This is a genomic window from Psychrobacter sp. S1-30-MNA-CIBAN-0213, assembly GCF_040309845.1.
Classification (GTDB): Bacteria; Pseudomonadota; Gammaproteobacteria; order Pseudomonadales; family Moraxellaceae; genus Psychrobacter.
This window is the reverse complement of record NZ_JBEOPE010000015.1, coordinates 1-57,671: the sequence shown is the minus strand read 5'-3', so window position 1 is coordinate 57,671 and position 57,671 is coordinate 1. Positions and strand designations below refer to the sequence as shown.

At 41.6% G+C, this 57,671-nt stretch carries 45 protein-coding genes and 1 tRNA gene; 28 read left to right on the top strand and 18 right to left on the bottom strand.

Going from position 1 to position 57,671, the window contains the following annotated elements:
- Window positions 1-151: 151 nt before the first annotated feature.
- The 4 genes from AAEY87_RS12400 (at window position 152) to AAEY87_RS12385 (ending at window position 2,504) form a co-directional block, all read left to right on the top strand.
- Window positions 152-1,186, top strand: a complete 1,035-nt coding sequence (locus tag AAEY87_RS12400; protein WP_350657416.1) for a beta-propeller domain-containing protein — start codon at window positions 152-154, stop codon at window positions 1,184-1,186.
- Between the two features lie 60 nt (window positions 1,187-1,246).
- On the top strand, window positions 1,247-1,408 hold the full coding sequence (locus tag AAEY87_RS12395) for a DUF2256 domain-containing protein (RefSeq protein ID WP_350657415.1): 162 nt from the start codon (window positions 1,247-1,249) through the stop codon (window positions 1,406-1,408).
- A 174-nt stretch (window positions 1,409-1,582) separates the two neighbouring features.
- The gene (locus AAEY87_RS12390; RefSeq protein WP_350657414.1) at window positions 1,583-1,726 is read left to right on the top strand and encodes a DUF2256 domain-containing protein; all 144 of its coding nucleotides are present in this window, start codon (window positions 1,583-1,585) and stop codon (window positions 1,724-1,726) included.
- A gap of 103 nt (window positions 1,727-1,829) precedes the next feature.
- Window positions 1,830-2,504, top strand: coding sequence for a class I SAM-dependent methyltransferase (locus tag AAEY87_RS12385; RefSeq protein ID WP_350657413.1), 675 nt, complete (start codon window positions 1,830-1,832; stop codon window positions 2,502-2,504).
- A gap of 401 nt (window positions 2,505-2,905) precedes the next feature.
- Here the strand turns inward: AAEY87_RS12385 and AAEY87_RS12380 are convergent, their stop codons facing one another.
- From AAEY87_RS12380 to metH, 4 genes are all read right to left on the bottom strand, one after another.
- A complete protein-coding gene (locus tag AAEY87_RS12380; protein ID WP_350657412.1) occupies window positions 2,906-4,747 on the bottom strand; it encodes a DUF3732 domain-containing protein in 1,842 nt (613 codons plus the stop codon).
- Window positions 4,744-5,049, bottom strand: a complete 306-nt coding sequence (locus tag AAEY87_RS12375; protein ID WP_350657411.1) for a hypothetical protein — start codon at window positions 5,047-5,049, stop codon at window positions 4,744-4,746. Before AAEY87_RS12375 ends, AAEY87_RS12380 begins: the two co-directional genes overlap by 4 nt.
- A gap of 134 nt (window positions 5,050-5,183) precedes the next feature.
- Window positions 5,184-6,377, bottom strand: a complete 1,194-nt coding sequence (locus AAEY87_RS12370; protein WP_350657410.1) for a hypothetical protein — start codon at window positions 6,375-6,377, stop codon at window positions 5,184-5,186.
- A gap of 421 nt (window positions 6,378-6,798) precedes the next feature.
- Window positions 6,799-10,485: a methionine synthase gene (gene metH / locus AAEY87_RS12365; protein ID WP_350657434.1), complete on the bottom strand. Its 3,687-nt coding sequence runs from the start codon at window positions 10,483-10,485 to the stop codon at window positions 6,799-6,801.
- Between the two features lie 752 nt (window positions 10,486-11,237).
- Here metH and AAEY87_RS12360 point away from each other — a divergent pair.
- Both AAEY87_RS12360 and AAEY87_RS12355 read left to right on the top strand, forming a co-directional pair.
- Entirely contained in the window at window positions 11,238-11,822 is a 585-nt protein-coding gene (locus tag AAEY87_RS12360; protein ID WP_068034530.1) for a fasciclin domain-containing protein, read from the top strand.
- Window positions 11,823-11,902: 80 nt separating this feature from the next.
- On the top strand, window positions 11,903-12,523 hold the full coding sequence (locus AAEY87_RS12355) for a fasciclin domain-containing protein (protein ID WP_350657409.1): 621 nt from the start codon (window positions 11,903-11,905) through the stop codon (window positions 12,521-12,523).
- A gap of 229 nt (window positions 12,524-12,752) precedes the next feature.
- On the opposite strand, the gene AAEY87_RS12350 is transcribed toward AAEY87_RS12355, so the two are convergent.
- A complete protein-coding gene (locus AAEY87_RS12350) occupies window positions 12,753-14,300 on the bottom strand; it encodes an alanine/glycine:cation symporter family protein (RefSeq protein WP_350657408.1) in 1,548 nt (515 codons plus the stop codon).
- Between the two features lie 1,007 nt (window positions 14,301-15,307).
- Between AAEY87_RS12350 and AAEY87_RS12345 the strand changes: the two genes are divergently transcribed.
- The 4 genes from AAEY87_RS12345 to AAEY87_RS12330 all read left to right on the top strand — a co-directional run bounded on the left by AAEY87_RS12345 (window position 15,308) and on the right by AAEY87_RS12330 (window position 19,205).
- Window positions 15,308-15,940, top strand: coding sequence for a LemA family protein (locus tag AAEY87_RS12345; RefSeq protein WP_350657407.1), 633 nt, complete (start codon window positions 15,308-15,310; stop codon window positions 15,938-15,940).
- A gap of 218 nt (window positions 15,941-16,158) precedes the next feature.
- Complete coding sequence (locus tag AAEY87_RS12340) at window positions 16,159-17,334, top strand: TPM domain-containing protein (protein WP_350657406.1); 1,176 nt, start codon at window positions 16,159-16,161, stop codon at window positions 17,332-17,334.
- 296 nt (window positions 17,335-17,630) lie between these two features.
- Window positions 17,631-18,161, top strand: coding sequence for a TPM domain-containing protein (locus AAEY87_RS12335; protein ID WP_068034538.1), 531 nt, complete (start codon window positions 17,631-17,633; stop codon window positions 18,159-18,161).
- Between the two features lie 45 nt (window positions 18,162-18,206).
- Window positions 18,207-19,205 (top strand): adenosine deaminase, encoded by a 999-nt coding sequence (locus tag AAEY87_RS12330; protein WP_350657405.1) that lies wholly within the window; start codon window positions 18,207-18,209, stop codon window positions 19,203-19,205.
- Window positions 19,206-19,261: 56 nt separating this feature from the next.
- On the opposite strand, the gene AAEY87_RS12325 is transcribed toward AAEY87_RS12330, so the two are convergent.
- A complete protein-coding gene (locus tag AAEY87_RS12325; protein WP_350657404.1) occupies window positions 19,262-20,065 on the bottom strand; it encodes an SIR2 family NAD-dependent protein deacylase in 804 nt (267 codons plus the stop codon).
- A gap of 35 nt (window positions 20,066-20,100) precedes the next feature.
- On the opposite strand from AAEY87_RS12325, the gene AAEY87_RS12320 reads away from it, so the two are divergent.
- From AAEY87_RS12320 to AAEY87_RS12300, 5 genes are all read left to right on the top strand, one after another.
- A complete protein-coding gene (locus tag AAEY87_RS12320) occupies window positions 20,101-20,469 on the top strand; it encodes a hypothetical protein (RefSeq protein WP_350657403.1) in 369 nt (122 codons plus the stop codon).
- A gap of 1,389 nt (window positions 20,470-21,858) precedes the next feature.
- Window positions 21,859-24,270 carry a type I restriction-modification system subunit M gene (locus tag AAEY87_RS12315; protein WP_350657402.1) on the top strand — a complete coding sequence of 804 codons (2,412 nt, stop codon included), beginning with the start codon at window positions 21,859-21,861 and terminating at the stop codon, window positions 24,268-24,270.
- Window positions 24,270-25,619, top strand: a complete 1,350-nt coding sequence (locus AAEY87_RS12310; RefSeq protein WP_350657401.1) for a restriction endonuclease subunit S — start codon at window positions 24,270-24,272, stop codon at window positions 25,617-25,619. The genes AAEY87_RS12315 and AAEY87_RS12310 overlap by 1 nt, the downstream gene beginning before the upstream one ends.
- 37 nt (window positions 25,620-25,656) lie before the next feature.
- Window positions 25,657-26,583, top strand: coding sequence for a hypothetical protein (locus tag AAEY87_RS12305; RefSeq protein ID WP_350657399.1), 927 nt, complete (start codon window positions 25,657-25,659; stop codon window positions 26,581-26,583).
- 59 nt (window positions 26,584-26,642) lie between these two features.
- Window positions 26,643-29,915 (top strand): type I restriction endonuclease subunit R, encoded by a 3,273-nt coding sequence (locus AAEY87_RS12300; RefSeq protein ID WP_350657398.1) that lies wholly within the window; start codon window positions 26,643-26,645, stop codon window positions 29,913-29,915.
- A 798-nt stretch (window positions 29,916-30,713) separates the two neighbouring features.
- Here the strand turns inward: AAEY87_RS12300 and AAEY87_RS12295 are convergent.
- The 10 genes from AAEY87_RS12295 to AAEY87_RS12250 form a co-directional block, all read right to left on the bottom strand.
- Window positions 30,714-33,164, bottom strand: coding sequence for a DUF927 domain-containing protein (locus AAEY87_RS12295; RefSeq protein WP_350657397.1), 2,451 nt, complete (start codon window positions 33,162-33,164; stop codon window positions 30,714-30,716).
- Between the two features lie 106 nt (window positions 33,165-33,270).
- Window positions 33,271-33,483: a hypothetical protein gene (locus AAEY87_RS12290; protein ID WP_350657396.1), complete on the bottom strand. Its 213-nt coding sequence runs from the start codon at window positions 33,481-33,483 to the stop codon at window positions 33,271-33,273.
- Window positions 33,476-34,006, bottom strand: a complete 531-nt coding sequence (locus tag AAEY87_RS12285; protein ID WP_350657395.1) for a hypothetical protein — start codon at window positions 34,004-34,006, stop codon at window positions 33,476-33,478. Before AAEY87_RS12285 ends, AAEY87_RS12290 begins: the two co-directional genes overlap by 8 nt.
- Entirely contained in the window at window positions 33,999-34,250 is a 252-nt protein-coding gene (locus AAEY87_RS12280; RefSeq protein ID WP_350657394.1) for a hypothetical protein, read from the bottom strand. Before AAEY87_RS12280 ends, AAEY87_RS12285 begins: the two co-directional genes overlap by 8 nt.
- Window positions 34,243-34,515, bottom strand: coding sequence for a hypothetical protein (locus AAEY87_RS12275; RefSeq protein ID WP_350657393.1), 273 nt, complete (start codon window positions 34,513-34,515; stop codon window positions 34,243-34,245). Before AAEY87_RS12275 ends, AAEY87_RS12280 begins: the two co-directional genes overlap by 8 nt.
- Window positions 34,512-34,796 carry a helix-turn-helix domain-containing protein gene (locus AAEY87_RS12270; RefSeq protein ID WP_350657392.1) on the bottom strand — a complete coding sequence of 95 codons (285 nt, stop codon included), beginning with the start codon at window positions 34,794-34,796 and terminating at the stop codon, window positions 34,512-34,514. Before AAEY87_RS12270 ends, AAEY87_RS12275 begins: the two co-directional genes overlap by 4 nt.
- Window position 34,797: 1 nt before the next feature.
- A complete protein-coding gene (locus AAEY87_RS12265; protein ID WP_350657391.1) occupies window positions 34,798-35,100 on the bottom strand; it encodes a helix-turn-helix transcriptional regulator in 303 nt (100 codons plus the stop codon).
- A 154-nt stretch (window positions 35,101-35,254) separates the two neighbouring features.
- Window positions 35,255-36,055: a hypothetical protein gene (locus AAEY87_RS12260; protein WP_350657390.1), complete on the bottom strand. Its 801-nt coding sequence runs from the start codon at window positions 36,053-36,055 to the stop codon at window positions 35,255-35,257.
- Window positions 36,056-36,230: 175 nt separating this feature from the next.
- Window positions 36,231-37,694, bottom strand: coding sequence for a tyrosine-type recombinase/integrase (locus AAEY87_RS12255; protein ID WP_350657389.1), 1,464 nt, complete (start codon window positions 37,692-37,694; stop codon window positions 36,231-36,233).
- Between the two features lie 157 nt (window positions 37,695-37,851).
- Window positions 37,852-37,928, bottom strand: a tRNA-Arg gene (locus AAEY87_RS12250).
- 359 nt (window positions 37,929-38,287) lie between these two features.
- On the opposite strand from AAEY87_RS12250, the gene AAEY87_RS12245 reads away from it, so the two are divergent.
- The 4 genes from AAEY87_RS12245 (at window position 38,288) to queF (ending at window position 41,941) form a co-directional block, all read left to right on the top strand.
- Window positions 38,288-38,980 (top strand): c-type cytochrome, encoded by a 693-nt coding sequence (locus AAEY87_RS12245; protein WP_350657388.1) that lies wholly within the window; start codon window positions 38,288-38,290, stop codon window positions 38,978-38,980.
- 232 nt (window positions 38,981-39,212) lie between these two features.
- A complete protein-coding gene (locus AAEY87_RS12240; protein WP_350657387.1) occupies window positions 39,213-40,175 on the top strand; it encodes an ABC transporter ATP-binding protein in 963 nt (320 codons plus the stop codon).
- Between the two features lie 32 nt (window positions 40,176-40,207).
- The gene (locus AAEY87_RS12235) at window positions 40,208-40,981 is read left to right on the top strand and encodes an ABC transporter permease (RefSeq protein WP_350657432.1); all 774 of its coding nucleotides are present in this window, start codon (window positions 40,208-40,210) and stop codon (window positions 40,979-40,981) included.
- An 87-nt stretch (window positions 40,982-41,068) separates the two neighbouring features.
- The gene (gene queF, locus AAEY87_RS12230; RefSeq protein WP_350657386.1) at window positions 41,069-41,941 is read left to right on the top strand and encodes an NADPH-dependent 7-cyano-7-deazaguanine reductase QueF; all 873 of its coding nucleotides are present in this window, start codon (window positions 41,069-41,071) and stop codon (window positions 41,939-41,941) included.
- Window positions 41,942-42,184: 243 nt separating this feature from the next.
- Here queF and AAEY87_RS12225 read toward each other — a convergent pair whose 3' ends face one another.
- A complete protein-coding gene (locus AAEY87_RS12225; protein WP_350657385.1) occupies window positions 42,185-43,903 on the bottom strand; it encodes a proline--tRNA ligase in 1,719 nt (572 codons plus the stop codon).
- A 543-nt stretch (window positions 43,904-44,446) separates the two neighbouring features.
- Between AAEY87_RS12225 and AAEY87_RS12220 the strand changes: the two genes are divergently transcribed.
- Window positions 44,447-45,223, top strand: a complete 777-nt coding sequence (locus AAEY87_RS12220) for a DUF4230 domain-containing protein (protein ID WP_350657384.1) — start codon at window positions 44,447-44,449, stop codon at window positions 45,221-45,223.
- Window positions 45,224-45,388: 165 nt separating this feature from the next.
- Here the strand turns inward: AAEY87_RS12220 and AAEY87_RS12215 are convergent, their stop codons facing one another.
- Window positions 45,389-47,047, bottom strand: a complete 1,659-nt coding sequence (locus AAEY87_RS12215; RefSeq protein WP_350657383.1) for a cryptochrome/photolyase family protein — start codon at window positions 47,045-47,047, stop codon at window positions 45,389-45,391.
- A gap of 194 nt (window positions 47,048-47,241) precedes the next feature.
- On the opposite strand from AAEY87_RS12215, the gene AAEY87_RS12210 reads away from it, so the two are divergent.
- The 8 genes from AAEY87_RS12210 to AAEY87_RS12175 all read left to right on the top strand — a co-directional run bounded on the left by AAEY87_RS12210 (window position 47,242) and on the right by AAEY87_RS12175 (window position 57,488).
- Complete coding sequence (locus AAEY87_RS12210) at window positions 47,242-47,913, top strand: phosphoribosylanthranilate isomerase (RefSeq protein ID WP_350657382.1); 672 nt, start codon at window positions 47,242-47,244, stop codon at window positions 47,911-47,913.
- Window positions 47,914-48,077: 164 nt separating this feature from the next.
- Window positions 48,078-49,352 (top strand): tryptophan synthase subunit beta, encoded by a 1,275-nt coding sequence (gene trpB / locus AAEY87_RS12205; RefSeq protein WP_350657381.1) that lies wholly within the window; start codon window positions 48,078-48,080, stop codon window positions 49,350-49,352.
- Window positions 49,353-49,465: 113 nt separating this feature from the next.
- The gene (gene trpA, locus AAEY87_RS12200; protein WP_350657379.1) at window positions 49,466-50,290 is read left to right on the top strand and encodes a tryptophan synthase subunit alpha; all 825 of its coding nucleotides are present in this window, start codon (window positions 49,466-49,468) and stop codon (window positions 50,288-50,290) included.
- 391 nt (window positions 50,291-50,681) lie between these two features.
- Entirely contained in the window at window positions 50,682-51,620 is a 939-nt protein-coding gene (accD, locus tag AAEY87_RS12195) for an acetyl-CoA carboxylase, carboxyltransferase subunit beta (RefSeq protein ID WP_082785745.1), read from the top strand.
- Between the two features lie 257 nt (window positions 51,621-51,877).
- Complete coding sequence (gene folC, locus AAEY87_RS12190) at window positions 51,878-53,227, top strand: bifunctional tetrahydrofolate synthase/dihydrofolate synthase (RefSeq protein ID WP_350657378.1); 1,350 nt, start codon at window positions 51,878-51,880, stop codon at window positions 53,225-53,227.
- A gap of 202 nt (window positions 53,228-53,429) precedes the next feature.
- Entirely contained in the window at window positions 53,430-54,614 is a 1,185-nt protein-coding gene (locus AAEY87_RS12185) for a LysM peptidoglycan-binding domain-containing protein (protein ID WP_350657377.1), read from the top strand.
- A gap of 273 nt (window positions 54,615-54,887) precedes the next feature.
- A complete protein-coding gene (locus tag AAEY87_RS12180) occupies window positions 54,888-55,427 on the top strand; it encodes a DUF2726 domain-containing protein (protein WP_350657376.1) in 540 nt (179 codons plus the stop codon).
- 576 nt (window positions 55,428-56,003) lie between these two features.
- On the top strand, window positions 56,004-57,488 hold the full coding sequence (locus AAEY87_RS12175) for a hypothetical protein (RefSeq protein WP_350657375.1): 1,485 nt from the start codon (window positions 56,004-56,006) through the stop codon (window positions 57,486-57,488).
- Window positions 57,489-57,671: the final 183 nt, after the last annotated feature.

Below are 57,671 nucleotides of genomic sequence, written 5' to 3'. Positions count from 1 at the left end.
CATGATTATCGAGCTTATTATTTTGATTATTCATGCATGAGTATCTTTTATATAAAAATATGCCATACATTCAGCTACCTTATAGTGTCTTTTTTTGACACTTAACCTATCAATAACTGCTCCTAGCCAGAATCTAACTGAGTGCCTCTTTATGCTTACCTCCAATATCTCCCAGCGCTTACATAAAAAATGCCTTTCTATAGCTCATTCGACTATTACTCATACGAAAATCACTTTTAATATTACTATTAGTGTCGCACTTAGTATTTTTTTGACGGCTTGCAGTACCTTGCCAATGGATAAGGTTGCTCGCACGCCTACTAGCAGTACGGTTGTCAACCCACTAACGGCTAAGATGCCTCCAATAGATCGCGCGGGCCGTATTGCCTACGTGGAAGAGCAAGGCGCAGGATCTGCAAAAATCTCTAGTTTGTATACTATCAGTCCTGATGGTAGTGATAGACAGCTCATTGATGAGCTAAGCGGTTATATATATGCACCAGCATGGTCAGCTGATGGGCAGCTATTGGCTTATAGTAAGCAAACCCCACGTCAAAATCCAAAAATTTATATCTACGACGTCAGTAGCCAAACCCGTAATCTGGTGGTGAACACTGAGGGCAGTAATCTATCTCCGTCCTTCTCACCAGATAAACAAAGGTTGCTCTATAGCTCAACGGTCGGTGGTAACGCAGATATCTACGAGATGCGCTTGGATAGCGGCGAAACTCGCCAGCTGACCAGACTTCCTAGCACTGAGGTACAACCAAGCTACGCAAGCGATGGGCAAAGCTTTGTTTATACGAGTGACAAGAAAAATGCTGGACGACCACGGATATATCGCTATAACTTTGCGACTCGTAGCGCTACCCAAATCACCACAAAAGATTATGCTGCCAGCCCTCAGCTCAGCAATGACGGCCAGCGTCTAGCGTATCTAAACGGTCGCCAAGCGGCGGTTATGACATTAGCAACTGGGCAAATTGTCAAACTTGCCGAGACTGGTCTTGATGAGCCAGCACGTTTTTCGCCATCTGGACTGTATACCGTTTATCCCACACGTAAATCACAAGTCGACGGTCAAAGTGGTGGTAGTATAGTCATACATTCGCTATTTGGTAATACAAGCTATGCGATTAGTAGTAAAGCGGGCGGGGTGGTACGCTCACCCGTATGGAGTCGTTAGGCTTTAAAGAATAAAGTTAATTTTAAATAACTAATACATGAAACAATTAGCGAGAAAAGTATGGCGCACAAAAAGAAAAACGTCCGCAAAAAAGAATGTCCAGTCTGCCAGCGCGAGTTTAGCTGGACCAAAAAGCTAGATAAAAATTGGGATAACATGGTCTATTGTTCAGACCAGTGTCGCCGAGTGAAGAAGTATGAGGGCTTAGAACATCAGAAGTAATGTAAAATTCAAGGTGGTTGTAGTCTGGTGCTTTTAGCCCAGCATCTTATATTTAGATAGCAAACTTTGTGCAATTGGCGTGTAGGGTGCGCCGGGCGCACCAATTTGAAAATCTGTCTTATAAATTTATTCATAAATATCATGCAAAATTGTGAATAAGACAAAAGGAAAGCGATGGCACATAAAAAAGTAAACTTACCGCAAAAAATCTGCCCCGTCTGCCAGCGTCCGTTTACATGGCGTAAGAAATGGGAGAAAGATTGGGAGCAGGTAATTTATTGTTCGGAGCGTTGTCGGCGGGGGAAGAGAAGCGACTAAAATACAAAGACGCTAATTTCTTTCAGGTTTATAAATACAGCTACCTTTCAAACGACATCATTAACAAACAGCCAATATCACAACCAACCCGACCGAGACCTTCATGAAATCAAAGCCGCCATCAAAGCCAACTTTTAAACTGTTAAGTCTCAAAAGCATCTACGACAATAAAGTCCTGCCTTTATTAATTGATAAGGCCTGTGCATTAGACGTTGTGAGCAAGCAAAGAGCGCTTGTCGTCCCAAAAGCCAGTGGCATAGTGCTAGAAGTCGGTGTTGGCAGTGGGCTCAATGCTAGATTTTATAACCCACAAACCGTCAAACAAGTCATAGGCGTCGACCCGCACTTGCATCCATTGGCAGCAGAGCGCTTTGCTAGTGCAGGCATCGACTTTATCTTGCAGCCGTTATCCGCCGAGACTTTACCTCTTGAGGACAATAGCGTTGATAGTATCGTCATGACATTTACCCTATGCTCCATCCCTAATCCTATCCAAGCGCTAACTGAGATGAGACGCGTGCTAAAACCGACTGGCACCCTATATTATGCCGAGCACGGCTTAGCGCCGCAGCCCAGCTGGGTGGGTAAAATCCAACAGCTCATCACCCCAGCATGGAAGCCGATAGCGGGCGGTTGTCATCTGGATAGGGATATCGAACAGCTGATAGCACAAGCGAGGTTTGAGGTGTCGGGTCAGCAAGGATTTACTCAGGGCGTCAACATCGTTGGTTATCACTATTGGGGCGAGGCGACGGCTGCTATACCTAAGTCGTCATAAATTTGGCTTTGTTTATCGATTAAAGCTATCTAAATTTCAAGCTAATAGTGGCAGTGGATTATTCAAACGCTCAAGCGTAAATGTATCCAAAGACTAAAGAATAATAAGCAGCCAATCCTGCTTTTCGCTCATATCTGCTGGTCTATGCGAAGCATTAGCTAAGATTTGGTGCGTCGCCTGCTCCGTGCGCCTGAGGAGGGAGAAAACGAGTGTCTGGGGAACACTCGTCCCGATGCAAGAGAAAATATGTGATTTTCTGAACAAACCAAGCCATTGCAACTCGCCCGGCCAAGCAGGATAACCGCTACAATCAGGGCTAAACCGCACCTTCAACGCAGCGTCAACTCAAAAAAATTAGAACTTAAGTGGTGAATAGGGTGCATTCTACGCAATATCTAGATTTAATTTAACATTTCTTCTGGAATGAGCGCATTACCATTTCTAAATTCTTCAACCAAATAGAAGTGTTCTAAGTCTTCAAAAAAATCAGGAGATACATGCTCAAAAATAATCATTTGAAAGTGACCATCTTCTTGTAGTCGATTTTCAATGAAATCATTAAGTAATACAAACGCTTTTTTTATCTTATAATTATCACTATCTATATCTTCAATAATTTTTCTACTTCCATTATCTTCAAAATAGGGTCGGCTAGGTTGATCAATAACTAAAAATGGAGGAACATAAGGTGCTTCATTTAAAAAAATGACTTCATGGATAGCTAGTGACAAAAATAAATGTAAAAACATATGGTTTGAACTACTTCCAACACTAGGTTCTATCTTAGAAGAATGAGGCCTACGCAATTGTAAAGCTTTATCTTTATAATTAAATTTTGGTTGGTATGTTGAGTAATTACCTAATACTTCTCCATACTTTAGTATATAGTCACGTATTACTTCTTCAATCAAGTCAATAGTTAATGACATGCTTTCTTCAGTATTTTCGATGATTATGCTATTAATGTCTTCTTGGATTCTATCTATTTCTAATTTAAGATTTTCAGGTACTTTATCTTCATTTGAATATAGCTTTAATATTTCAGTTGCTCTTCCTATAAATATAAGCTTCTGTTCATCATTATCTGAAATTTTAAAATATTTAGGTAATTTATCAAGTTCAAGTTCAATAGATCTTAAACCTTCATTTAAATTCGATATTTCATCAACTACTTGTTTATCAATAGGAGTTTTTTTACTGTTAGCTTTCTTTAATTCATTAAGCTCATAACTAAGATGTTTGATAATGTCATTAAAATATAGCGTCCGTATTTCTACATTTTTATTCAAGTAATCTATAGGTTTTAAACTATCATGTAAGGCTGAAAGGTTCTTCTTGTATATACTATATTCACTACTAAAAGTATTTAAATTTCTTATTTTTCTCAAGATTAAATTTTTATTTCTTACAAGTTCTTCACGTTTACCTATATTAGTATTATCTTGAAATTTTTTACTCTCTATCAGGTCTTTTAACTCGCCAATAGCTACTTCATCTTCTTCAGAAGAAATCAAAGCCATCTCCCTAGCAGAAAATAAGATTTTTCTTATTTCATCATGGGAGTGCTGTTCAAGCTTATTGTGCTTATCTCTCTTCCTATCAATCGCTTTAATCTCTTTTTCTAGGCTTACTTTTTTCTCTTTAAGTAAGATGTTCTCTATACTTTCTATTCCTGTAGCTATATCAAATATTCTGGGCAAGGCCTCTCTGTATCTTGAGTCATGTTGTTTATCAAAAAAAATATTGCGCGATTCAGTGATGATATCTTGTGAAATAGTATTAAACATCAAGAAAAATCTAAGCGATATTTTAGAGTCTTGCTTTAATTGATTGCCACCATAAGCTATAGTAGTATTAGAGTTGATAGAGAATTCAGTCTCGATAGTTAACTTTAAAGCTTTTTCAGTATTATTAGCAATAGGGACAGACTTAGGGATTTCGCCTATGCTAGAAAAGTAATATTTATTCGAAACATTTCTATTATAGTGTTCCCTTGCAAGAGTATAAAACTTATCATTAATTTGAAATGATACTCCGTACCACTCAACATTCTCGTTAATAACACTGTCAGAAATATTCATTGAACTAGCAAAGAAGCAGTAATCAATTATATCTAAAATAGCTGTTTTACCAGTATTACTATGTCCAGTAATTACGTTAACTTTATCTGACTCAAAATTAAGGGTTCTTCTATTGCCATTCTTAAGCCATAAAACTATTTTGAGAATATTAAATTTTATCATAAATCAACTCTTAAATTTAAATATAGCTTTGAGCTATCTTGACTAAGTATTTTTGCCATATTGTTTGAAGCTTTACTTATTTTTAAAGCTCTTTTGCCCATACTGGTATGATATTCAAAAGGCGATTCACATTTTAATTTCCCATTATTTAAGCTTAAAGCCTTAGTTTCAATAAGATATTGAATTGCATCAACAGCTTGTGAGATAGTATCTTCATATCTATCATTGAAGTTTGAGAAATACTCTATTCTTAATGCAATTAAATGCTCGATACTAAGTATTTCTGTACTCTTGTGCGCCAAATAATCAGTTAATGGTTAATGTGCATAGAAAGGCATGATTAATAATACTTTTGCTAATGTTAGTTCACCTAATCTATCGATAGTAGAATGGATAGCAATTGCTACTATTCCAAAGTTATTGTAGCTACCTAAGTTCACTTTTCGTATTTCTCCCAACCAATCGACCAACCAATTTCTGGAATATCAGATAAATAATAGAACTCTCCGTTGCTCATATCCGTATCAAGTTCCTGTCCATCAATCATAAGTTTTTCTTTTCTCAAATCATCAATCATTTCAAGACTTTTATCATCATCAAGAATCCTTCTGCTCTTACTTTTCCAGCTATTTTTCCAGTTAGCTTTAGCATCATTATGAAAATCTTCACATTTATTGTGAGTAATTTCACCTTTTCTGTGCCAGTCAAATATATTATTCTCTAGCTTCATTTTTTGAGCGGTTAACCGAGCTAACTCATCAATATCATTATCATTAAAGTCTCCAATATCTAATAATTGTTTAATAAAAACTTGTGTTTTCATTTCAGAATGGCTAGGTAGGTTTTTTGTAAGAGGTCTAATACTTAGTTTAGTGATTGAAGGATGAAAATATACTCTATACTTATCATAAAAGTCATCAAAACTGATTTGAAATTTATCACCCTCTTTTATAGTTATAAAGTTTTGTCTTTTAATATCTGAATATAAATCTCTAAATACTTGTTCGATATGTCGCTTCTCTACCATTTTTACTCTAAGTGCGCCATGAATCATTCCAATAATATCTCTGTCCTCTAGTATAAAACCCACTTTTAGAATAAATTTATGAAGTACCGATTTATCTAGTTTTAAAACGTTGTTTATGAAAGGAATGATTTTAGATGTGGAAGCAGTGTCAGATTTAATCAGTTCTAGCTCATCATAAAACTTGTTGATATCTATAGATGATTTCTTCAACTGTTCTATCAAATTAATAATTTTATTATCTTGGTTAGTTTTTTTATTACTAAATAATATAAACTCAGACTTTTTAACAAACTCTATTTGTTCTACGATATCTGAACGATTATCGTATTCATCGCTAATTATTTTTGCCCAGTTTGATAGTGTCTTCCATAAGTCTATATCTCTAGTTGTAAGGTTCCTATCCTTATGTATAGTATGCTTAACTTGATAAAATAACTGACAGTCATTATTTAGATCGGTATGCACATCATCTTTTACTTCTAAACCAATAGACTCACCTTCTTTAAGCTGTAACAGCTTATATAAGAAAAAATAATACTGAAAATCAAAGCCTAGAGCGGTTTTGTCAGCACTTGTAGATTCAGTATGAGGTTTCTGCGACATATTAAAAATCCATTTTTTAAGCAATTTCAGATATTTATCTAATAATATCAGAAATTTCTTAAATGTGAACTTATGTAAAATTTTTAATATGTAAAGAGTTAAAAGCCGATGTGAGCTTAAAAGTTATTGTATATAAATGAAGCTGAAGATGGCAAGTTATTAATAACTTTATACGACAACAGATGTCGTCATATTTAGCTTCAAACCTTAGAAAAAACAAGAGGTTACCGCTAGACTCAATTATAGTGGATATACGAATGGGCTAGGCGATTTGTGGTGGATTATTTTGAGATATTATTGAGTAATAGGAACGACTTAAAACTTAACGACAGTCTCGTCTATACTGGAAGATAGAAAAAAAGCGGAATCAATTATAAAAATCAATCCCGCATAAAATTTTCTCTAAAAAATCTAACCAACCCTACAAATTCGGATTCAACCACTTCTCGGCAGTCTTCATATCCCAACCTTTACGCTCAGCATAGCTCTCTAACTGATCGCTGCTGATTTTACCCACATTAAAGTATTCACTCTCAGGATGCGAATAGTAAAAGCCGCTGACCGATGACGCAGGCCACATTGCAAAACTTTCAGTTAGCGTCGTACCGATAGCCTCAACCGTACCGAGCCAGTCAAACAATTTACCTTTTTCGGTATGCTCAGGACAGGCAGGATAGCCAGGCGCAGGGCGGATACCAACATATTTCTCTTTAATCATCTCATCATTGGTTAAATTCTCATCAGCCTGATAGCCCCAATAGTCTTTACGAATCAGCTCATGCAAATGCTCAGCGAAGGCTTCGGCTAGGCGATCAGACAGCGCTTGTACCATGATAGCGTTATAGTCATCGCCTGCCTCTTTGTACTTTTCAGCCAGTGCTTCTGTCCCGACTATCGATACTGTAAAGCCACCAAGATAATCAGTATGGGTATCCGATGGTGAGATAAAGTCTGCTAAGCTAAAGTTTGGCTTGCCGCTGGCTTTGTCGCTTTGTTGACGTAAGTGCTCAAACTGATAGGTCGGCTTGCCGCCATCAGCTGGACTGTTGTCATAGACGGTGACGGTATCGGCGCCAGTACGTTTGGCTGGCATCAGTTTAAACACACCTTTGGCAACGATTAACTTCTCATCAATCATTTTTTGCATCAAGTCATTCGCATTGTCGAACAAATCACGGGCCGCTTCTCCAACCACATCGTCTTGCAAGATTTTCGGGTATTTGCCCGCTAGACCCCAAGAGATAAAGAAAGGTGTCCAGTCGATATAAGGCAGTAGGTTAGTGATAGGATAATCGTCAAATATTACTTGTCCTAGTTTGTTAGGTACAGGTGGCACATAGTTTTCCCAGTCATCTTTAAAGCCAATCTTGATAGCGTTGGCATAAGATATTTTGGCCGCTTTTGGTTGGCGCTTAGCGAGACGCTCACGCACCTTTATATATTCTTCGCGGGTCTCATCAATCAAGCCTTGACGGTGCTCTTTAGAGAGCAGCTTAGTCACCACGCCCACTGAACGTGAGGCATCAGCCACATAGATGACGGCATCGTTTTGATACTGAGGTTCGACTTTGACTGCCGTATGCGCTTTAGAGGTCGTTGCCCCGCCAATCATCAAGGGTAGGGTCATGCCGCGCTCTTGCATTTGCTTGGCAACATAAACCATTTCATCAAGGCTTGGCGTAATCAGGCCAGATAAGCCAATGATATCGACTTCCTCAGCGATAGCGGTATCGAGGATTTTTTCACAAGGTACCATCACGCCCATATCTACGATGTCATAGCCGTTACAGCCGAGTACCACACCGACGATGTTTTTGCCGATATCATGGACGTCGCCTTTGACGGTCGCCATGAGGATTTTACCTTTCTTTTCACCTTCGACTTTTTCCGCTTCGATATATGGATTCAGCCAAGCGACTGATTGTTTCATTACACGTGCAGATTTCACGACTTGCGGTAAGAACATTTTACCTGCGCCAAATAAATCACCGACGATATTCATACCGTCCATCAGTGGTCCTTCGATGACTTCTAGCGGTTTGGGGTATTTCTCCCAAGCTTCTTTGGTATCGGCTTCGATAAAGGTGGTGATACCTTTGACTAATGCATGAGCAATACGTTCTTCTACCGTGCCTTCGCGCCATGACATATCAACGGTGCTGTCTTTTTTCTTGCCGCCATCTTGGTAGTTTTCAGCGACGGTCATCAGACGCTCAGTAGCATCTTGACCAGTCTCACCTTGGTTTCGATTCAGCATGACATCTTCGATAGCATCGCGTGCTTCCTTCGGGATGTCGTCATATAGCTCTAGCATGGCAGGGTTGACGATACCCATCGTCAGACCGTTTTGAATCGCATGAAATAAAAATACGGAGTTGATGGCTTCACGAATCGGATTACCACGGAAGCTAAACGAGACGTTGGATACGCCGCCCGATACCATCGCATTGGGCAAGTTATCCGTAATCCACTTAGTGGCATTGATAAAGTCGGCGCCGTAATTATTATGTTCAGTGATACCGGTGGCGACCGCAAAGATATTGGGGTCAAAGATAATGTCCTCGCTAGGGAAGCCGACTTCGTTGACTAAGACATCATAGCTACGCTGACAGATCTCAGTTTTACGCTCAAAAGTATCGGCTTGACCGTCTTCATCAAAGGCCATGACGATAATAGCAGCGCCGTAGCGCATACATAGTTTGGCGCGCTCGACGAACTCAGCATGACCTTCTTTTAAGGAGATAGAGTTGACGACGGACTTACCTTGGATACGCTTAAGACCTTCTTCGATAATGTCCCATTTCGAGGAGTCAATCATCAAAGGTACACGACTGATATCAGGCTCACCAGAGACCAAATTAACGAAGTGAATCATCGCCTGCTTGGAGTCAAGCATGCCTTCATCCATGTTGATATCGACGATTTGCGCGCCGCCCTCGACCTGATCGCGCGCGACATCTAGAGCCTCGGTATAGGCTTCGGTTTTAATCAAACGTAGAAACTTCTTCGAGCCAGTAACGTTGGTACGTTCACCAACGTTGACGAATAAGCTATCAGGCGTGATAGTAAATGGCTCAAGCCCAGACAGACGACAAGCAGGTGCGATTTCAGGAATCACGCGCGGTGGGTATTTTGCCACCATATTAGCGATTTGGCGGATATGCTCAGGCGTCGTACCACAGCAACCACCGACGATGTTTAAAATGCCCGCTTTAGCAAAGCCTTCAAGCAGGGCAGTGGTTTCCTTTGCCGTTTCGTCATATTCACCAAACTCATTCGGCAAGCCGGCGTTCGGATGCGCTGAAACATAAGTATTGGCAATATTAGATAACGTTTGGATATGTGGACGCAGTGCATCTGCCCCGAGTGCACAGTTGAAACCAACCGATAGCGGCTTGGCATGGCGAATCGAGTTATAAAACGCCTCAGCCGTTTGACCTGATAGCGTCCGACCAGAGGCATCAGTGATCGTACCCGAAATCATAATCGGTAATTCAAAACCAATATCGTCAAACACCCCAGTAATCGCAAATATCGCCGCTTTAGCGTTTAGCGTATCAAAAATGGTTTCAATCAATATAAGATCCACACCGCCTTCTATTAAAGCTAGTGTCGCTTCACGGTAATTTAGCACCAACTCATCAAAGGTAATGTTACGAAAGGCTGGGTCATTGACATCAGGTGATAGCGAGCAAGTTCGTGACGTTGGCCCAATGACTCCAGCGACGAAGCGCGGCTTCTCAGGGGTCTTGGCAGTAAATTCGTCAGCAGCTTCGCGCGCTAATTTAACCGCAGTCTTGTTTAGCTCTGGCACCAGATATTCCATATCATAGTCAGACATCGATAGCCGCGTACCATTAAACGTATTGGTCTCGATGATATCTGCACCAGCAGCAAGATGGTCGCTATGAATCTCTTTAATCATCTGCGGTTGGGTGAGCACGAGCAGATCGTTATTACCACGTACGTCTTGGCTAATATCAGCAAAACGTTCTCCACGATAATCAGCTTCCTCCAGCTTATAATTCTGAATATGGGTGCCCATCGCCCCATCTAACACCAAGATACGTGAGGCCATCTGTTCAGTTATGCGCGTACGTGCAGTCAGTTGCTGCTCCTTAAAAGGAAATACAGCAGGCGGCGTCAAGATAAAGTCATCGGCAGCATTTGAGTGAGTGGGCATAGTATTATCTTCAGAAGAAGTCATCGAGGTCATTTTTTGAGTCATAGGAACACTGCTTATATCGTCAATATCATAAAAAGGAGAAAAAAGAGAAAATTTACAAAACTATAAGAAATAAGAAAGCACAAATCTGCAATATTCTAGCATGAAAAATATAGCGTTTATCGGTATGTTTTTATTCATATTTAGCATCAAAGACAAGACCTTGAGCTTTTGAATATGTAAATTTACATAGCATTAAAGTCATACTCAAAGGCATATTATATGCTTTTATACGAATATATGGTCATTGCATTAGTTGCTCAGGATATGAAGGTTTTTCTTAAGCGATTAAAAAATAGACCATGTTACAAAGCAGACAAAACTTACAAGGATGTGACAAAAAATAGCGCAAACGCAAATAGTTAAAGTTGTAAGCCATGCTAATTTGGCTGCGTAAGGTTTGGTTGCTCGTAAGTATAGCTTATAAGCTCTTAGATAATAATGGTGAACTATTATCCCTAGGCAGTACGTATATCATCTGTGATAAGTCACTGTATATACTCATTAACTGCGACTGCCTAGATAGATAGTAAGTCACCATGTATAAGTTAATTTATTAAAACTTTACCTTCAAAAAGAACGACTCAATCATTAAATTCGCACTCAGGATAGACCTCAAAATCAAGGATATGAATATGAAATTTACTAAACTCGCTACTATCGGTACATTGGCTGTCTCAATTGTTGGCCTAAGTGCTTGTAACAACATCATGCCAGCTAAAAAAGCACCGATGCCAGCAAAACAAGCATCTGCACAAGCTCAGCAAGCACCTGCACAAAATGCAGCTATGGCTAAGATGAATGTGGTACAAGTGGCTCAAAGCAATCCTGAATTCTCAACGTTAGTTGAAGCAGTACAAGCTGCTGGTATAGCTGGTCCGTTAGCTAACCCTGATGCGAACTTCACTATCCTTGCACCAACCAATGCAGCTTTTGCCCAAGCCTTACAAGAAACTGGTATGAGTAAAGAGCAGCTATTTGCTAACAAACCCGTATTAACCAAGATTTTAGGGTATCACGTGATTAATGGTGCAGCTCCAGTTTATGCCAAAGATGTAAAACCAGGCAATATTATGATGCTTAGCAAAGATACCTTGATGGTAACACCTGAAGGCAAACTAATGGATGAAAGTGGCCGTACTGCCAGTATCTTGCAAACAGACATCGCAGCTACCAATGGTGTAGTACATGTTATCGATAAAGTATTGTTACCGCAATAAATGAACGGAACGCTGCTTTTTGACTTTATATAATGTAATGAATGCAAAACTACTTAATTAATATTCATAAGGATAGACCCATGTTAAAAAAGACTTTATTATCTTTAGCAATCGCAACAACGGCAATGACATTAGTAGCTTGTAATGATGCAGAAACGGTTGCTGAGCCGGCAGTTGAGCCTGAAGTAACGACTGAACCGATGGTTGAGCCGGAGCCAATGGCAGAGCCTGAAGTTATGGAAGAACCTGCTGCTATGTCTGAAGAGGCTACTGCTACACAAAATATCGCTGAAATCACCGCTGAAAATAATGATTTAACGATCTTGACCGCAGCATTAAAAGCGGCTGGACTTGATCAAACATTAATGGCAACGGATACCAACTACACGGTATTTGCTCCAACAGATGCAGCATTCACTGATGTGCTAACCAAGCTTGATGTTACTAAAGAAGAGCTGTTGGCTGACAAAGATATGCTAACCAATGTGCTGTCGTATCATGTTATTCCAAGCATGATAGTAAAATCTGCTGATATCCCTTATGGTACTGACATCGAAACAGTGAACGGTCAAGCGTTCTCTATTAGTGATGCTAATGTGATCACAGATGCTAGTGGTGGTACTGCCAATATCACTCAGCCAGACATCATGGCGACTAATGGTGTCGTTCATGTAATTGACACAGTGTTAATGCCTAAATAACGTTGTTCTAAAAGTAACATAGCTAAATTAGTCAATATTTTTAAAAGAAAAACCCAGCACTTATTGCTGGGTTTTTTGTTTTGCTAAAAAGTTATCTATCTCTTAATCTGAGCGATGGCGATTATTATCAATTAAACATAATGTGTACTACACGAAAAAGCCCAAGACCATTGCCTCAGGCTTTTTTGATTTAATCGTTAGTTGCTACTTTTACATTCTTTAAAAAACGTTATTTATGCTCTTTATGTATTGGATCTTTTGCCAATCTTTCTTGCTCTTCTAGATGACGTGCTTCCCAATAAGGCGCATTTTTGATACCGAATTTTGCAGGATCAAAGGTATAGCGCTTCACACCAGCTTTACGCTGTGCTTCATAATCTTTAAGCATAGTGAGTGTTGGACGTGCAACAACAAAGATAACAAGAATACCAACGATATTGAGCCAAGCCATAAGACCAACACCGATATCACCAATAGCCCAGATATAGCCGGCTGAGTTAAGACCACCGTAAGCAACCATCACCATAATTAAGACTTTGACGAAAAAGAGACCTTTTTTATTGGCACCGCGACTAATAAAGCGAGTCAAATAAGCAACGTTTACTTCAGCGATATAGTAGTAAGCCAAGATAGTCGTAAAGGCAAAGAAGAATACGGCGACAGCGATAAAGGTATTACCGTAAGTACCATAAACAGATTCCATCGCCATTTGCGTAAAGGCAGGCGAGTTAATTTCAACACCAGTAGCTACGTTTTGGACGATGAACTGACCATCTGGAAGCTTACCTTGAATGTTATACATACCTGTAGATAAAATCATGAAGGCGGTAGCAGAACAGACTAGCAACGTATCTACATATACTGAGAATGCCTGTACTAAACCTTGCTGTGAGGGATGCTGAACCTCTGCAGCAGCAGCAGCGTGAGGGCCAGTACCCTGTCCGGCTTCGTTAGAGTAGATCCCACGTTTTACACCCCAACCAATAGCAGCACCAAAACCTGCTTGTGCCGTAAAGGCATCGCCAACGATCATACCGAAGACTTGTGGAACCATGTCAATGTTACTAAACATGATAATCAAAGCAAGGACAATATAGCCTAGTGCCATAAAAGGGACTGCAAACTCAGTAAAGGTCGCAATACGCTTAATACCACCAAAGATAATAATACCTAGGACCACTAGAATAATGCCTAGCGCTACTAAACGCATAGAGCCAACTTCTAAGCTGCCAATATTTACTATTGTTCCTTCACCCATCACCTGTGCAAAAGCACTGATAACACCGTTCGCCTGTACGCCAGGTAAGAACATACCACAGGCTAAGATAGAGGCGATCGCAAAGAGGATACCATACCATTTTTGACCAAGTGCGCGTTCAAAATAGTAAGCTGGACCACCACGATATTCGCCAGTAATCACATCTTTTTCTTTATAAATCTGTGCGAGTGTAGACTCAACATAGGCTGTAGATGCGCCTAAGAAGGCTACAATCCACATCCAAAACACAGCACCTGGACCACCGAAGCCGATAGCAGCAGCTACCCCAGCGATGTTACCCATACCCACACGTCCCGCGAGTGAGACGGCAAGTGCCTGAAATGATGAAATACCATCTGTACTGGATTTACCAGTAAATAGTAATTTGATCATTTCACCGAATAGACGCACTTGTACAAAGCGCGTCATAATAGAATAAAACAGACCCGCGCCCAAACACAGGTAGATCAGTGCAGGGCTCCAGATAATTCCGTTTACTAAATTGACTAAACCTTCCATATTATGTCTTCCTCAAACGTCCTCAAAGTGGTAATGCTCGGTGTTAATTATCCCATTAAGATAAAAATTAACACCCTTTTAACCACTCAGGATGGATTGTAATTGTCTGTATTTATCCGCTTGGCTTATCATTAACACAACTAGTGTTAATACAATCTTAGCTGCGGTCGCAATTCCTTTTGCCTTTCTGGTTGTCGCAGTATTATGATGACATAACACAGTAAGAATAGGTAGATAAAGAATAGACCAGCGGATAAAACAAGTAGTTATTGTCATTAAATACCAATCAATATACTGACAGCATTCAACCTTTATTCAGCTGTTTTTGTTATCTCTACTTACTGATAGCTTTCAAATCCACAGTACATCAACTCTAACCACATGTTACTATTGAATAAATTAATAAATGTCGAAAAAGAATCAATGAGCAGTTCGCTCAACAGCTGTGGCATTTGCATTTAGCACAAGCAGGATATTCATCTTTTTGCGCTTAGCTAATACTAAATGAATAACAACTCCACTACCGAATGTATGCAAACCATACGGTTAAGTAACTGCAATTTGCCACAATTTCTTTATAATTACTAGATTTTTTTTTGAATCTACTGTGTTTATATTTTGCAATTACCACTTAACAACCTAATACAAGTCTACTAAAGTTATTAATAGAATGCGCTAATTGTTGACAAGCTTAGTACTTCATAACTTTTTAATATGTGATTATTAGCAACTATTAATAAAATCTGAATCAGCTAGTCATAGCAAGATGATAGATAGTAGGGCGATAGGTAGAATAGAGAGTTATTTGGTGACAAAAAAGTCAATTGTTTTGTTTTGCGGTTGTGTTTTGGTAACGATGAATTGTAAAAGAATAGCTATATCGCCATTATTAGCAGCATAATTAAAGGTAACCGTTTATTGACGATCACGATATTGTTTTCCAGCATAAATGGATAAACGGTAAGTTATCACTAAACGGTCAGCTATCACTATTAGGAGAATCAGATATGACGCGTAAATCTATTGTAAAACCCCTGTTACTATCAGCGGTATTAGCTACTTCAACAGTTGGCTTAACAGGTTGTGGTTATAACAATCTACAATCACAAGATGAACAAGTGACAGCCGCTTGGTCAGAAGTAGTCAACCAGTATCAACGCCGTTCGGATTTGGTTCCAAACTTAGTAAAAGTCGTGCAGCAATATGCGGATCAGGAGCAAGAGGTCTTTACGCAAGTGGCAGAAGCGCGCTCGCGTGCAGGTAGCATTAATATAACCCCTGAAGTGCTCAATGACCCACAAGCGATGGAGCGTTATGCTGAAGCACAAGCACAGATGGGTGGCGCATTGTCACGTCTGATGGCAGTATCTGAGCGTTACCCTGAATTGAAATCAGATGCTTTATTTCAAGATTTACAGGCACAGTTAGAAGGTACTGAAAACCGTATTACCGTAGCACGTAACCGCTATATCCAAGAAGTACAGGGTTACAACACGACAGTACGCCAGTTCCCCACTAATATCACTGCCAAAGTATTCGGTATGGATACCAAACCGAACTTTACGGTAGCTAACGAAGAAGAGATTTCTACTGCGCCAACCGTGGATTTCGGTGATGATGATGCCGCTACTGCTCAGTAAAGATTAGTAGATGAAAGTAAAAATAAAGCCATGCCAGAGTGTTTACGACTCTACTGCGTTAAGCCTATCTAATATAGGCGGCTTTACTTTTTATTTATCGTTGATAAGTATTAATAGAAGCATACATTTCATGGAAACGTACGGTAATACCGAACGCTTCGATATAGTACGTCACAATCCAGCTCAGCACGGATGTCATTCAAGGTGGTATAGATTAGATGAATAACTCGAAAGCGATCGTCTCTGCATTACTATTAACGCTTAGTGCTGGCAGTGCCACGCTACTATATGCTGCACCGGATGATGCTAGTGCTGCTATTAATAGTAGTGCCACCGATGCACAGTTGCAGAATCGTAGTGTTGAGGACTTGGTTGCTATTGCTAAAGCTGGTGAGGCTAATGAAGCTATCAATGATGCGGTACTCGGTAATGAAGCTATTAGTGGCACTATACTAGGTAATGATGCTATCAATCCCAACGCTGCTAATGACGAAGCTGTAGCACAGTCGCAGGCGACGACTAAGCCACCTATCCAATCAAGTGCTGCTAGTGTCGATGCTGATAAATTGATATTGAACGAACCAGTCGTTGATCAAGCCAACATCTTAAATCCTCAAGAAAAACAGCGCTTAGAGGCACAGCTGCGTAATATCTATCAGCAAGGTCTAGCACAAGCAGCTGTTGTCATTGTACCAACCACTAATGGCTTGCCAATATTTGACTATGCTTTGCAAGTTGCCACTAAATGGGAGTTAGGGGATAAAGACATCGATGACGGTTTGCTAATTGTGGTAGCTGTCAATGATCGCGATATGTACATTTTGACTGGCTATGGGTTGGAAGGTGTCCTACCGGATGCTGCGGTCAATCGTATTATTCGTGAGGATATTACCCCATTGTTTAAACAAAATGACTATGGGGCAGGGATATTGGCAGGCGTTAGTGCCCTTGAAAATCGACTCAATGCTGACCCTGAAGTACTGGCCCGCGCTGATGCTCAAGCAGCGGAACGTACTGCTCAGCAAGGCTCGGATGAGCTACCAACTCCTATCTTCCTATTTATAATGGCAATGATTTTTGGTAAGTTTATTACTAGTATCTTTGGACGCGTATTTGGTTCTATCTTAACCGCAGGTGGTTTCTTCGCAGGTTCTCTAGCATTGGGTGGCGGATTTTTCATGACTGTCATTATGGCCATATTTATCTGGATGTTCTTGATTGCTCGAGGCTCAGGTGGCGGTGGTCGAGGAGGACGCGGCGGTGGCCGTAAAGGCGGTATGATATTCTTGCCTGGTCTTGGTGGTGGCAGCGGTGGCGGTGGCGGTTTTGGAGGTGGTGGCTTTGGCGGTGGCGGCGGTGGCTTTGGCGGTGGCGGTGCTGGAGGCTCGTGGTAGACTTTGTTGAATTTATTCACTTATCACCAATTTTAGAATCGATTTCTAGTTTAAAGTCAGTTTCTAGCGTCGAAAATTGAAAAAGCTGCTTGTATAATCAGTCCTAAATAAAAGAAGTACAAAAATAATAACGCGCTACTGAGATAGTTTTTCCTTGCTTGCTGTGCCTACGCAGACAGAGGCTGCGCAAAATTTATCTCAGTAGCGCTATATTTATTTTATAGTGGATTGACTATATAGCATGTTTGAATACCTACTAGATAACAGTTAGCAATCGCCTACTTGAGGAAAAAATAATGGTACAAAATAACTTACCTTTATCAGAGGCAAGTTTTGCCCGTTGGTGGCGTCAAGTCTTATTTGTCCCTATGCTGCATAGCAAGTGGCTGACGGCAGAGGCCAAGGCACGCCTGACAGCAAAAGTGACAGAAGCGGAGCAAGGTCATCGTGGCGAGGTGTTTTTGATTGTAGAAAATCATCTGCCTATTCAAGATGCTTATAGCACCAACTGCCGTGAGCGCGCTATTGATCTGTTTAGCGAATATCGAGTATGGGATACTGAAGAAAACACTGGTGTCTTAGTTTATGTCAATATCTGTGAGCACAAACTGGAAATCATCGCTGATCGTGGTATCAGTGCCCATGTTAGCCCAACAGTATGGCGAGCGATGTGTGATAAAGCAGTAACAGGCATTGCTAATAAGAAAATGGAAGAGAGCTTAAGCGATTTATTAGACGAGGTAGGACAGCTACTACGTCAATATTACCATTTGGAGCATGATCCAGCGGGCAATGAGCTATCTGATACAGTCGTATTTCTAAAATAGTGCTCTAAAAGGGTATATTTAGATAACAAAGATAATGGGATTACTATGATTGAATTAATAAGAAAACTACCGAAAGCTGAGCTGCACTTACATATTGAAGGCTCATTAGAGCCTGAGCTTATGTTCAGATTGTCCAAAAAAAACAACATAGATATTCCTTATAAAGACATAGAAGATGTGCGCGATGCCTATAATTTCACCAATTTACAGACTTTTTTAGACATATATTATGCCGGTGCCAAAGTACTCATCACAAAAGACGATTTTTATGATCTGACTTGGGAGTACATTTTAAAGTGCGTTGAAGACAATGTTATTCATACTGAGATATTCTTTGACCCCCAGACGCATACCGCAAGGGGCATTGCTTTTGAAACGGTCATAACTGGAATAAAAGAAGCTTTGATGGATGCTAAGGAAAAATACGGCATTACATCCTGTATTATCATGTGTTTTTTACGGCATTTACCACAACAAGATGCTTTTGATACTTTAGAAGAAGCTTTGGCATTTAAGGCTGACATTATTGGTGTCGGTCTTGATTCTTCAGAACTCGGAAATCCTCCATCGAAATTTACAGAGGTATTTAAGAAGGCCAAAGAAGAGGGGTTTAAATTAGTCGCGCATGCAGGTGAAGAAGGCGATTTCTCTTATATTTACGAAGCGCTAGATTTGCTAGGTATTAATAGAATAGATCATGGCGTGCAATCTATAAAAAGCGCTGAGCTTATGCAAAGACTAAAAGATGAGCAAATACCTCTTACTGTCTGCCCAAACTCAAACATTGAGCTAAAAGTATTTGAAACTTATAAAGAGCACAATATAAAAGAGCTTTTGGATTACGGCCTAAACGTAAGTGTCAATTCAGATGATCCAGCCTATTTTAAAGGTTATATCAATCAGAACTTTATCAATTTATGTGAAAACCTACCATTATCAGAGGATGATATTATCACTTTGGTAAAGAACTCTTTTAGATCCTCATTTATAGATGAAGAGTTAAAAGAAGTATATTTAGCTAAAGTTGATCGCGCACTACAATAATTTTGGTCAGGGTACGCCTAGTAGCTAGAGACCTAACCTTGTTTTTCGTAAAGCCATTATGATAGCGCAATGACTTGCTGTAACAGTAAGGGCATTACTACTCCTGCTTTCACCGCTAATGTGATATCAACGATGGTGTTGGGTGTTGGATCAGGGTTTATCTCAACAAGTTTTGCACCATTCTGCTTTGCTAAATGTGCCAGCCCTGCAGCAGGGTAAACTAAACTTGACGTACCAATACTGATGAATACTTCACAATTGGCGGCCGCATCCTCGGCGGTTTGCCACGCCTGTCCAGGTAGCGCCTCACCAAACCAAACAATATCAGGTCTGATATAACCATCGCAATGCTGGCAAGTTACTAGTTCATCGTCAAAGTTAACAGCCTCTTTGCTACTATCCCAAGCTGCGACTTCATTTTGGAAAGGCGTACCACAGTCATGACAACGATTACGCCACAGGTGACCATGTAAGTGCGTCACGGTGCTCCCAGCCTGTTCATGCAAGTCATCGACGTTTTGCGTAATTAAGGTGAAGCTCTGTTTATTTTTTTTGGCATCTTGTTGCCATTCGGCAAGAGCAAGATGGGCAGGGTTAGGGGTTTTATCATGGACCAATTGCCTGCGCCATTGATACCAAGACCAGACCAGCTTTGGATCACGTTCGAAGGCGGTAGGAGTGGCCAAATCCTCGGCACGGTAGTGTTGCCAAAGGCCAGTCTGCTTATCTCGAAAAGTGGGAATGCCACTTTCGGCTGACACGCCTGCACCAGTTAAAACACAAATGCGTGATTTAGTAGCTAGTAATTTAGCAGCACGCTGCACTTCTGCTATTAATTTTGGCGACAATTCTGCTAACATGGCTAAACCCTTGCTAATAATGGATATATCTTCCTATGATAGACGGAATTTGGTGGCTTGTCATATTGCTAGCAGTCATTGCAGTGCTATGGTTTATAGCGCACCTACGCGGTACTAAAAGTAATTATAAAGATAAAAACCACAAGCTATCGGCTACAAAGTCACAAGCTAATGATAGTTTGCAGAAAACTGCCGTTTTAATTAAGCAGCACTTTCCTGACTACCGAACCAGTCGAAGAGCCAAGCACTTGCTTATCGTTAAAGAAAGTAAGAAGATTGCGATGATTACTATAGATAATAGTATAGCGGTAGGTCAGCGACGATTAGGAGATGTGCCTATTATTAATTATCATCGAGTACCGAGTCGGACGCAGCTGAGTACTGATTTGCAAGATGTCTATTGAGCTAAACATAGAAATACAAGCGCTGAGCTAGCAAAATAGCATTTGGCGTATAAGACTGTCTAAATGATTTTAACTCTGTGAGAAAAACAGGAGACATACGGAGGTTAAAGCAAGTTGATCGTAACTTTTTCGTATTGAGAAAATAGCCTAGAAGTTAGGAAAAGTAATAAGGCTTAGGCGCCTAGCAAGTTAACAGCTAGTAGTCAGCGAATTACGATTAAACTTTCATTTTGAGTCGTATATTTTTATTGAACATCCACTCATAATGATTATATGAAGCTTTGTAACGGCTCTCGCGACATTGTTTAAATGGTTATGTTGCTGCATAGGTAAAAATGCTAGGTACCTATATTATTCTGACCATATCAAGATTTTGATATGGTTAAGCTCGATGTTACTCATCGTGTTGCCATTAACCAAACGACTACCATACCCCAAAATACAGATCCTACTGACAATGCAGCCATATAAAAAACACTCATTACGTCTCCTAGACTCAACTCATATAATATTAAAATTTACAAACTGCTAGCTTGTTTCAATCATTTCTTAAATATGCAATTAACGAGCCAAACAAATATTTTTGTATTTAAGACTATATTTAGTTTCTAGAATATTGCGCTAATATTCGTTTATATACATATAGTTACATAAATACCTTAAGACGCAATAATACTCATATTGCTTTTGAAATGTAAGCAATATTTTTAATAAAGAAGTTTTTTTTGTAAAGATAGCTTGAGAGCTAGTTAAATAGTTGATTATATGCTGAAATTTACTTATTAAAGGTGTGATGAACAGAGTAGTATCTACGATTTTAGTGCTAGAAGAATAATGCAGTTAATAAAATGATGTTTACAAAAACTATATACATAGAATCACTGCTAAACGAAAGCAGATAAAAAGGCAAAATTAAACAAAAGGAGGGGTTAGAAAGTGGGTAATATAATGATTGGTGCGCTCGGCGGGAGTCAATCATATATCTGTAAGCCTTTATATTCATGGATTAAAGAGATTTTTAAAATATATTTAACAACAGATTTAACAACATTTTCCTATCGCTAACTAGGGAATTTGCATTTTTAAATCTTCTAAACACAAAAAAGAAGATTGGCAGCTCTAGGGGATGCTGTCGTAAATAAAATATTTGCTCGGCTCTGCGACCCCAGCCATTACTAAGGCTATCTTAAATAGACTTTATCAAATTGGTAGGATAAAGGTCAATTAATAATCTAGTCTCTTCACTGATCTAACAAATCTCACATTCAGACTTGCCGAGTAATGTCGAATACCCTTATGATGGTCATATTTTATTTAAGATGAGCATCGCCTCATCACTGACATAAGATCTAAAATTCTATCCTTGCTCAACAACCAAAAGATACTCCCATGACCAAAAACTTCTCTCAAACAGCGGCTTTCATCTGGTCTGTCGCTGACCTATTACGTGGTGACTTTAAGCAATCTCAATATGGCCGCATCATCTTGCCATTCACACTACTGCGCCGCCTAGAGTGCGTATTAGCAGACACCAAGGCTGCTGTAGTTGTTGAGAGTGAGCGTATCGCTGAAAAAGGTCTGCCAGAGGAAGCACAAGAGAAGTTCATCATTCGTGCCAGCAAGCATGCGTTTTATAATACCTCGCCCATGGATCTCAGCAAGATGGGTCAGAGCGATATCAAAGACAACTTAAACACCTACGTGCAATCTTTCTCTAAAGACGCGCGTGAAATATTCGAGCACTTTAAGTTTGAAGAGTTTGTCGGGCAACTGGCCGATGCCAACTTACTATATAAAGTGGTGCAGAAGTTCGCCAATACGGATCTTAGCCCTAACGCTATCTCTAACCATGAAATGGGCTTTGTGTTTGAGGAGCTGATTCGCCGCTTTGCTGAGAGCTCGAACGAGACCGCAGGGGAGCATTTTACCCCGCGCGATATCGTGCGCTTGACCACTTCATTGGTGTTTATGGAAGATGATGACGCGCTGACTAAAGACGGTATCATTCGCACCATTTATGACCCTACGGCAGGTACGGGCGGTTTCCTATCGTCTGGTATGGAATACGTGCTAGAGCTGAACCCTGATGCGGTGATGCGTACCTATGGGCAAGAGCTCAACCCTGAGTCTTATGCCATCTGTAAAGCCGATATGCTGATCAAAGGGCAAGAGGTGAATAACATTAAGCTGGGTAATACCTTGTCTAGTGATCAGCTGGTCGCTGAGAAGTTTGACTACATGCTATCGAACCCGCCGTTTGGGGTAGATTGGAAAAAGATATCAGGCGAGATCAATGATGAGCATACGCAAAAAGGCTTTGATGGTCGCTTTGGGGCGGGCTTGCCGCGCGTGTCTGATGGCTCGCTATTGTTCCTGATGCATTTGATTAGCAAGATGCGTCCGATTGTCAGTCATGGGCAAGGTGAGAATGAAGCGACTGATAGCAGCACTCAAAACAGCACTAACAGCAATCAAGGCAGCCGTATCGGTATCATCTTAAATGGCTCACCGCTATTCACAGGCGGCGCAGGCAGTGGCGAGAGTGAGATTCGCCGCTATATCTTAGAGGCCGATTTACTTGAAGCTATTATCGCTCTACCGACCGATATGTTCTATAACACGGGCATTGCCACCTATGTATGGGTGCTCAGCAATAAGAAAGCGGATGAGCGCCGTGGCAAGGTGCAATTAATCGATGGTAGCAATCTATACAGCAAGATGCGTAAATCACTGGGCTCTAAGCGTAATGAGATGAGTGAAGACGATATCAAAACCATTACCAAAAGCTTTGGTAATTTTGAAGTGGTCGATGCGCGCGTACTCGATAAGCCAGAAGAAGTAAAATCCAACCGTGGCCGCCAGTCTGCCAATCCTAAAGCCGAGCCAGCTAAGACCTTTGCCAGTAAGATATTTGCCACTCATGAGTTTGGTTATCGCCGTATCACCATTGAGCGTCCACTCCGTCTGTCTGCTCAGTTATCTAATGAAGCTATTGATAGCTTACGCTATGCGCCTAAGCCGTTTGATATGGTCATGCCAGCACTGTATGAGGCATTTGGTGATAATTGGACAACTGATAGCGAAAGCAGCAGTGACAACAATAACAACTACGGCGATTTATCAGCGGTCACGTTAGAAGCGCGTGCAATGATTAAGGCGGACTTTAGCGAGCTAAAAGAAAGCCAAGTCAAAGACGTACTGGCTGCTAAGCTATGGCAGTCGCAACTTGCCCTAATGAATAAAGCCAAAGCCCTACAAGCTGCTATCGGAACGCATCAGTCCGATGATTTTAATGAGTTCGATAAAGTGTTTAAACAAGCGTTAAAAGACGCTGATGTCAGCTTGGACACTAAAGAGAAGAAACAGCTGCTAGACGCCATCACGTGGAAAAACCCTGAAGCAGAACCCGTCATCAAAAAAGCGGTGAAGGTTGCTAACCCGCTGTATGGTGCGTTTAGCTATAAGTCCTCCAATTCAAATCAGCCAGCCAAAGTTGTAGAGTTCCAAACAGACAGCGATTTACGTGATTATGAAAACGTGACGCTTAATCCTGAGGTAACGACTACTGAGCTGATTGAAAGTTATTTCGCTCGTGAAGTGCAGCCGCATGTGCCTGATGCGTGGATCAATAGCGACAAGACAGATGCCATTGATGAAGAGATTGGTATTGTGGGCTTTGAGATACCGTTTAACCGTCATTTCTATGTGTATGAGCCACCACGTCCGCTTGCTGAGATCGATGCAGACTTAGATGCGGTGAGCACTGAGATTATGCAGTTATTGGGTGAGGTGCATTCGTAATGTCTGAATTGGTAATGAAGTATCAGCAGTATGAGGAATATAAAGAATCGGGAATTGAATGGGTTGGAAGTATTCCATCACATTGGGAAGAGACTCCTGTTTTTTCATGCTTTGATGCTACTTCTGAGAAAAACTTAGATGGCAAAGAGGCTAATGTTCTGTCGTTGAGCTATGGAAATATAATTAAGCGCGATGTAGATACTAACTTCGGTTTATTGCCTGAGTCATTTAATACTTATCAAATTGTAGGTGTTGGAGATATCATTCTTAGACTAACTGATCTTCAAAATGATAAAAGAAGTCTGCGTGTTGGTCTGGCAAAAGAAAAAGGCATTATAACTTCTGCCTACTTAAAATTAAAACCAAAAGACCGTTTGGACTCAGTGTTTGCTTATCGTTTATTACATTCTTACGATACGACGAAAGTATATTATGGTTTAGGTGGCGGTCTAAGACAGTCTATGAAATTTGAGGATTTTAGAAGATTGCCCATCTTAGTTCCTCCTTATGAAGAGCAAATTCAAATTAATAGATTTCTTGATTATGAAGTAGTCCGAATCGATACCCTAATCGAAAAACAGCAAACGCTTATCCAACTGTTAAAAGAAAAGCGCCAAGCGGTGATTAGTCATGCCGTGACCAAAGGCTTGAATCCTGATGCACCGATGAAAGATTCGGGGGTTGAGTGGTTAGGGAGTGTGCCGGAGCATTGGGAAGTGCAACGTTTTAAGTTTCTGTGTGACCAAATAATATCTGGTCCATTTGGCTCTAGCATTACTAAAGATATGTATGTTAAGTATGGTTATAAAGTATATGGGCAAGAGCAAGTTATAGCCAACGATTTTGAAATCGGTGATTACTTTATTTCTGTTAAAGACTTTGAAAATCTATCAAGATATAAGGTTAAGAAGGGGAGTATCTTAATAAGTTGTGTAGGAACTTTTGGGAAAATTGCGGTGTTTCCTTTCGATGCACCCGAAGGGATTATTAATCCTAGGTTGATACAAGCAAAGCTTAACTCTGGAAATGACTCTTTTTTTATAAGAGAGCTTTTAAAAAGTGAAACGGTTTATAAGCAATTTGAACTCCTTTCCCGAGGCGGGACAATGGGTGTTATAAACATATCTATATTGAATGAAATCATTGTTGCTACTCCAAATAAAAGCGAGCAAACAGAAATTTACGAATACTTGGTTGAACAACAAAATAGATTTAACGGTTTGATTGAAAAAGCAGAACAAGCCATCCAACTCATGCAAGAACGCCGCACCGCCTTAATATCTGCCGCTGTCACGGGTAAGATTGATGTGCGGGGTTGGCGGGTGCCAGACGTTGATAGCTTAGAATAAAATATAAAAATAAATTTAGTTTCATTGTGGGAATGTTATGACCTTAGTAATAGCTGGATATAGTTACGGTGATTTTGAGCAGGAAAGTATTTATTTTGCTAGTGATAGCAACATAACTCAAAACAATGTCGTAATGGTCAACGGTTTCAAAAAAGTTATTGAAGTACCTATTAAGATGCAAGGTTTAAGCTTCAGTGGCGAATGGTTCAATGGTTATTATCATAAATCTAAGAATGATGCTGTTTGTGCAATAGCATTTGCTGGAAGCACATTAGTAGCTCAACATATGATTAATTCTATAAAAAATCATTTGTCTGAATTATATCCATCTTATAGGAATGGTAAATATATTCTCGCAATGAGCTGTGAAGGAAGTAAGCAATTAAGAAATGGAGATTATGACGACAGTATGTTTTTGTCGAAACATTTGAACTCATTGATTAATGCTGACTATATTTCAGAAGTGGTAGAACACTCAATTAATGCGGTTTTAGATAGGGCTAGAAAACATACTTCTATGGGAAGGTACTTTAGCGCTTATGAAGCCGAGTTCATCCTAGGAATCCAATGTCCACAAGATAGAAAGTATTATTTATACAAATATGAGATAGTTAAAGATCCTGTTCTAGGAGCAGTAGTCAAAAAGGCTATTATTAGAAGAAATACTATAGCAATGATTGGCAGTGGTAAGTTTAAGCAAAGTCACTTCAAAAGTGAGGTTTTTGAAGCGGCTTTAGGTGATCGTATCTTTACTAAAAGTGCTCATCAGACACTCTCTTTAACACATGCATATAATAGTTTTTTCGGAACACATGGCTTTGTTTATTCTGGTAAAAGAATTTTTAAATTACTGAATGAAGCTATAGATTATGAAAACTCTACCGGAAGCAATATTATAGGTAAGCCTAGTGGGTTATTTGAATTACAAAATGGAATTCTGAAAAGAGTTGGTTTTGAACAATAAAATACTTACAGGGCAATGAGATTATTCAGAGCATTATAATAACTATAAACGGACTTAACATGACCGACATCACCTACGAATCTGTCTTCCAAGCCGATATCATCACTCAAATGCAAGCGCACGGCTGGCAAGTAGGTCATGCCAGCGGCTATCAGGCTGAGACCGCGCTCTATGAGCAAGACGTACTGGACTTTGTGCAGACGACCCAGCCAAAGGAGTGGGAAAAGTTTTGCCGTACCTTTCCTATCGACTCAGAGCGTCACTTTATCATCGCATTGGTGAAGCAGCTCAATAAGGCTGATGAACACTCAACCGATAGAGCCTCACGCACTTATGGCACGTTGGGTGTATTACGCCATGGTCTAAAGATTCGTAACGCACGTTTTGACCTATGCCAGTTTAAGCCTGAGCACAGCCTCAACCCTGAGATCATGGCACGCTATGAGGCCAATATCTGCCGTGTGGTTCCAGAGGTGGTCTATAGCCCTCATACCAGTATAAAAGATAGCACTGATGGTAAGGTCGCTAAGCGTAACCGTATCGATGTGGTGCTATTCGTCAATGGCTTGCCCGTCACAACGATGGAGTTAAAGTCTGAGTTTAAACAAGCGGTACAAAATGCGATCACTCAGTATAAGAAGACACGCCTGCCTAAAGATCCTGATACCAAGAGACCTGAGCCGCTGCTGACGTTTAAGCGTGGCGCATTGGTGCATTTCGCTGTCAGTCAGTATGAAGTCTATATGACCACGAGGCTGGCAGGTGACAGTACTTATTTCTTACCATTTAACAAAGGCACCAGTGACGGCGGCGCAGGTAATGATATTCCTAACGATATCAGCCAATATGCCACTGACTATCTATGGAATGAAGTACTCACGCCAGAGAACTTGCTCGCCATCCTCGGCCACTTTATGCACTTGCAGATCGACGAGGAAGAAGACGCGATTGGCCGTAAGTCTAAAAAAGAGACCATGATGTTCCCGCGTTATCATCAGTGGGATGTGGTGACCAAGTTAGTCAATGCCGCCATTGATGAGGGCGCGGGTCAAAAGTACCTCATTCAACACAGTGCAGGCTCAGGAAAATCTAACTCTATCGCATGGACTGCCCATCAGCTATCCACCTTGTATAACGATCAAGGCGATAAGCAGTTTCACTCTGTCATCGTTATCACCGACCGCACGATACTTGATGACCAGTTGCAGGACACCATCTATCAGTTTGAACATGCCGATGGCGTGGTCGGTAAGATCAATAGAAAAGAAGGTGATGGATCAAAGTCTGAGCAGCTTGCCAGTGCATTGGTCAACTCACAGCCGATCATTATCGTGACCATTCAAACCTTTCCCTTTGTACTCAAAGCCATTGAAGACTCAAGTGTGCTCAAGTCGCGCCGTTATGCCATCATCGCCGATGAAGCCCATTCGTCACAAACAGGCTCTACTGCACGCCAGCTCAAAGAAGTACTGGTCTCAGGTGATATAGAGAACAGCAATACTGCCGAGAATGATGCACCGCTATCTAGCGAAGACATCCTAGATGCCACACTTGCCGCCCGCCGTAGCAGTCCTAACCTCAGCTATTATGCCTTTACCGCCACACCCAAACCGAAAACCATCGAGCTATTCGGAAGGCTGCCTAACCCTGACTTGCCAGCTTCTAAAGATAACCTGCCAGCCGCTTATCATGTTTATTCCATGCGCCAAGCCATTGAAGAGGGTTTTATCTTAGATGTGCTCAAGAACTACACCAACTACAAAGTGGTCTATCAGCTCAAGCAGAAGCTTGCCGCCGCTGATGATGAGGTCGATGCTCGCCGCGCTAAGATTAAGCTGAATAACTGGGTGCGACTCCATGAGCACAATATCGCGCAGAAGGTTAAGATCATCATTGAGCACTTTAATGACAATATTAAAGGCTTATTGGGCGGGCAAGCCAAAGCGATGGTCGTGACAGGCTCACGTAAAGAAGCAGTACGCTATAAGCTAGCCTTTGATAACTATATTGCTGATTACGGTTATAGAAACATCAATGCGATGGTCGCGTTCTCAGGTGAAGTCACCTTTAACGATAATGACCCTGATAGCGGCGCATTACTTGGCGAGAAGTTCACCGAGCACAATATGAATATTGGGTTAAAAGGCCGCGATCTACGTAAGGCCTTTGACAGTGATGACTATCAAGTGATGCTAGTGGCTAACAAGTTCCAGACAGGCTTTGACCAGCCCAAACTGTGCGCTATGTATGTGGATAAGAAACTAACGGGCGTGGACTGCGTACAGACGCTTTCACGGCTGAACCGTACTTATAAAGGCAAGGCAGAGAGTGGCACGTTTGTGCTCGACTTCTTTAATGATCCTGATGATATTCTCGAAGCCTTCCAACCATATTATGAGACCGCAACCTTAGCGGATGTGTCTGACCCTGATCAGGTGTTTGACCTTTATGAAAAGCTGCGTGCAGCTCAAATTTTCTTATCGCATGAGGTCGAGCAATTCGTTGAGGCGTTTTATAGTAAAAACAAGTCTAACGCCGCCATTAGCAATATCTGCAAGCCAGCGGTTGAGCGTTGGCAAAAGCAATACCATCAGGCTCGTGCAAAAGCACAGCATGCTAAGAATATGCTTGAGCAAGCAAAACGGACTGGCAATGTGGTGCTAATCACTAATGCGGAGAACGACTACAAAGGTTTTAAGACCGATCAAGACGTGCTGGAAATATTTAAAAAGGACTTAGGCACCTTTACCCGTCAATATGAGTTTATGTCGCAAATCGTGGACTATGACGACAAAGAGCTAGAGAAGCTGAGCTTATACGCGCGTAACCTACAGCCGCTATTACGTGAAAGCGTGGACAATGAAGATGAGGTCGACCTAAGTAACATCGTCATGAGTCATTACCGTGTCTCAAAGCTGCACCAACAGGACTTAAAGCTGCAAGAGGGCAAGTCTGAGTATCAGTTAGATGGTGGCAGTGGAGCGGGCACAGCCACACCCAAGGATAAACAAGAAGCGCTACTGTCTCAGATTATTGATAGATTAAACGAGGTTTTTGCTGGTGAGGACTTTACCGACAAGGACAAAGTGAACTTTATGAATACTATTTGGGATAAGGTCACTGAGAACGAAATCGTGGTTAAGCAGTTCACCAATAATAGTGTTGATCAGATTATGCTGGGCGGTTATCCCAATGCTGCCGAGGACGCTATGTTTGATGCCAAGGGTACATTTGAAAACATGACCATGCATCTACTGTCTAACCCGAATCAGTTTAAGCAGTTCATTCGATTGATGCTTGATACGAAGCTGGGTGATGAGGCAGCGATGTAGTATTTCAAATTGGTATATTCAACCTGAAAGCGATTGGTTTTAAGAGTCATTTTCTCGCTATAATCGTACCAAGGTGGTTCCATTTTTCCAGCTTTTTTTTGGTTCCAAAATTATTTCTGGTTCCGAGCTGAATCATTTTCCATGACTGGGCTAAGAGTGGTTTTTTATGTTGGAACCAAAGAGAAAACAGGCGTGTTTTGGTTCCAAATTTCCACAATTTGACTGTTTTGGTTCCAATATTTTGTAGCGAATAATGTCACTTCACAGCAAGATTAATAGTACGGACATGCTGGCTAGTTGGCGTAATATCGACATAATTATCAAATGATAACTGCTTCCATTTCTATGATTTTTTTTGCTTCCACAAGATTTTTTGCTTCCAAGCCAAACTGCCCTATATGATTGGTCTAAGCGTGGTTTTTTTATGTTGGAAGCAGTTTATTTTAGGGTCTTTTTGCTTCCACTTTTTTATGTTTATGCTATTTTTGCTTCCAATATTTTTCACTAATACCATTAGAGTACAAACAGTAAAAAAGGCAGACGATAAATGCCTACCTTTGATTATTTTTGCTGTAACCTAGTTTTTTACATGGGACAAGCGGGACAAGCGGGACAGCCCCCATAGTCATTAGCTTTCAGTCGTCCCGTTTATGTTTTTCGCTACGGGACAGAACGGGACGGGATTGTTACAATATAACACCCTGTCCCGTTTGTCCCGTTTCCGTTTTTGCTTTTGGGACAGCTCTACCCCTTACTGTATAATGGCTGTCCCGTCTGTCCCGCTTGTCCCATCGGTTTTTAAGGTTCACAACAAAGTATGTTAGCAGTAACCGCGTAAACAGAAGGGCGAACCTTGCCACTAAATAGAGTATTAGGGGTTTTATAAATTTTACGGTCACCCTGATTTGAAAGTAACAAGCCCGCTTCATCTAACACCTGCAATACTTTTCTTTTACTAAATGGCGCACATACGCTGTTGAAAGTTTCTTTAGAAAAATAATAGTCCCCTGTGTCCTCGTTGCGATAGCCCACACGGTTGGGTGTTCTTTCCTCAAAGTTGGGGCGGGTGCCGGTGGTCTGGAAACAAACCTGAAAGCGACTTGATCCATGCTGTTCAATAAACGACTGAATATGTTTGATGATTTGGCGCTGTTCATGCTCACCATCACGCCCATAGTTATCAAGCCAATTATCTAAGCACGTCATAACGGCTGTGGTTGCTTGTCCTACTTGCCAGCCTGTGATGTCTGCCTGAGTTGCCATCTCGCCAGCAGCAGCCACAATAGCGAATCGTTTAGCCACTCTATGTGCTTGTGGAGCAAGGTCTGTGTATTGGCTCATAAAGTCATCTACCAACTGCTTGGCGGTGGCTGTGGTCGCTGCCTTGTCAGTGGTGATATGTTCAAGCCATGCTATGCCAGCTGATCCATAGTAGCTATGTGATAGCTCTTTGATCCTGTCGGCTTGCGCTGCGCCTGTTTTTGCCAGTACCAAACTATCAAACGTCTTTAAGCCTTTACCAGCATCAGCATCGATATGAGCCACTCGAACCTCAATACCTGCATTAGTCTTTTGTCCTGCTTGCGCCATAAAGTTTTGTAGTGACTCCTCACCATTAGATAAGAAAATAATGCGCCATGTCTTAGCTATGCGATTGTGTCCCGTGGTGGTACTTCTCCCTTTACCTTGACCATTAGCCAGCATGTAAACGGTCTTACCTACTATTTTGGGATCACACTCGCTGATCTCATCAAGTGGTAAGAAACTGTCGTTATGCTCGCTGGCTGTGCCCTCCAATGCGTTATCAGTGCTGCGCCATGTCTTAACGTACCTGTCAGGATTGCCCCATACACTAGCAGCCAATTTAAGCGACAATGACTTGCCCATGCTTGATGAACCTAAGAGATGAAAACCGCCCCCGTCATACTCTAATAACTCCAGTAACTGGCCAGCGAACGCGCAAGCAATGGAGAAAACAAAACGGCTTTGTTCTGCTATTGGTTTGCATAACTCATCACGCCACTGGGCTAAGGTCCCTTGCTGGGCGAGGGTGCTGTTAATGCTATTTGCAGACTGATAGACGATAAGTTCTTTACCATCACCACCGATAGCGCCATTAGGTAAGATATATTGCTCACCGTCCCAGCCTAGTCTATCGACACACCGCGCGCGTTTGTAGATTGGATAATCTTGTAAGTAAGCGTCTAAGTAGCTGCGCTGTTTGGGGTTGGTAGTAATGTTCAAGCCTTGACTGGCTAATTCTTTGCGGTATTCACGGGCATCACCTTGCAATAAAGATAACGGCATTGCCCATTTATGCAGCTCGTTATCATCATCACGCCACTGTAATAACCGCCCCCATGTACCGCTGCTTATGTCCCGTGTCTTAGCGATAATCTCAATGGGTGAACAAACAAACGCCTTAAACTTAAAAGTTATATTTGCTGGGTCATCATCGTTATACTTCACAAAAAATAGCCCATCATGGTATAGCTCAAAACGCCCATCACCATAAACCATCGGTTCATTAAGCTGTGGGTCATCGCGCCATTCAGGATAGTAGGCAGTATCTTGTAAATTGATTAGCTGGGTGTCACTGTCTGCCAGTATTGCCTCATAGCTATGATTAGCATGTAGCATCGTGACAATATCAGCCACGGTAACCAATGCCCTAGCATTCACGCCTGCCAATAGGTTTATCATGCCCTTATTATCAAGTGTCATTGGTACGGTAACCAGTGAGGCGCTGCTCCAGTGCTGCACCATCTTTTTAAGGGACTGCTTTGTATTGTGAGGGCTAATGATGATCGTTTTATCACTAGCCATTAGGTGCATATAAATATCAATACCATCATCTAGGTTATCAAGTGCTATCACCTCATTGGCTTTGTTTGTGTCACCAATGACGATAGTGCCATACCCTGTAGGGTCAATGACAATGGGCTTTGCTTTGCTGTTTGGTGTATAGAATACCGCGCCTACTATATCGCCTTGCTTATCGGTCAATGCTAAGCCTATAGTGTTGGCTGTCGCTTCGGTTTTGCCAATATCATCACCATGATATATAGTAGTGTCGTCTGTAGAAAATAGCAGTCGTTCAGGTTCTAACATGTCCTTGTGTTTGATTAAGAAGGGACAGCCTGCCAGTTGTTCGTCTGTAGCTGGTTTGCAGCCTTGTAAGAGAGTATTAGCGCCCATGTTGTCCGCATGGGCTTTTTTATTGTCTATCGTTTGTGGTGTGGTAGTCATTTAGTCCCCCTTGCTTGCGACTGGTTCGGCTGGCGTGTGGCTCTATACTTTTTATAGTAGCTTTTACGCTTGGCGTGCTTACGGCTTTGCTTTGGTGGGGAGCTTCTCACTGTTTGCCCTCCTTGCCGTAACCTGTCATCGCTAAAGGTTTGTTGATTGACTCTGCTTGGTCAAGAAGTAGGGTTGCCCATGCTTTGGTGCTGTCTTTATCGCTACTATTAGCAATAGACGGGCACAGAGCAACATCACCAGCGCTGAATAAAGGCGAGGTTTGCGTTGGGGTTTGGGTGTTTGAGGTCGTACGGATTGATTTACCCATGATGGATAGCTCCTAATAAGTTTTGAGTGAATGCCACGCTATACGGTAAAAGTATAGGGTGACGGGTCTTACTCTCGGTCTTATTAGAAACCGCCCCGCATATTCGCCTTACGGCTATTTTATTTTGCAGCGTCAACCCGTCATAGTCGGTTAGCAAATGATTTGCTATAGATATGATGGTTTGCCCCCTTGATGCGCTTAAGTGCGCTTGTGGGGCGGTGCTCGATTGTATAGAAACAGCTTGAGAGGCTGCGCTATTATCAGGCACAAAAAAAGCCAAAGGTTTACGACTTGGCAAGTCGCTAATAAGATTTGAGAGGTCTATATAGTAACCGCTGCTATCATCGGTTGCAATCGGTTTTGCATTGACGGGCTGGCAAGCAACCAATGATATTAGCAAGCCAATACCTGCCACCCATGCCATAAAGATGATAAAGCTAAGTAGTAAGGCACGCTTGCGTTGTTTTGGCTTGCTGTGCTGCCCGTGGTCGGCTTTTAGGTTGGTTTTGTTATCTTTACTCATGGTCTGCCGCCTCCGTTTGTGGTGCTGATAACATGCCGTCTAGCTGGTCGGCTATGTCCTCACTAATGGCGGCATTACCTGACAGCGCAATGATGACCGCCTGAATCACGCCACCTGATACCGCGCAATCTACTTGCACCTCTTGCAATGCTAACGCTAAGTGGCTGGTATCAAGAGATAATAAAACCATCTGCTCATTGATGACTTCTAAGTGGTCGGCTGATACTGCTATTTGATTATTCATTGATCTTTACTTCACTTTGTGTGATTAACTCGCCCATGATGTCCGCGCTCATTTTTCTGGCATGTTCACTCTGAGCCAGTAATGCAGACCTAATAGCGACTATCACGCCCTTGCTGGCTGGGTCGGCTGTTTCAATCAGGTTCAAGGCATAGGCTAGATGCTCGCAATCATTCGATATGTCTTGTATGTAGTCGTCTACATGGCATAGCGTGTAAGTGTCCACTGCTACCAGTCGTGGCGCTAGAATGTCGTTGGGTTGGCTCATGGGGTTACCTCGCGATTAGATAATTGAGTTTCTAACAAAGTCGCTTGATCAAGCCAATAGACGGCAAACCACTTATTGTTATACTTCACCATTTCGCTTTGGATTAATAATCCTGACTCTCGCAAGTCGAATATGCGCTGCGCTAGACTGGTGATTTGATAAAGGCGGTAAGCGTCCCATGTGGTGATTGTTGCACCTGTCATTAGATGCGCTCTTACAATTTCTATTTGGGTTTTGGGGGCTTGCTCATTGGTCACTGGGGCAGTGGCTGTAGTCAACATATTAAACCCCCTCTTTTGCGTTAGTGGTGGCATTGTCGTCTGACGGTTGGGCATGACTGGCAAGCCAGCTATTAATTTTAGACAAGCGCCATAGACTCGCCCGTCCGATTTTTACGGGTGCTGGGAATTTACCTTCATTAATTAGATGGTAGATGTGCTTAGCACTAAAGCCAGTAATACCACGTGTGGCGGCTTTGGCGGTGACGGTGCGCTGTTGACCTGACTTTGCGATATAGGTCTTAGCGGTTCGCGCTGGATGGTTGGCAAGGTCTGCCATTCTTAGATATTGGTCGATAAGTGTCATAATAGGTCACTCCATAGCGGGGTTGGTTATAGCCAGTAATTGGCTTCGCTAGGGAATGCATTTTATGGGGTAGGTGGGTATAGCTAAATATTCATGCATGCATAAGCTGATTGATGCGTGCATTGAATGTTCAATGCATGCATACGACAATCTATTATGAAAAACCTCCTTTATCAGCTTCACTCAATAAACGACATACAGTATTAAATGAAGGTGTGCTACCTGTATGAATATGCTGTTTAATGTATGTAGCTGTATCAGTATAAGTGCTAAAGCCTCGTTCTTTCATTATTTCAAGATACTGTTTTTTACGTTTTGCTCTTTTTTCTCTATGTGGCTGCCACCTTGCATCAGACGCTTTTTTATTTCTAATTGATAGCTCGCTTTCAATATAATCAGACGGATTGAAACGTTCATTAGCTACTGCACTTCCATATATCATTATAGCAACCTCATGATGCCAGCAAGAAACCTCGTAAAATCCATGCTCAAAAGCCAAGTATGCCAGTCCTTTATATAACATTAAATTAAATATTCCTAGGAGATTGCGACTTAGAAATCGCTCTCTTTCCTCTTTGTTATATTCTTCTAAAATGTGATTTATTAAAGAGTCATCATTTAAATAATGTTCAAACTTGAAAGCTAGATTGTGAAAAGCTGGTATTATAAAATCGTTAATTTTACATTCACAGTCATAATCACATTCACATTCACATTTATTTTCAAAGTTATTATACTTTTCATATTCCAACTCATTTCTTTTTAAAAACGTAAATATGACATCTTCAACTCTGTCTAAAAAATAGAAGTTATTTTCAGATTGATCTCTATCACAATCTTCATCAGCTAGGATAGTTGATACAATCTGGCTATTCGTAGGTTTGGATAAACTGAGTTCAAAAGTTTTATACATTAGCTTATAGGCTCGCTCATCTTCTCTAACACGATTATACATACTCGCACCCTTACACCCTTAAAGCAAAAATAGGAGCAAGGCGCTGACAGCTAAGGGTGCGGTTGCTGTCGTTCGGGTAATTAATCCTAGCCTTGCAATCGGTTATGACAGCGATTGACGCTATCAATATCGGTCTGCCAGCCCAATGCTGACCATAATAAGTAAAGCGATGTTGTTAAAGCTGCTCGGCAAGTTTGGCTAGTACCTCTTGTGATACGCCTTGCGCCTGTAAGCTCTTTATCAGTATGTCTTTATCATGCAGCGCTATATCAGTCGCTTGCTCATTGCGGCTATTCATTTCTTTAGCGAGTTCATCAGGGGTCAGTAAATCAAAGCTGATCATCTTGCCAGCCCGTAAGTCATCAAGATAGTTCGCCCAGCGGTGCATCATCATTTGGCGCTCGGCTAAATGCTCTGATAAGTCATAGCGTCTTCTCACGCTCGATTGCTCAAGATGGGCGAGTTGTATCTCTATCAAACTTTCAGAAAATTGCAGCTCATACAGCCCTGTGCTGGCAAGCTGCCTAAAGCCGTGACCTGTCATCTTGGGGTAGGGGTCACCTGTATAGCCCATGCGCTGTAGTGCCTGATTGAACCATGCTTCACTATAGGGCTTGTTTGACTCAAAGTTATAGAACACATAGCCCGTCTGCTCAGTCAGTGGGCGCATACGCTCAATGATCGCCATCGCTTGCGGTGATAACGGGATAATATGATCTTGGCGCATCTTCATTTTGGCGGCTGGAATACGCCACACGCTTTTATGATAATCAATCTCTGACCATTCAAAGTGTCTTAGCTCTTTAGTACGCACAAAGCACAGCGTCATAAGCTGTAACCCTGCTACGGTCTGCTCATGGGCGTTTGGGTGATTGTTAATATATTGGTCAATATTGCGCAGTAGGTCGGGGAATTGGTGCTGCTCTACCGCCTTCATGCGTTCGGCTTTATGCGGTCTGAGTGCCTTATTGCGTCCAATAGCAAGGTTGATAATGTCATAGCCCAGCGTATTGATAGCGTATTCAAAGATTGAGCTAATCAGCCCCATGCACTTATGCGCGGTTTCTGAGGTGTGTTTGCCTTGCTGCTCAAAGCTGGCTTGAATGGCAAGTCCTGTCTTAATAATGTCTTGCGCGGTGATCGCCCCAATAGGGTATGAGCCTAAATGTTTTAAGATATGATTGTCTAAAAACCCTTGCAGCTTTTGCACGTTCTTAGTCGTGGTCTTAGATTTTTCATCGATATAACTTTTGGCGATGGCTTTGAATAAGTCCTTTTGCTCAAAGTTATTCTTCTCGATGCTCTTATAAGCGGTGGGGTCGATACCATCAGCCAGTAATGCTTTTGCCTTGTCGCGCTCAATACGCGCTTGCTTTAGCGATACTTGCGGCTTGAATGAGGCGTCAATGGCTTGTTTTGATGATTTATAGATACCGATTTGATAGGTTTTTTGTTTCGGCTTAATGTCTTTATCTGATTGATAACGGTATGACATTTGCCAAAATAATGAGCCGTTGGGGTGCTGTATCAGATATAGGCTATTACCATCGCTATGACGAGCGACTTTATCGGGCGCTGGCTGCTTGGCGATAGACTTCACGCCATTATCAGTTAATAGATAGTCTTTTCTTTTATTCATGCCAGCCCCAAAGATGTTAAATGTTTTAACAACAAATTTAACAACATTCTATAGGTGCTACTAGGTAATGACAAGTTATATCAAAAGACATAAAGCGACTAATATAAAGGGGTTTAGAGGTTTTTGGTAATGCTGAGGAAGGGTGAAATACGATGATTGGTGCGCTCGGCGGGAATCGAACCCACGACCCTCGGCTTCGGAGACCGATACTCTATCCAACTGAGCTACGAGCGCATAAAATGAATTGACTGCTATATTGAGTAACACGATTTCTAGACAAGCGTCTTTAGCAGTGCAACGTGTCGAAAAATAAAGACCGCTTAGTCTAACAAATAAAAGGTGGAAAGCCAATGAATGAAGCCAGCTATTAAGATTTTTTGAGAAAAAATAAGATAGTCAGCAAACAGGCATGGCAATCTACCTGCCTTTTCCCTTATAATGTTAGGGAGAATTCATATTTATAATCACCGATTACAAGTACGCTTGCATACGGGATGGCTGTTTGCCATCGATAACTAGATGTTATCGAAGGAAGATAGACAGAATGTCCAAGTCGTGCCAACACTTGTATACGTAATAAGAGAACGTGACGAATGAGAAAAGTAGTTATGTTATCGGCAGCTGCCATTCTAGGAATCGCTAGTATCGCAGTGAGCCAAGCTGAAGATGTTGCAGACACTCCTGTAACCGTATCTGATGTAGCAGAAGCACAAGAGGTTGTAGAAAATGCTCCTCAAAAGCTAGGTGACGAAACACAGGCTGCCGCTGATACTACCGATGGTACGGCTCCTGTTGCTGAAGCTGGGGGTGCAGACGCTGCCACTGTTGCAGATGGAGATGCTACAGCAGAAGAAACCGTACAAGCTGCTCCTGCCGCTGCCGCTAATGAAGAGCCAATCCCTGAAGATACACCACAAGTACAGAAGCTAATTGCGTTGTATCCTAACCTGATTGCTCGTATTCAGCCTGTTGCTAAAGTATGCTTTGAAGACGACGAAGTTTGTGATGTGACTGCTCGTTCATCTGGTCCATCAGCAGATGGTGAGCCACGTGATGGTAAAACAGTATATAACGCAGTATGTCAAACGTGTCATGCATCAGGCTTGCTTGGCTCACCTATGTTAGGTGATGCAGGTGCTTGGGGACCACGTATAGCAAAAGGTTCAGATACTTTATATACGCATGCTATTAATGGATTTAATGCTATGCCTGCGAAAGGTGGCGCTGATATTCCTGATGAAGAAGTTCAGAATGCTGTGGATTACATGGTTGGTGAGGCAAGCTAATTTATACTAGCGTTGTTACGCTATAGGTGCTTAATCTGTAACCAATGGCTTTATCTACATCATATGTAATTGTAAAACGTCTATTTCACTTAATGATATAGACGTTTTTTTATGGTTGATAATTGATGCAATCAATTATGTACTTATAGTATGCTGCAGTTGAAATCTATCTAAAGTAACCTCACATTAAGGCATTACATCACTCATTTCACAAATCTATAAAGAGGTATTCATGTCTGAGGTACCAGCGCTTTCTATCCAAAATCTATCCAAGACCTATGACAATGGGTTTTCGGCACTAAAAGATGTCAGCTTAACGGTGCCACAAGGCGGATTCTTTGCTTTGCTTGGCCCAAACGGTGCTGGTAAGTCAACGATGATTGGCATTATTAGCTCACTGTTTAAGCCGACAACTGGTAGCGTCAATATTTTCGGTGTCGACCTTTTGGCCAATCCTTCGATTGCCAAGCAATATCTTGGGGTAGTACCGCAAGAGTTTAACTTCAACATGTTTGAAAAAGTACAGGATATCCTAATTACTCAAGCCGGTTATTTTGGTATTCCGCCTAAAGAATCAAAACCGCGTGCTGAGCGCTTGCTTAAAGCGCTAGGACTATGGGACAAACGCGATACTATGTCACGTGAGCTATCAGGTGGTATGAAGCGACGTTTGATGATTGCACGAGCGTTGATTCACAAACCTAAGCTATTGATCCTCGATGAGCCCACCGCTGGGGTGGATATTGAGTTGCGCCGCTCTATGTGGGAGTTTATGCAACAAATTAATATTGAAGAGAACACCACTATTATCCTCACCACACATTATCTAGAAGAGGCTGAACAACTTTGTAAGCGCATTGCTATTTTAGACCATGGTGAAATCCGTATTAATACGGATATGAAGGATTTGCTCGCGCAGCTATCGGTTGAAACTTTTGTATTCGATGTAACCACTCCACTCACACATCAGATTGCATTGAACGATGTGACAGCAGTAGTGCAGCCCGATGATCTTACGATTGAAGTGACGTTGACTGAAGGTGAGTCGTTGAATGGCGTTTTCACTCAGCTGTCTAACCAAGGTATCACTATTGCCAGTATGCGTAACAAGTCCAATCGATTGGAAGAGTTGTTTATGCGCTTAGTTGACAAAAATATCCAGAGTGCAGACAGTATGAAGGAGGCAGGATTATGAATCAGAAGATAGTGGTAGATCCTAATGAGACCATGTCATGGGCTAAAAAATGTATTTCTTTTCGTACTATATTACTAAAAGAAGTTCGCCGAATTCTACGTATTTGGCCACAGACGCTATTACCTCCAGTCATTACCATGAGCCTGTACTTTGTTATCTTCGGTAAAATGATCGGGTCGCGTGTTGGGGAGATGGGCGGCGTTCCGTATATGCAATTTATCGTCCCCGGCCTGATTATGATGGCGATTATTACCAATAGTTATTCAAACGTCGTATCGAGCTTTTTTAGTGCGAAGTTTACTTCCAGTATTGAAGAGCTGTTGGTATCGCCAGTCTCCAAGCACGCTATCTTGATGGGTTATGTCAGTGGTGGTGTCTTCCGTGGATTGACTGTCGGTTTTATCGTCTCTATCGTAGCGCTATTCTTTACTGATCTTGGTATTGAGCATCTATTTGTGACTTTGTTTACCGTGCTTGGAACATCTATTTTGTTCTCACTAGGTGGCTTTATTAACGCTGTGTTTGCGCGCTCATTTGATGATATTTCCATTATTCCAAGCTTTGTGCTTACTCCGCTTACCTATCTTGGCGGTGTGTTTTATTCGATGGAGAACTTGTCACCGTTTTGGCAAAATATCTCGCTACTGAATCCAATCGTCTATATGGTCAACTCGTTCCGCTACGGTATTCTGGGTTACTCTGATGTAAATGTTTGGTATTCAATGGCAGCGATTTTTACATTTTGTGTAGTGTTTTATGCTATTTCTTATCGCCTATTAAGTAATGGATCGCGTGTTCGATTGTAACAAGTATTTTGTAGATTACTAAAAACAGCGATAGGTATGGTTAGAAATAATCAAGTTCATAAGAATATATAGGATTAGGAAAAGTAAATGAGTATCCACGGTATTTTAGGTGAGCAGACCACCGACTATCCAACCGAGTATAGTCCAGAGACGCTATATCCCATTGCGCGTAGTATGGGACGTGATGCGATTGGCTGGCATGATGACAAGTTGGCAGTCGGTGTGGATTGGTGGCAAGCATTCGAGATGTCATGGCTTAATCATCAAGGTATCTCGCAAGTCGCTATAGCACGTTTTAGTGTACCTGCCAGCTCGCCATTTATCGTAGAATCAAAGTCGCTTAAGTTGTACCTAAACAGTATTAACTTTACTGAATTTGTCAGCTGGGAAGAAGTGCAAACGCTGATTGCTAAAGATTTATCAGCATGTGTACAAGCAGAGGTGCAGGTTGAGTTATTTGGCCTAGATGATGACATGTCAGGGCTGTTAATTAATAAGCCTGATGGCATCTGTATCGATAATGCATTGGCAGATAGTACAGATAAAGTCGCTTTATGTGAGCATCCTGATGCGTCGTTGCTAAGTAGTGATAAGAATTTAGACAGTGATAATTTTTTGGAAAGTAATGCTACTCAGCCTTATACTTTTTATTCTAACTTGCTGCGTAGTAATTGTCCGGTGACCAATCAGCCCGACTGGGGCACATTGGCTGTTTCGATAACCAGTAATAAGACAATTAATGAAGCCAACATGTTGCGTTATATCTTAAGCTTTCGTCAGCACAATGGCTTTCATGAGCAGTGTGTCGAGCAGATATTTGCTGATTTGAGCGAACACTATGAGCCAAGCGCATTGATGGTTAGAGCTTGGTATACGCGTCGTGGTGGTATTGATATCAATCCATGCCGTGTGAGTGACATAGGTTTATTACCTAAACCAAGCCGTTTGATTCGTCAGTAGGTAAAAGAATTGGCTTTTCATCATTTAGCTCATACAGTCGATCTACTATAAAATAAATACAGCGATACTGAGATAAATTTTGCGCAGTATCTGTCTGCGTAGGCACAGTAAGCAAGGAAAAATTATTTCAGTAGCGCGCTAAAATTTTTGTACTTTTTTTATTTGGGACTGACTATACATAAAAAAGCGCCTATCTCATTAAATGAGATAGGCGCTTTTTATTGCACAATTTTTATTAAAAAACTATTTACCGCTTACTTTTGCCATTACTTCTTCGCGGCTTAGCATTTGCTTTTCTGTTTCACGGCGATTGACGTACTCATATTTATCTTCAGCAAGATTGCGATCTGAGACCACAATACGATGTGGAATACCAATTAGCTCAAGATCAGCGAACTTAACGCCTGGACGTTCGTTACGATCATCAAGTAGCACATTAACACCTTGAGACTTAAGCTCTTCATACAGAGCGGTAGCTGTCTCCATGACGGTATCTTCTTTTGATTTCATCGGAATGATAGCGACTTCAAAAGGCGCAATTGAGTCATTAACCGTTGGCGTTCTTGGCCACATGATACCGTTTTCATCGTTATTCTGCTCAATGGCAGCCGCGATGATACGGCTAACACCAATGCCATAGCAACCCATCATAAGGGTAACTGGCTTACCATCTTCACCAGATACAGTAGCATTCATCGCTTGCGAGTACTTGTCACCCAATTGGAAAATATGGCCGACTTCGATACCGCGTTTGATTTTTAGCGTGCCTTTACCATCAGGAGAAGGGTCGCCCTCTTGTACGTTACGGACATCTACAATACGAGTAATACTCGCATCACGTGCCCAGTTCAATCCAGTGGTATGCTTGTTGACTTTATTGGCACCGCTTACAAAGTCTGACAAAGTGGCTGCCGAGCGATCGACAAATACAGGCATATCTAAGTCAACACCAATATAACCTTTGTGTAGACCAGCTGCTTTAAGCTCTTCATCAGATACCATCGTCAACGGCACGTTGGCTTCTTCAATTTTCTCTGCTTTGATAGTGTTAAGCTGATGATCACCACGTAGCACGATAGCGATCAGCTGTGGTTCATCATTTTCGGTATGTCCATGTACAATCAAGGTTTTAACCGTGGTTGCTAATGGAATATCCAAGTGTTCAGCCACCATTTTACAAGTGGTCATCCCTTCCGTTAATACGTCTTCGCGCTCCATTTTGGGCGGCTGACGCTCAGCGGTACTCACAGATTCAGCAAGCTCAACGTTGGCCGCATAATCAGATGAATCTGAGAAAGCAATGTCATCTTCGCCACTATCTGCCAATACGTGGAACTCATGCGAGGCAAAACCACCGATAGATCCGGTATCTGCTTGTACCGCGCGGAAGTCTAAACCTAAGCGGGTAAAGATACGCGTATAAGCATCAAACATATCATCATAGGTTTTAGCCAAAGACGCTTGATCAACGTGGAACGAATAAGCATCTTTCATGGTAAATTCACGTGCGCGCATCACCCCAAAACGTGGGCGAATCTCATCACGGAACTTACCTTGAATTTGGAAGAAGGTAATAGGCAGCTGCTTGTAACTACGTAGCTCACCTTGGGCAAGATTGGTGATAACCTCTTCATGAGTAGGACCTAATACAAAGTCACGATCATGACGATCTTTAAAACGTAACAGCTCAGGACCATAATCGTCAAAGCGACCGGTCGTTTGCCATAATTCGGCTGGCTGGGTCATCGGCATAAGCACTTCTTGAGCGCCGATGTTTTGCATCTCTTCGCGAACGATACGCTCGACTTTTTGTAAGATGCGTAGGCCCATAGGCAGCCAAATATATAATCCAGAAGCGATTTTACGGATGAGACCGGCACGCACCATCAATTGGCTTGAGGCGATATCGGCATCACTTGGGGTCTCTTTTAGAGTAGCGAACAAAAATTGACTGGCTTTCATAAATAAAGCGGAACCTTATCAACGATAAAATAAATAATAAATAAGGCGCTGAGCACTTAGTAGTCGCTACAAGCCTGCCTTTATATATAACCTAGTGTAACTAATGATCTGATCGATGTGACAGTGTATAAATTGGCTGTTTATAGTCAAGCTTTCTGTTCACAAACTAGCTAATAGCAAACTAGTGTGAGACAGCCAATATACGTTGACATTTTATCGATGCAATCAGACTATGTTAGGTAAAGTTCGCCTAAGACGCAATGACTTTTTGTCTTTTGCAGCAGAACGATGCATAAACTTAAAAATCCTATGAAAAATATAGTAATAATTTGATAATTCTAGCGCTTATTAGTCATAAAAGTCAGAGTAGCTTTAAGAGTCTAGTAGCTCTTAAAAATATGGAGTAAGCAATTGTGTAGCGGATTAGTAGTTAATACTTGAAGTCATTTTTAAAAGTGTCATTGATACTATATAGAAGTACTTAATTTAGCACTCATAAATAGAGGTTTTTGAGTGCCGTTGACAATATAAAAGGTAGCGCATATGACAACTCCTGATAATCGTACACCTACTAATGCTAGCGACAATAATATTAGTAAGCGCCCTAAACCAAAACAGCCCATTGGAATGGCGACGTGGATATTGTTAATTATCAGTTTTACGGCCTTAGCTTTTGCTGTTTATACTATCCAAAACCGGATTGTAGAAGAACCGACTGAGACTATCACTCGTGAAGGGGTGGTGACGCAAATTCAGCAGTTAAATCGACTACAAACGGTGGCTTTTAGCGTGGATACGGTGATTACCAGTCAACGTCAGGGAAGCTGGATGAAACTTTGGCAAGATGAGCAAAAAGGATTGTTTATCGCTCGTGGTCGGGTAGATGCCGGTATAGATTTAAGCGCATTGACGCCTGAGATGGTACAAGTTGTACAGCCTGTACAGCCTGAACAGTCTAATGTTAAGGTAGACGAAGCACAGACAGCTGATGCTAATACACCAGCCTCAATGATGCCACAGATTAATATTACCTTGCCACCCTCAGAGATATTTTCAGTTTATCTGGATAATCTAGAGATTTATGATTGGCAAACGGGCGCTTTTGGTTTGATGCAGGTTGATCCTAAAATACTAGAACAAGCACAGACGATGGCGAAGAAAGAAGTCCTTGAACGCGCTTGCCGAGGTGATGTGATGAATATGGCGCTACAAAATGCACAAACTCAATTGCAGCAGCTGTTTGCAATGACTGGTGCCGTAGTTACGGTTACTACGCAAGGCGCAGGGGCGTGTCAATTGCCAACAGTAGCAAATAGCTAATATAGCTTTTGCACGATAATCGATTCAGCCTAAAAAGAATACAGTGCTGCTGGGATGAATTTTTCGCAGCCTCTGTATCAGCAGCACGCAAGGAAAGCTTATACCAGTAGCACGTCAGAAGCTTTGTAACTCTTTTGTTTTGAACTGACTATACCTTAGGCTTTGTTAATCCTTTTTAAATTCAGCAATAGCTAATTGGCGTGCTGCTTTATGTTCAACCATCGGTAATGGGTAATTAATATCAGCAAACTTACCACCCTTTGCCAGTTCTTTACGCATTTTGTCCTCGCTATGTAAGATGCTGCCTGGAATATCTTTTAGCTCAGGTAGCCAAGTTTTTATAAACTCGCCATCGGTATCGTGGGTTTTGGCTTGGCTAAAGGGGTTCATAATACGGAAGTAGGGTGCAGAATCCGTACCTGTCGATGCGCTCCATTGCCAGCCACCGTTATTGGAAGCAAAATCACTATCTATCAGCTGCTGCACAAAGTAGCGCTCGCCTAAGCGCCAGTCAATCAATAAATCCTTGGTTAAAAACATCGCCGTGACCATTCGTAAGCGGTTATGCATAAACCCCGTTGCATTCAGACATCTCATCGCGGCATCGACTAAGGGCACGCCAGTCATACCGGTACACCATGCGTAAAAGTCATCATTGTCATATGACCAATTAATTTTAGTATCTGTCTCTTCTTTATAAGCCTTGTGACGAATAAGTGCTGGCTTATCTACTAAGACATGACGATAAAAATCTCGCCACGCCAACTCGCTTATCCAGCGATTAATGTCGTTGTTATCAGAGTTATCAGAGTTATCAGAGTCATTAAAGGTATCGCTATCATTACCATGTAGTTTTTCTTGTGCTTTGCTCGCTTGTAGGTAGCAAAGTCTGGGACTAATTGAGCCAATGGTAAGGTAGGCTGAGAGCTGACTGGTTGCATGTAGACTGGGCACATCGCGACTGACATCATAATTATCAATATCATCAGCGATAAAATCCTCTAAACGCTGGCAAGCAGCAGCTTCACCAGCAGGGTAAGCTGTTCGAGCGTGGTCAAGCTGTGCGTCCATATCAATATGCTTTAATGAATCAATACCTTGTGAACAGCCATCTTGTAATGTCTTTTGATAGCCATCGACAGTTTCTTTACTTAACTTTTCGATATCTTTGATAGTAGTTGCGCTAGCTTTTGAGGTTTTCAGCTTGTTCTTATTATTGCTCTTTACGGCTGTTGCTTCATGCATTTGCATATTGCTGACATCTAAGGTATGTCGCCATTTTTTATAAAACGGGGTGAAGACTTTATACATGCTATCGCTATCGTTGGTCGTGATGCTTTGCGGCGGTAAGATACATTGGTCATGCCAGCGGATAAACTCGATATCGTTTTTTGCTAGTTGCTTGGTGAGTTGTTCATCGCGGTCAATCTCATTGCCTTCGTACTCATGATTGGCCATGACAAGGCTGATAGTATTCGCCTCGCATAAAGTGTTTAGCGCATCCACGCAATCAGCAAAACTGAGGCAGACTTGTACTGTTAAGGTGATATTCAATTGCGTTTGCAAATCTTGCGCAAGTATCGGTAAAGTGCGCGCAATATGATCAACTTGGGCAAGCGAGGTATCGTGCGCTTGCCACTGTTCAGGGGTGAGGAAGAATATAGCACTGACTGATGCATTGTCTGCGTTGGCTTGTTCACAAAGCGCAGCCAGTGCCGTATTGTCATGCAGCCGCAAATCACGACGAAACCACATCAAGTAATGCGGCATACTGACATTCTTATTATCATGATTTTCGTCATTTGCTGACGCTGTCTTAGACATTCAATTATTCCTATTTTAATCAATCGCAATCATAAACAAAACTATGAATAAAAGTATGCTAGGATAAGTTTTTGGATGCAATTGATTTGGCAATTGATTAACAAATCAGCATCATATTTAGGGATTAGAGTTTAGCGCGAACTTGTCAAATGACATCATACTCAATACTACATTTAACGTTTTAAGGTCATATAATGCACGTTAAGTTTTGCGGCTTTACCCAGCTTAATGATGTCAATGCCGCTGTCCAGCTAGGTGTTGATGCGGTCGGTTTGGTATTTTATCCGCCCAGTCCGCGTGCTGTCACGCTAGTACAAGCACAGACATTAAGCGCGGCCTTACCTGCATTTGTCAGTGTCGTGGCTTTGGTAGTCAATATGTCTCATGATGAGCTGATTGAGCTGGCAAACAACGTCTCTTTTGATATCATTCAATTCCATGGTGATGAAACACCTGAACAGTGTCAGCAGCTGGCAAGTGCCGTCAATAAACGCTGGATTAAAGCGTTGCGTATCAATGCTGAGCAGGACACGCTAGAAAGCGTAAGCGCACGTATTGATAGTTTTGCCGCAGTAGGCGCGAGCAGTATTTTGCTTGATGCTTATCATCAGCATAAATATGGCGGTACGGGCGCGCGCTTTGACTGGAATCTGATACCACAAGACAGTTCGCTACCGATTATCTTAGCGGGCGGACTGGATGCTGACAACGTCGCTGCCACTCTTGATTTGCCTATTTATGGCGTCGATGTCAGCGGTGGAATTGAGATTGATAAAGGCAAAAAACACGCTGATAAGATGCGTGACTTTATGAAAGCAGTCAAGCGTGACCGATGGCAAAACGAGACGGTCACTGACGCTATCTAAGATAATTGCTGTATTTATGCTATTTATACTTATTTGATCGTTATTCCGATTTTTTGATTGAGCCTTATTTTTCGCTGTCTCAATAGTTGTCCCAATATTTATATTATTAATAATTACACTACCAATCCTTATATTAAAAGATACCACTTATCGTAGGAATTATCATGAGTCATGCCACGAACAAAGCACCATCTGCTACTGCACAATCTATCAATACTTTTACCAATCCAACAGACGTTCAAGACTTTAACCAGTACCCTGACGCACGCGGACATTTTGGCGTTCACGGCGGTCGTTTTGTCTCTGAAACGCTGATGGCCGCCTTAGAAGAGCTAGAGGCGCTATATACCAAAGTAAAAGCTGACCCTGCATTTTGGGAAGAGTATCACAATGATTTGGTCAATTATGTCGGTCGTCCAACACCGCTTTATCATGCTAAACGTTTAAGTGATGAGATTGGCGGCGCACAGATTTACTTTAAGCGTGAAGACTTAAATCATACTGGTGCACATAAAGTGAATAACACCATCGGACAGGCACTGCTTGCCAAGATGTGTGGTAAAAAACGTATTATCGCTGAAACGGGCGCAGGTCAACATGGCGTCGCGACGGCAACGATTGCTGCGCGCCTAGGGCTAGAGTGTATCGTCTATATGGGTGCGGATGATGTCGAGCGCCAAAAGATGAACGTCTATCGTATGCGTTTGCTGGGTGCGACAGTCGTACCGGTAACGTCTGGCTCACGTACTCTCAAAGACGCGATGAATGAAGCCATGCGCGACTGGGTCACTAATGTAGATACTACTTATTACATTATTGGTACGGTTGCAGGGCCGCATCCATATCCGCTACTCGTGCGTGACTTTCAAGCGATTATCGGCAAAGAAGCGCGTATTCAGCATTTAGAAAGAACAGGCAAATTACCAGATGCCTTGGTCGCCTGTGTCGGTGGTGGCTCGAACGCGATTGGTTTATTCTTTGATTTCTTAAACGATACTGAAGTTAAAATGTATGGCGTTGAAGCGACAGGTGATGGTATTGAAACTGGTCGTCATTCAGCGCCATTGGCCGCTGGTCGTATCGGTGTGTTACATGGCAACCGTACCTACCTGATGGCTGACGATGAAGGCCAAATTCAAGAGACGCACTCTATCTCAGCGGGCCTTGATTATCCTGGTGTCGGTCCTGAACACAGCTTCTTAAAAGATATGAAGCGCGTCGAATATGTTGGCTGTACCGATAAAGAATCGTTAGAAGGCTTTCATGAATCCACGCGTAAAGAAGGTATTATTCCTGCGCTCGAATCTGCCCATGCGGTTGCCTATGCGCTTAAGCTGGCTAAGACCATGACCCCGGATCAAACCATTATCGTCAATATGTCAGGTCGCGGTGATAAAGATTTGCATTCGGTAATGAAGGCGGAAGGGATTGAGTTGTAGTCGTGTATCTTATTTTGCGCTATGAATCCGCTTTTATAAAATAAATTAATGGGCTCTCTTATTAAATCGTAGAGAGCCAATATAGCCAGTTTAAATTAATTTTAGAGAACACTATGACCCGTATTGAAAGTACATTTGAAACCCTAAAAGCACAGAACAAAAAAGCCCTGATTCCTTATGTAATGGCAGGCGATCCAACACCTGATAACTTTGTCGGATTACTACATGACTTAGTCAAACATGGCGCGGATATGATTGAAGTCGGCTTACCGTTCTCTGACCCAATGGCAGATGGCCCTACCGTTGCTTTAGCGGGAGAGCGTGCCTTAGCAGCGGGCACGAGTACTCGTGATGCGCTAAACATGGTCGCAGAGTTCCGCAAACAAGACACGCAGACGCCAATTATTCTAATGGGTTACCTCAATCCAGTTGAAATCATCGGTTATGATAATTTTGTCGCTTTATGCGAGCAATCAGGCGTTGATGGGATATTGATGGTTGATTTACCGCCAGCAGAAGCGGGTAGCTTTACTCAGCATTTAACTGACCATTCGATGAATGAGATCTTCTTGTTATCGCCAACCACTTTACCTGAACGCCGTGAGCAAGTACTAACACATTGCGGTGGTTATATTTATTATGTGTCGCTTAAAGGCGTGACGGGCTCGGCAACGCTAGATACTGATGATGTTGCAAAGCAAGTGCAAGCGATTAAAGCTGAGACCGATTTGCCAGTATGCGTGGGCTTTGGTATTCGTGATGCAGTGTCAGCCAAAGCGATTGGTGCTCATGCGGACGGTATCATTGTGGGTAGTGCGCTGGTGCAGAACTTTGCCGATATAGATGCTAAAGATCCAACTGCTGTTGCTAATGCTCAGCAAAAAATTATGGCTAAGATGGACGAGCTACGCGGCGCACTCGATAGTTTAAGCGCTTAATAGTCGGTCATTGTGGTTTGCGTCAAATAAGCTGTTATTAAGATAGCGACGTTGTTTTCAGAGTTAGTGTTTTTTCTAAATATTTCTGATAACAGTTTTTTAAATAGTAGCGTTTTCAGTGGCAATATTTTAGCGATAGTTTTTTATGTACGAGGCTAAATGACTTTGCTAAATTTAGTTTACGAGTGTAAACTAACATGACGTATAATTTGTTACAATTACGCGATTCGGTTTGCCTGCTATTTATCTTATGTATAGATAGTATTAGTGTGATGGACTGTCGCGTCAGTTATAACTGCTCATGTTATGGCTGTATTTGATTCTTAGACTAGACAACAATTAAATTCTTAAGGACAAGTGAATGAGCAAGCTTGCCGATAAGCCTTCAATAATGGCGAATATTATGACTGATACTATAAAAAAACCTGATACTCAAGACAATAGCAGTGCTGCTGATCCAACACGTCATTCTTGGTTTGATCGTCCAGTTCCAGGTATCAAGCAGCAATTGACACAGACGTTGACGGCAGTCGAGACCGAGCCGTCAACAGAATGTACCAGCTGTCATTCAATGATTACCAATACAGCGCTGATTTTTAACTGCTATGTCTGTCCGCATTGTGACCACCATTTACCGATGACGGCGCGTGAGCGTTTGAATTGGTTCTTAGGTCAAGTTGATGGTGAACTTGGCCAGCAGTTTACTGCGAAGGATCCTCTTGGATTTGTAGATAGTAAACCGTATCCACAGCGCATGACTGAAGCACAGACCAAGACTGGCGAGAGCGAAGCCTTAATTGTTTTGTATGGTAAATTGCGTAACCTTGAGGTGGTTGCTTGTGCTTTTGACTTCCGCTTTATGGGTGGATCAATGGGGTCGGTCGTTGGTGATCGGTTTGTAGAGGCCGCTGAAAAAGCGCTGAATGAGAAAAAGCCTTTGGTATGTTTTGCTGCCTCTGGTGGTGCACGTATGCAAGAAGGTCTGCTATCATTGATGCAGATGGCACGTACTGCGGCGGCGGTTGAGCGCTTAAGAATTGCTGGCGTACCTTATATCGTAGTACTGACCAATCCAGTTTATGGTGGCGTAACTGCCTCTCTTGCTATGCTTGGTGACATTCACTTAGCAGAGCCAAAAGCAATGATTGGATTTGCTGGTAAGCGCGTGATTGAGCAGACGGTACGTGAGACATTAGAAGAGCCGTTCCAACGTGCTGAGTTCTTGTTAGAGCATGGCGTGGTTGATGAAGTGGTGCATCGTCATCAGATGATTGATACGATTTATCGCTTGTTGGCTAAGTTGTGTCATCAGCCAAACGTCAATGCTTAGTCAATCATTGTCTGACTAAAGTATTTGGTTAAGTTATATGACTAAATATTGTCATCCGTTTTGGCATTGACCTGCATCTAGCATAACTAGACTTAGTCCAAAATACTTAGTCCAAAAGCTTTCTAATAGCATTTGTCGTTATTTAACGATAAGTGCTATTTTTGGTTTTTAGGTTTGGTTTTTGAGAATGTTGTTATACACTGCTTTGAATTTCGATTTTAAATTATTTTCAATTTGAGTTTTTTAATAGGTTTTTTATGTCTGCATCCTTATCTGATACGATTGATACTAATAGTCCGAATAGCCAGTCGAGTCTAACCGAATGGCTAGATTACATGCAGCAGATACATGTGTCAGCGATAGATATGGGGCTATCACGTGTGCTGCCCGTCGCTGAAGCGCTAGGAGTAGTAAAGTCCGCGAAAGATGATGCTTATGTATTCACCGTGGCAGGCACTAATGGTAAGGGCTCGACGACGGCAGTCATCGCACAGATGTGTCAAGCTGGAGGCTACAAGACCGCCCTGTATCAATCTCCGCATTTAAGCGCTTTTAATGAGCGCGTGCGTATCAACGGTGAAATGGTTAGCGATCAGACCTTGATTGATGCTTTTAGCAAAGTAGAAGCAGCGCGACTCCAATGCGATTTAACATTATCGTTTTTTGAGATGACGACACTTGCTGCATTGTTGATATTTGCTGAAGCCGATTGCGATGTTTGGGTGTTGGAAGTGGGGCTGGGTGGGCGTTTAGATGTAGTCAATATTATTGATCCAGATATGGCCGTCATCACCAATATCGGTATCGATCATGTGGATTGGTTGGGTGATAATGTCGAGGACATTGGTAGCGAGAAAGCTGGTATCCTGCGTGATGATATCACCTTGATCTACGGTGCCGCTGATATGCCAAATAGCGTGCAGCGACTGATTAACACGCATAATGCCAGCTGTTATCAAGTAGAGCATGATTTTAGCTACCGTGTAGTTGATGCGCAGACTTGGCAGTATAGTAATGCGGCTGTCACCCTAGAGCTGCCACGTCCTGCGTTGTCACTGACGAATACTGCTAACGCGCTGTCCGCGGTGCTAGCAAGTTCATTAACAGTAAATGTTGAAGCTGTCGAACAGGCATTACGTACTGTCAAATTAGCAGGACGTTTTGATTATCGTGAGGTAGCTGCGCGTCATTGGTTGTTTGATGTGGCACATAATGAGCAAGGAGTTGAGTTTTTGTTAGCGCAACTATTACCGTTATGGCAGGAACATGTTAGCCGTCAATCAAACTCACCATCTGCGACTATTAAGATGTTATTCTCTATGTTAGGCGATAAAGATATCGCTATGGTTGCACAGCGTTTAACTGATGCTGATTTGTCGATTACGGATTGGTACATTGCAGAGATTGATCATCCTCGTGCAGCAAGTATTGACGAGCTGCAAACGGCATTAGTTACATACGTGGAGGATACTGCTATACATTCTTATGCTGACTTACAACAGGCTACACAAGCCGTAATCAAAAACAGTGAGCCACAAGATTTAATTGTAGTATGTGGCTCTTTTCATACGATTGGTGAAGCGCTTGCCACTCTTGATGTGAAGTGATATTTATTAGCCTGTAAAATTGATTGGCGCGTAAATCTTTTCTAAACATCATTTTAAGAGATGTGTGATAGCAGACAGCGCGAAAAATATGTTTTATAATCAAAGCGTTTTACAGAAACGATATAACTTTTGCAATGAGATGGCGACAAAGATTAGTCATGCCTAGCAATCAACCTTATTACCAACTAAGAGACGTAAACGGATGAATTTTTCGAGACAAGCCTTATTGGGCATTGGGATGATTATAGGCGGTAGCGTAATGCTATATGCTATGGTGCAACAGATTGGTACTAGTGATAAACCAGCAACGCCTGCTGCTATCGTCGAAAAATCATCAACTGAGCAAACCTCAACGGCGCCGTTGACCACAGATATCGATACTGAAAAACGTATTTTGGCTCAAAAGCAAAAAGAACGTGCTGCTCGTGTCGCTGAGCAAGAGAAACGTGCACAGCAGTTTTTGGCAGAGCAAGAGAGTGCAGAAGCACAAGCACTGGCTAAGTCTCGTGCAGAAAACCAGCAGTATGTTGCTAACTCTCTTCCAGCAGAAAGTGATAGTACAGAGGTAGCAGAGGGTACTACAGTTGCGACACCGACTGTGCAACTGAGCAATGATACGACTACAAGTACGGCCAATGATAAGGCACAAAAAGCTCAAGCGGCTGAACAAGCTGCCAAGCAAGCTGAAGCGAAAAAGTTAGCAGATAATCAAAAGCAGGCTGAGGCGAAAAAGCAAGCTGAGGCAGAGGCGAAAAAAGAAGCTCAAGCTGCCGCTAAGAAGGAAGCTGATGCCAAGAAAAAAGCTGAAGAACAGGCTGCAGCTAAGAAAGAAAGGCAAGCTGAAGAAAAAGCTGAGGCTGAAGCTGCTAAAACAGCACCACCAAAATCTCCAGCAGACTATACTGTAAAAAGAGGCGATGGCTTAATCAAACTAGCGCGTCAATATAATATGCCAGTTGAAGCTTTGGCTCAAGCTAATGACATCTCTTCATCGACTTCATTGCGAGTTGGACAAGAGTTAACGATTCCATCGCGTAAGCAAATTGAGCGTCTAGAACGTGAGGCTGCAGCAGCTAAGAAGTCTGCTGATGCCAAACGTGAAGCTCAACAAAAGCTGCGCGAAGCTCGTCAAGAAGTTAAAGAAACTGATGCCAAAGGTAGCTTTGGTGTGCAGGTAGCCTTGGCTAGTAATCAAGCTTCAGCTGACGATGTGGCCAAGAAATTTAAGTCCGCTGGTTATCAAGTTAAAACCAGTACTACTAGTCGCGGTGTACGAGTTGTAGTCGGTCCAGAACGTGGAAAGGTTGCAGCATTGGCGCTGAAAGATAAGATCAATACTGACCCTCAGGTTGATACATCAGGTGCATGGGTGTTGTATTGGCGTTAGGTCATTAGTTTGTTAGACGTTATCTTTAAGACCCACTAATATCTTAAACTTTATTCTTATATCCAATTATGTATTATTCAAAACACGACATCTATTGTCGTGTTTTGTGGTTTATAAATTGTAGATACTTACTAGCTCGGATAGTATAAGAACAATTTGTTATTTACTTATTTTTCTCTGTATTACGTGTTAGCCAATAATGGTTGCCGCGTTGTGATTGATTGTTTAGAGAGCTCTAACATCAGTCATCCCAAAATTTTATAAGGTAGAATTATGTCATTTGGCGTTGTATTTTTGGTGTTAGCCGTAGGTTTTTTGGGGCTGATTACATTACCAAAGTTGTTGTCAAAACGTCAATCTAGTAAAAACATTGAGCCCGATCCACAACCTGTACGCGGTGATGATTTGGCTATTTGGCCATTTGCACCGATGCCTATCATGACTGATACTGAAGTCATATTTTTTCATAAGCTCAAAAACGCCTTGCCCGAATATCATATATTTGTGCAAGTTCAACTCTCTCGCATTATTGAAGCTAATAGTGACGAAACCTCCGAACGTAGCTTTTGGTTTAACCGTATCTGCCGTCAAAGTGTTGATTATGTCATTACCGATATAGACGCGCAGACGACATTAGTCGCTATTGAGCTTGATGACTGGACACATAGTAGTAAATCAAGACAAAAGGCGGATGACAAAAAAGACAAAGCGCTTGCTAGTGCAGGTATTCCGATTGTACGGTTTCATGCTGAACGTTTGCCAAGTGCAGATATGCTCAGATATGAGCTAATGCAGGTCATCGAGACTTATTGATTCCTGAAACTTTCAATATCAATGCGTAATTTTACGTTCTATAAAACCATTGCAGCGTCAACTTTGATGACTATAGTAAGGTACAGTCACAGCCTGTAATTAGCTTCCTTATGTCGATATTATCGTGAATTGACTATCAATTACTTTTAGACTTTAGCTTACTTTTGAAACTTCAAATAAAGCCCAAAAACCTCTTAAAATTATAGAACTAAATAAAATCGTATTTATCTAAATAGCGTTCCTCTCGCTATATATATTAGCGAGAGTCTTCAGGTTCATTCTACTTACTATTTATTTATAAATTAGCAAGTTGCAGGCATTATGATTGGTATTTTTTAATTATAAAATCCGTAAATCCTTTTTATCTTAATATTTGTGTAACAGCTAAAATATAGTTGATTACTGTATAGACTAAATCAGTAAATGAATATATTATTCGCTTATTGATTAGTGAACTTAAGTTTTGACTAAAAGTTTGATGGTGTTAGATCAGACAGATAATCATCATTTAATTATTTATTTAAGTATATCTACTACCGTAACTCGAAAGAGACCTCACAAATAAAGGATGATTTTATGAAGTTCTTCAAACTGACTGCATTAGCATTGGCCAGCACCTTAGCACTAGCAGGTTGCGGTAGTGATAGCGGTAAAACAACGGTTTCCAATAATAACGGTTCAGCCATTCCACCTAAGCCACCTGTAGACAACAGCCTGTCTGAGCTTGAGCAAGCTAAAAGTATTATTAATACTGCCAAGCAGTTCATTTTGGATAATAAAGCCATTGAAGATGCCTATGAAGGTGCTAGTGAAATTCTTACAGAAAGACAAGAGCAAAGAATTAGCGCTACGTTCGATGTGCCAACAGGTATTTTTTATTATATGGAAGAAAATAACCTAGCAAGATTAACATCAGCTGACATTATTGCCTTAGCTAATAATGCAAGTTTCAAATCAGCTTTGGGTGATACAACAATAAACCCAAGTAGTGATTTTATAGCGACACTTAGTACTGATGGTCAGTTCAAACTTTCAGGTACGACGTTACTTACGACTACAGAGTATGATTATAAATACAATTCCCAGACCATGAATTATGAAAAAACTGTTGTGAGTAAAGATGCATTTACTAATATCTATAAAGGTTATATAAATGCTTTAAGCTCGAACACTAGTACTAACAACTTCAAAGGTAGTTTTGGTTTCAATAGTGTAAATATTGGTTCAGGTGCAGAAGCTGTCGTTTTTAGTTCAACGTCACAAGGTGCAATGGTCAACGCCCAGTTCAGCGATAAAGTATTGGTAAATGATGAGTTTGATCTAAATGACATCAATAGAGAAGGTATTACCCTAGAAAAAGCAGTGATAAAACTGGGTAATGTAAAGCTTAAAGCTAACGATAGTACTATCGAAGCCCGTGATCTTGAGATGGCGTTCTTGGATATGAGTCGTAAGCTTGCCGATGGCACCTTAGTGGTCAGAACTTTACCATCGACTATTAAACTAACGGGTCAACTGCTTAAAGAGAAGCCTGCAACTGATGTAACTATTTCGCTAAATGCAGTGGCTAATGAAGCCGATATCAAAAATGTCATCAAAGTAACTCAGGATGGTAATATTGAAGAGGCTACTGGTAAGTTTGTTGGTATAGAGATAGTGATGTCTCTCAAGGGTAAGGTGGCAAGAAAGAATGCCAACTCCACTTCTACCTCTACTATACCGCTGGATATTCAGGCAAACTTGAAGCGTATGTCACGTGATGTTGTAGAGCTGCAAGGTTTGAATGCAAGTGTTGATGGCAAGAAGTTGTATGTGACTGGTAAAACTATTTTAGACACTGAATATAATGTCAGCTGTAAATGTACACAGCTTAATATTACCCAAAATAATGCAGCTGTTAATTTAAAATTCGATGTCGATAATAAGTTCATTATCCAAAATGCCAAGACTGGTAAGTTTGCTGATATCACGGTCAATGGTAAAGTCTTTGGTGAGTTATTACAGAACAACGGTACAGTAAGTGCTAAGTTTAAAGACAATAGCTTTATTCCTTTAGGTTAATCATGAGTGCAGATCTTATTTGCTTAAAGTACGATATTTCAAACGTGATGATACGTATTTGAGATATCAATAATGTGTAAAAAAGAGACAGCTAGCCCTGTCTCTTTGAGACCATCCCTGATTCTGTGTAACTGCCATTTAGATTAAATGCTTGCTGATACGATCATCAAACATAATCATAAA

Excerpts from the sequence above, each read along its gene's own strand:
- AAEY87_RS12385 (WP_350657413.1), top strand. The coding sequence starts at position 1,830 with ATGAAATCAAAGCCGCCATCAAAGCCAACTTTTAAACTGTTAAGTCTC.
- AAEY87_RS12380 (WP_350657412.1), bottom strand. The coding sequence starts at position 4,747 with ATGATAAAATTTAATATTCTCAAAATAGTTTTATGGCTTAAGAATGGC.
- AAEY87_RS12390 (WP_350657414.1), top strand. The coding sequence starts at position 1,583 with ATGGCACATAAAAAAGTAAACTTACCGCAAAAAATCTGCCCCGTCTGC.
- AAEY87_RS12350 (WP_350657408.1), bottom strand. The coding sequence starts at position 14,300 with ATGGAAGGTTTAGTCAATTTAGTAAACGGAATTATCTGGAGCCCTGCA.
- AAEY87_RS12305 (WP_350657399.1), top strand. The coding sequence starts at position 25,657 with ATGACCTTAGTAATAGCTGGATATAGTTACGGTGATTTTGAGCAGGAA.
- queF (WP_350657386.1), top strand. The coding sequence starts at position 41,069 with ATGAGTATCCACGGTATTTTAGGTGAGCAGACCACCGACTATCCAACC.
- AAEY87_RS12325 (WP_350657404.1), bottom strand. The coding sequence starts at position 20,065 with ATGTTAGCAGAATTGTCGCCAAAATTAATAGCAGAAGTGCAGCGTGCT.
- accD (WP_082785745.1), top strand. The coding sequence starts at position 50,682 with ATGGCGAATATTATGACTGATACTATAAAAAAACCTGATACTCAAGAC.
- AAEY87_RS12235 (WP_350657432.1), top strand. The coding sequence starts at position 40,208 with ATGTCATGGGCTAAAAAATGTATTTCTTTTCGTACTATATTACTAAAA.
- AAEY87_RS12320 (WP_350657403.1), top strand. The coding sequence starts at position 20,101 with ATGATAGACGGAATTTGGTGGCTTGTCATATTGCTAGCAGTCATTGCA.
- AAEY87_RS12335 (WP_068034538.1), top strand. The coding sequence starts at position 17,631 with ATGGTACAAAATAACTTACCTTTATCAGAGGCAAGTTTTGCCCGTTGG.
- AAEY87_RS12270 (WP_350657392.1), bottom strand. The coding sequence starts at position 34,796 with ATGTTGACTACAGCCACTGCCCCAGTGACCAATGAGCAAGCCCCCAAA.
- AAEY87_RS12330 (WP_350657405.1), top strand. The coding sequence starts at position 18,207 with ATGATTGAATTAATAAGAAAACTACCGAAAGCTGAGCTGCACTTACAT.
- AAEY87_RS12370 (WP_350657410.1), bottom strand. The coding sequence starts at position 6,377 with ATGTCGCAGAAACCTCATACTGAATCTACAAGTGCTGACAAAACCGCT.
- AAEY87_RS12240 (WP_350657387.1), top strand. The coding sequence starts at position 39,213 with ATGTCTGAGGTACCAGCGCTTTCTATCCAAAATCTATCCAAGACCTAT.
- AAEY87_RS12345 (WP_350657407.1), top strand. The coding sequence starts at position 15,308 with ATGACGCGTAAATCTATTGTAAAACCCCTGTTACTATCAGCGGTATTA.
- AAEY87_RS12175 (WP_350657375.1), top strand. The coding sequence starts at position 56,004 with ATGAAGTTCTTCAAACTGACTGCATTAGCATTGGCCAGCACCTTAGCA.
- AAEY87_RS12290 (WP_350657396.1), bottom strand. The coding sequence starts at position 33,483 with ATGGGTAAATCAATCCGTACGACCTCAAACACCCAAACCCCAACGCAA.
- AAEY87_RS12210 (WP_350657382.1), top strand. The coding sequence starts at position 47,242 with ATGCACGTTAAGTTTTGCGGCTTTACCCAGCTTAATGATGTCAATGCC.
- AAEY87_RS12340 (WP_350657406.1), top strand. The coding sequence starts at position 16,159 with ATGAATAACTCGAAAGCGATCGTCTCTGCATTACTATTAACGCTTAGT.
- AAEY87_RS12225 (WP_350657385.1), bottom strand. The coding sequence starts at position 43,903 with ATGAAAGCCAGTCAATTTTTGTTCGCTACTCTAAAAGAGACCCCAAGT.
- AAEY87_RS12310 (WP_350657401.1), top strand. The coding sequence starts at position 24,270 with ATGTCTGAATTGGTAATGAAGTATCAGCAGTATGAGGAATATAAAGAA.
- AAEY87_RS12395 (WP_350657415.1), top strand. The coding sequence starts at position 1,247 with ATGGCGCACAAAAAGAAAAACGTCCGCAAAAAAGAATGTCCAGTCTGC.
- AAEY87_RS12255 (WP_350657389.1), bottom strand. The coding sequence starts at position 37,694 with ATGAATAAAAGAAAAGACTATCTATTAACTGATAATGGCGTGAAGTCT.
- AAEY87_RS12285 (WP_350657395.1), bottom strand. The coding sequence starts at position 34,006 with ATGAGTAAAGATAACAAAACCAACCTAAAAGCCGACCACGGGCAGCAC.
- AAEY87_RS12295 (WP_350657397.1), bottom strand. The coding sequence starts at position 33,164 with ATGACTACCACACCACAAACGATAGACAATAAAAAAGCCCATGCGGAC.
- trpB (WP_350657381.1), top strand. The coding sequence starts at position 48,078 with ATGAGTCATGCCACGAACAAAGCACCATCTGCTACTGCACAATCTATC.
- AAEY87_RS12260 (WP_350657390.1), bottom strand. The coding sequence starts at position 36,055 with ATGTATAATCGTGTTAGAGAAGATGAGCGAGCCTATAAGCTAATGTAT.
- AAEY87_RS12355 (WP_350657409.1), top strand. The coding sequence starts at position 11,903 with ATGTTAAAAAAGACTTTATTATCTTTAGCAATCGCAACAACGGCAATG.
- folC (WP_350657378.1), top strand. The coding sequence starts at position 51,878 with ATGTCTGCATCCTTATCTGATACGATTGATACTAATAGTCCGAATAGC.
- AAEY87_RS12265 (WP_350657391.1), bottom strand. The coding sequence starts at position 35,100 with ATGACACTTATCGACCAATATCTAAGAATGGCAGACCTTGCCAACCAT.
- AAEY87_RS12220 (WP_350657384.1), top strand. The coding sequence starts at position 44,447 with ATGACAACTCCTGATAATCGTACACCTACTAATGCTAGCGACAATAAT.
- AAEY87_RS12400 (WP_350657416.1), top strand. The coding sequence starts at position 152 with ATGCTTACCTCCAATATCTCCCAGCGCTTACATAAAAAATGCCTTTCT.
- AAEY87_RS12245 (WP_350657388.1), top strand. The coding sequence starts at position 38,288 with ATGAGAAAAGTAGTTATGTTATCGGCAGCTGCCATTCTAGGAATCGCT.
- AAEY87_RS12280 (WP_350657394.1), bottom strand. The coding sequence starts at position 34,250 with ATGAATAATCAAATAGCAGTATCAGCCGACCACTTAGAAGTCATCAAT.
- AAEY87_RS12360 (WP_068034530.1), top strand. The coding sequence starts at position 11,238 with ATGAAATTTACTAAACTCGCTACTATCGGTACATTGGCTGTCTCAATT.
- AAEY87_RS12315 (WP_350657402.1), top strand. The coding sequence starts at position 21,859 with ATGACCAAAAACTTCTCTCAAACAGCGGCTTTCATCTGGTCTGTCGCT.
- AAEY87_RS12300 (WP_350657398.1), top strand. The coding sequence starts at position 26,643 with ATGACCGACATCACCTACGAATCTGTCTTCCAAGCCGATATCATCACT.
- AAEY87_RS12180 (WP_350657376.1), top strand. The coding sequence starts at position 54,888 with ATGTCATTTGGCGTTGTATTTTTGGTGTTAGCCGTAGGTTTTTTGGGG.
- AAEY87_RS12215 (WP_350657383.1), bottom strand. The coding sequence starts at position 47,047 with ATGTCTAAGACAGCGTCAGCAAATGACGAAAATCATGATAATAAGAAT.
- AAEY87_RS12275 (WP_350657393.1), bottom strand. The coding sequence starts at position 34,515 with ATGAGCCAACCCAACGACATTCTAGCGCCACGACTGGTAGCAGTGGAC.
- trpA (WP_350657379.1), top strand. The coding sequence starts at position 49,466 with ATGACCCGTATTGAAAGTACATTTGAAACCCTAAAAGCACAGAACAAA.
- AAEY87_RS12185 (WP_350657377.1), top strand. The coding sequence starts at position 53,430 with ATGAATTTTTCGAGACAAGCCTTATTGGGCATTGGGATGATTATAGGC.